40 protein-coding genes (2 of these 40 cut by a window edge) are annotated in these 57,671 nt (G+C 71.1%); 24 read left to right on the top strand and 16 right to left on the bottom strand.

Translation table 11 applies throughout. From position 1 onward, the window contains the following. Together ACWPWW_RS14650 and ACWPWW_RS14645 are read left to right on the top strand one after the other, a co-directional pair. Positions 1–503 carry the 3' portion of a serine hydrolase domain-containing protein gene (locus ACWPWW_RS14650; protein ID WP_454051084.1) on the top strand. Its footprint begins 859 nt before the window's first position, so 503 of the gene's 1,362 nt are visible here — the last part of the coding sequence; the start codon falls outside the window, past its left edge; it ends in the stop codon at positions 501–503. 24 nt (positions 504–527) lie between these two features. Then, a complete protein-coding gene (locus ACWPWW_RS14645) occupies positions 528–2,555 on the top strand; it encodes an alpha-glucuronidase (RefSeq protein ID WP_454051083.1) in 2,028 nt (675 codons plus the stop codon). A 203-nt stretch (positions 2,556–2,758) separates the two neighbouring features. On the opposite strand, the gene ACWPWW_RS14640 is transcribed toward ACWPWW_RS14645, so the two are convergent. From ACWPWW_RS14640 to ACWPWW_RS14630, 3 genes are all read right to left on the bottom strand, one after another. Further along, positions 2,759–3,115, bottom strand: coding sequence for a hypothetical protein (locus ACWPWW_RS14640; protein WP_454051082.1), 357 nt, complete (start codon positions 3,113–3,115; stop codon positions 2,759–2,761). Then, positions 3,116–3,307, bottom strand: coding sequence for a hypothetical protein (locus ACWPWW_RS14635; RefSeq protein ID WP_454051081.1), 192 nt, complete (start codon positions 3,305–3,307; stop codon positions 3,116–3,118). A 1,064-nt stretch (positions 3,308–4,371) separates the two neighbouring features. Next, positions 4,372–5,574, bottom strand: a complete 1,203-nt coding sequence (locus tag ACWPWW_RS14630; protein ID WP_454051080.1) for a hypothetical protein — start codon at positions 5,572–5,574, stop codon at positions 4,372–4,374. Positions 5,575–5,857: 283 nt separating this feature from the next. Between ACWPWW_RS14630 and dcm the strand changes: the two genes are divergently transcribed. Next, positions 5,858–7,291, top strand: coding sequence for a DNA (cytosine-5-)-methyltransferase (gene dcm, locus ACWPWW_RS14625; protein WP_454051079.1), 1,434 nt, complete (start codon positions 5,858–5,860; stop codon positions 7,289–7,291). Positions 7,292–7,332: 41 nt separating this feature from the next. Beyond that, positions 7,333–7,788, top strand: coding sequence for a very short patch repair endonuclease (locus tag ACWPWW_RS14620; protein WP_454051078.1), 456 nt, complete (start codon positions 7,333–7,335; stop codon positions 7,786–7,788). Between the two features lie 80 nt (positions 7,789–7,868). Here ACWPWW_RS14620 and ACWPWW_RS14615 read toward each other — a convergent pair whose 3' ends face one another. The 7 genes from ACWPWW_RS14615 to ACWPWW_RS14585 form a co-directional block, all read right to left on the bottom strand. Then, positions 7,869–13,172, bottom strand: a complete 5,304-nt coding sequence (locus ACWPWW_RS14615) for a DEAD/DEAH box helicase (protein WP_454051077.1) — start codon at positions 13,170–13,172, stop codon at positions 7,869–7,871. Positions 13,173–13,177: 5 nt separating this feature from the next. After that, positions 13,178–16,180 (bottom strand): hypothetical protein, encoded by a 3,003-nt coding sequence (locus ACWPWW_RS14610; RefSeq protein ID WP_454051076.1) that lies wholly within the window; start codon positions 16,178–16,180, stop codon positions 13,178–13,180. 233 nt (positions 16,181–16,413) lie between these two features. Then, complete coding sequence (locus tag ACWPWW_RS14605; RefSeq protein WP_454051075.1) at positions 16,414–17,637, bottom strand: aldose epimerase family protein; 1,224 nt, start codon at positions 17,635–17,637, stop codon at positions 16,414–16,416. Between the two features lie 187 nt (positions 17,638–17,824). Then, positions 17,825–20,743: an Eco57I restriction-modification methylase domain-containing protein gene (locus ACWPWW_RS14600; protein ID WP_454051074.1), complete on the bottom strand. Its 2,919-nt coding sequence runs from the start codon at positions 20,741–20,743 to the stop codon at positions 17,825–17,827. Between the two features lie 211 nt (positions 20,744–20,954). Continuing rightward, positions 20,955–21,662 (bottom strand): SDR family NAD(P)-dependent oxidoreductase, encoded by a 708-nt coding sequence (locus ACWPWW_RS14595; protein ID WP_454051073.1) that lies wholly within the window; start codon positions 21,660–21,662, stop codon positions 20,955–20,957. 53 nt (positions 21,663–21,715) lie between these two features. Next, a complete protein-coding gene (locus tag ACWPWW_RS14590; RefSeq protein ID WP_454051833.1) occupies positions 21,716–22,129 on the bottom strand; it encodes a 5-deoxy-glucuronate isomerase in 414 nt (137 codons plus the stop codon). A gap of 143 nt (positions 22,130–22,272) precedes the next feature. Further along, positions 22,273–23,343, bottom strand: coding sequence for a LacI family DNA-binding transcriptional regulator (locus tag ACWPWW_RS14585; protein WP_454051072.1), 1,071 nt, complete (start codon positions 23,341–23,343; stop codon positions 22,273–22,275). 319 nt (positions 23,344–23,662) lie between these two features. Between ACWPWW_RS14585 and ACWPWW_RS14580 the strand changes: the two genes are divergently transcribed. The 9 genes from ACWPWW_RS14580 (at position 23,663) to ACWPWW_RS14540 (ending at position 38,447) form a co-directional block, all read left to right on the top strand. Further along, the gene (locus ACWPWW_RS14580) at positions 23,663–26,686 is read left to right on the top strand and encodes an alpha-mannosidase (RefSeq protein ID WP_454051071.1); all 3,024 of its coding nucleotides are present in this window, start codon (positions 23,663–23,665) and stop codon (positions 26,684–26,686) included. Next, positions 26,683–27,987, top strand: a complete 1,305-nt coding sequence (locus tag ACWPWW_RS14575; protein WP_454051070.1) for an ABC transporter substrate-binding protein — start codon at positions 26,683–26,685, stop codon at positions 27,985–27,987. Before ACWPWW_RS14580 ends, ACWPWW_RS14575 begins: the two co-directional genes overlap by 4 nt. Next, positions 27,984–28,940 (top strand): carbohydrate ABC transporter permease, encoded by a 957-nt coding sequence (locus tag ACWPWW_RS14570; RefSeq protein ID WP_454051069.1) that lies wholly within the window; start codon positions 27,984–27,986, stop codon positions 28,938–28,940. Before ACWPWW_RS14575 ends, ACWPWW_RS14570 begins: the two co-directional genes overlap by 4 nt. Continuing rightward, the gene (locus ACWPWW_RS14565; RefSeq protein ID WP_454051068.1) at positions 28,937–29,788 is read left to right on the top strand and encodes a carbohydrate ABC transporter permease; all 852 of its coding nucleotides are present in this window, start codon (positions 28,937–28,939) and stop codon (positions 29,786–29,788) included. Before ACWPWW_RS14570 ends, ACWPWW_RS14565 begins: the two co-directional genes overlap by 4 nt. Then, positions 29,785–31,278, top strand: coding sequence for a family 20 glycosylhydrolase (locus tag ACWPWW_RS14560; RefSeq protein ID WP_454051067.1), 1,494 nt, complete (start codon positions 29,785–29,787; stop codon positions 31,276–31,278). The genes ACWPWW_RS14565 and ACWPWW_RS14560 overlap by 4 nt, the downstream gene beginning before the upstream one ends. Before the next feature lie 2 nt (positions 31,279–31,280). Next, positions 31,281–32,576, top strand: a complete 1,296-nt coding sequence (locus ACWPWW_RS14555; RefSeq protein ID WP_454051066.1) for a glycoside hydrolase 5 family protein — start codon at positions 31,281–31,283, stop codon at positions 32,574–32,576. Then, complete coding sequence (locus tag ACWPWW_RS14550; protein WP_454051065.1) at positions 32,569–34,752, top strand: glycoside hydrolase family 3 protein; 2,184 nt, start codon at positions 32,569–32,571, stop codon at positions 34,750–34,752. Before ACWPWW_RS14555 ends, ACWPWW_RS14550 begins: the two co-directional genes overlap by 8 nt. A 40-nt stretch (positions 34,753–34,792) precedes the next feature. Beyond that, positions 34,793–38,122: an endo-beta-N-acetylglucosaminidase gene (locus ACWPWW_RS14545; protein WP_454051064.1), complete on the top strand. Its 3,330-nt coding sequence runs from the start codon at positions 34,793–34,795 to the stop codon at positions 38,120–38,122. Between the two features lie 97 nt (positions 38,123–38,219). Continuing rightward, a complete protein-coding gene (locus ACWPWW_RS14540; RefSeq protein ID WP_454051063.1) occupies positions 38,220–38,447 on the top strand; it encodes a hypothetical protein in 228 nt (75 codons plus the stop codon). Positions 38,448–38,514: 67 nt separating this feature from the next. Here ACWPWW_RS14540 and ACWPWW_RS14535 read toward each other — a convergent pair whose 3' ends face one another. Next, positions 38,515–39,357 (bottom strand): hypothetical protein, encoded by an 843-nt coding sequence (locus ACWPWW_RS14535; protein WP_454051062.1) that lies wholly within the window; start codon positions 39,355–39,357, stop codon positions 38,515–38,517. Between the two features lie 527 nt (positions 39,358–39,884). On the opposite strand from ACWPWW_RS14535, the gene ACWPWW_RS14530 reads away from it, so the two are divergent. From ACWPWW_RS14530 to ACWPWW_RS14510, 5 genes are all read left to right on the top strand, one after another. After that, complete coding sequence (locus tag ACWPWW_RS14530; protein WP_454051061.1) at positions 39,885–41,060, top strand: ROK family transcriptional regulator; 1,176 nt, start codon at positions 39,885–39,887, stop codon at positions 41,058–41,060. A 28-nt stretch (positions 41,061–41,088) separates the two neighbouring features. Continuing rightward, on the top strand, positions 41,089–41,877 hold the full coding sequence (locus ACWPWW_RS14525; protein ID WP_454051832.1) for an ATP-binding cassette domain-containing protein: 789 nt from the start codon (positions 41,089–41,091) through the stop codon (positions 41,875–41,877). Positions 41,878–42,137: 260 nt separating this feature from the next. Then, positions 42,138–43,685: a multiple monosaccharide ABC transporter ATP-binding protein gene (gene mmsA / locus ACWPWW_RS14520; RefSeq protein WP_454051060.1), complete on the top strand. Its 1,548-nt coding sequence runs from the start codon at positions 42,138–42,140 to the stop codon at positions 43,683–43,685. Between the two features lie 24 nt (positions 43,686–43,709). Continuing rightward, a complete protein-coding gene (mmsB, locus tag ACWPWW_RS14515; RefSeq protein ID WP_454051059.1) occupies positions 43,710–45,005 on the top strand; it encodes a multiple monosaccharide ABC transporter permease in 1,296 nt (431 codons plus the stop codon). A gap of 91 nt (positions 45,006–45,096) precedes the next feature. Then, positions 45,097–46,206 carry a substrate-binding domain-containing protein gene (locus tag ACWPWW_RS14510; protein WP_454051058.1) on the top strand — a complete coding sequence of 370 codons (1,110 nt, stop codon included), beginning with the start codon at positions 45,097–45,099 and terminating at the stop codon, positions 46,204–46,206. A gap of 61 nt (positions 46,207–46,267) precedes the next feature. On the opposite strand, the gene ACWPWW_RS14505 is transcribed toward ACWPWW_RS14510, so the two are convergent. Then, on the bottom strand, positions 46,268–46,420 hold the full coding sequence (locus tag ACWPWW_RS14505; RefSeq protein WP_454051057.1) for a hypothetical protein: 153 nt from the start codon (positions 46,418–46,420) through the stop codon (positions 46,268–46,270). 79 nt (positions 46,421–46,499) lie between these two features. Beyond that, on the bottom strand, positions 46,500–47,732 hold the full coding sequence (locus ACWPWW_RS14500; RefSeq protein WP_454051056.1) for a low temperature requirement protein A: 1,233 nt from the start codon (positions 47,730–47,732) through the stop codon (positions 46,500–46,502). 169 nt (positions 47,733–47,901) lie between these two features. On the opposite strand from ACWPWW_RS14500, the gene ACWPWW_RS14495 reads away from it, so the two are divergent. The 4 genes from ACWPWW_RS14495 to ACWPWW_RS14480 all read left to right on the top strand — a co-directional run bounded on the left by ACWPWW_RS14495 (position 47,902) and on the right by ACWPWW_RS14480 (position 51,546). Further along, entirely contained in the window at positions 47,902–48,891 is a 990-nt protein-coding gene (locus tag ACWPWW_RS14495) for a LacI family DNA-binding transcriptional regulator (protein ID WP_454051055.1), read from the top strand. A 60-nt stretch (positions 48,892–48,951) separates the two neighbouring features. Then, on the top strand, positions 48,952–50,322 hold the full coding sequence (locus ACWPWW_RS14490) for a hypothetical protein (protein WP_454051054.1): 1,371 nt from the start codon (positions 48,952–48,954) through the stop codon (positions 50,320–50,322). Between the two features lie 172 nt (positions 50,323–50,494). Continuing rightward, the gene (locus tag ACWPWW_RS14485) at positions 50,495–50,809 is read left to right on the top strand and encodes a hypothetical protein (RefSeq protein ID WP_454051053.1); all 315 of its coding nucleotides are present in this window, start codon (positions 50,495–50,497) and stop codon (positions 50,807–50,809) included. Then, positions 50,806–51,546: a type II toxin-antitoxin system RelE family toxin gene (locus tag ACWPWW_RS14480; RefSeq protein ID WP_454051052.1), complete on the top strand. Its 741-nt coding sequence runs from the start codon at positions 50,806–50,808 to the stop codon at positions 51,544–51,546. Before ACWPWW_RS14485 ends, ACWPWW_RS14480 begins: the two co-directional genes overlap by 4 nt. An 84-nt stretch (positions 51,547–51,630) precedes the next feature. On the opposite strand, the gene ACWPWW_RS14475 is transcribed toward ACWPWW_RS14480, so the two are convergent. Next, on the bottom strand, positions 51,631–54,609 hold the full coding sequence (locus ACWPWW_RS14475; protein WP_454051051.1) for a glycoside hydrolase family 2 TIM barrel-domain containing protein: 2,979 nt from the start codon (positions 54,607–54,609) through the stop codon (positions 51,631–51,633). Between the two features lie 139 nt (positions 54,610–54,748). Between ACWPWW_RS14475 and arfA the strand changes: the two genes are divergently transcribed. Further along, complete coding sequence (arfA, locus tag ACWPWW_RS14470; RefSeq protein ID WP_454051050.1) at positions 54,749–56,263, top strand: arabinosylfuranosidase ArfA; 1,515 nt, start codon at positions 54,749–54,751, stop codon at positions 56,261–56,263. A 150-nt stretch (positions 56,264–56,413) separates the two neighbouring features. On the opposite strand, the gene yidD is transcribed toward arfA, so the two are convergent. Together yidD and ACWPWW_RS14460 are read right to left on the bottom strand one after the other, a co-directional pair. Continuing rightward, positions 56,414–56,695 carry a membrane protein insertion efficiency factor YidD gene (yidD, locus tag ACWPWW_RS14465; RefSeq protein WP_454051049.1) on the bottom strand — a complete coding sequence of 94 codons (282 nt, stop codon included), beginning with the start codon at positions 56,693–56,695 and terminating at the stop codon, positions 56,414–56,416. A gap of 46 nt (positions 56,696–56,741) precedes the next feature. Further along, positions 56,742–57,236: a MarR family winged helix-turn-helix transcriptional regulator gene (locus tag ACWPWW_RS14460; RefSeq protein WP_454051048.1), complete on the bottom strand. Its 495-nt coding sequence runs from the start codon at positions 57,234–57,236 to the stop codon at positions 56,742–56,744. A 113-nt stretch (positions 57,237–57,349) separates the two neighbouring features. Between ACWPWW_RS14460 and ACWPWW_RS14455 the strand changes: the two genes are divergently transcribed. After that, a protein-coding gene (locus ACWPWW_RS14455) for an NADP-dependent oxidoreductase (protein ID WP_454051047.1) crosses the window boundary here: on the top strand, positions 57,350–57,671 show its 5' end (the start). It continues 617 nt past the right edge of the window; 322 of the gene's 939 nt are visible here — the first part of the coding sequence; its start codon is at positions 57,350–57,352; its stop codon lies off the right edge, out of view.

Genomic DNA, 57,671 nt, shown 5'->3' with positions numbered 1-57,671 from the left:
TTGCTGCGGGTGACGGGTCGGGACCGTCGGGCCAGGCCGCGCGGGTCGTCGCGCGGGACTCGTGGGACGTGCGGGACCGGTACCTCCCCCAGGACGGCCCGGAGCTCGACGTCCGGGGCTGGGCGCTCGCCGACCTCGGGGACGCCGGCTGGCGGCTGACGCTGCCCACCGGGGACGGCCGGCCCGGTGGCGTCGTCGACCTGCGCCCCGGCGCGTGGACGGCCGGGTCGCTGGCCCTCCGTGCCGGCGACGCGGCGTCGGGCGCCCCGAGCGACCCCGTCCCGGACGGCGTCGTCCCGGTCGCCGCGCGCGCCGAGCGGCTGCCCGGCGGCACCGTGCGTGCCCACCTCGTCGCCACGGCGTCCCCGCACCGCCTGCTGCTCACCCGGGCCGTCGACGGCGGGCTGTCCGCCCGGTGGCACACCGCACCGCTGTGGCAGCCGACGCTCGCCACCCTGCTCGTCCCGCCGCTGGTCGCCGCACCGGCGCGCGGGCCTTCCTGACCCACCGACCCCACCACCGGAGCCATGACCCACGACAACGCCGTCGCCGTCACCGTCCACCCCGCCTGGCTGCCCGACGCGGCCCTGGCCCCGCTGCGCGACCTGCCCGCCGCCGTGCTCGGGTCGGGGCCGTGCCTCGACACGGCGCGGGCCGAGCTGGGGACGTCGGCCTCGCCGTCCACGGCCGCGCTGGTCGTGGGGACCGCTGGAGATGTGGGGTCCCCGTCGGACGTGGGTCTGCCCGCGCTGCCCGACGTCCCGGCCGGGGGCCACGCGATCGTCCGAACCGGGGACCGCACCGTCGTGCTCGGCGCCGACGGGCCGGCCGCCCTGCGCGGCCTGTACGCGCTGGCACGCGAGGAGGCCGTCGACCGTCTGCTCGGCGCCGAGCCGCTGGTCGGCACTACGGCGAGCGCGCCGGAGCAGCCGCTGCGGATGCTCGACCACTGGGACAACGTCGCGGTGCACCCGATCATGGGCCAGGTCGAGCGCGGGTACTCGGGCGGCTCGATCTTCTACGAGGACGGCGAGGTCCGGGCCGACCTGAGCCGGGTCGGCGACTACGCCCGGCTGCTCGCCGCCACCGGGGTCGAGGCCGTGGGGATCAACAACGTCAACGTGCACGCCCGCGAGGCGCGGCTGCTCACCGACGGGCTCGGCGACGTCGCGCGGATCGCGGACGTCTTTCGGTCGTACGGGATCCGGATCTTCCTGTCGGTGTCGTTCGCGTCGCCGACGCTGCTGGGCGGGCTGGTCTCCGCGGACCCCCTGGACCCGGACGTGGCGGCGTGGTGGGCCGCAGCGGCGGACCGCGTGTACGCCGCGGTCCCGGACTTCGGCGGGTTCCTGGTCAAGGCCGACTCCGAGGGCCAGCCCGGACCGTTCGCCTACGGCCGCAGCCACGCCGACGGCGCGAACATGCTCGCCGCGGCGCTGCGCCCCCACGGCGGCACCGTGCTGTGGCGGGCGTTTGTCTACAACCACACGCAGGACTGGCGCGACCGTCGGACCGACCGAGCCCGCGCCGCGTACGACCACTTCGCGCCGCTCGACGGGGAGTTCGCCGACGAGGTCGTGCTGCAGGTGAAGCACGGGCCGATGGATTTCCAGGCGCGGGAGCCGGTGTCCCCCGTGCTCGCCGCCATGCCGCGCACCCGCCTCGCGCTCGAGCTGCAGGTCACGCAGGAGTACACGGGGCAGCAGCGGCACGTCTGCTACCTGGCGCCGGCGTGGCGGGAGCACCTGGGCATCCGGCTCGACGGCTCGCGATCGGTGGCCGCCACCGTCGCCACCCGGGGCGGTGGCGTCGCCGGGGTGTCGAACGTCGGCGACGACCCCTTCTGGACCGGGCACCCGCTGGCGCAGGCCAATCTCTACGCCTTCGGCCGGCTCGCGTGGGACTCGAGCCTCCGGGCCGAAGCCGTGCTGGACGAGTGGATCGCGCTGACGTTCGCCGGGGCGTCGTCGTCGGCCACGGGGCGGATCCGGGACGTGCTGCACACGATGATGGACGGGTCGTGGCTGCGGTACGAGGGGTACACCGCACCGCTCGGTGTCGGGTTCATGGTCACGCCCGGGACGCACGGCGGGCCGTCCGTCGACGGGTACGAGTACTCGCCGTGGGGGACGTACCACTTCGCCGACCGGGACGGCATCGGGGTGGACCGGACCGTGGCCACGGGGACCGGCTACGCCGGGCAGTACGCCTCGCCGTGGCGGGAGGTGTACGAGTCGGTGGACACCTGCCCTGACGAGCTGCTGCTGTTCTTCCACCACGTGCCGTACTCGCACGCACTGCGGTCGGGGAAGACGGTGATCCAGCACATCTACGACTCCCGGGCCGATGCCGTCGCCGGGCTCGACGGGGTGGAGGCGGCGTGGAACTCGCTGGCCGACCTCGTGGGCGGGGCCGTGCCTGTGGAGCTCGACGCGCGGGTGCGGGAGCGGCTCGGTGCGCAGCGGCGGTCGGCGGTGGAGTGGCGGGACCAGGTGCGGAGCTACTTCTGGCGGAAGTCGGGGGTTCCGGACGCGTCGGGGAGAGTCGTGTACTGAACGACAACCAAGCCCGCGGTGGACCCAGAAGTAGACGCACACGCGCCGAAAGCACGAGTGTGCGCGGCAGTACTCTCAGGCCGCCATCTCGATTACCGGGTGCCCACGACGAAGAGATCCCACCGAAGTGACGTAGACAAGGGCCAATCGCCCGCCACGCCACCGAGCAACTCGGGACCATTCCAGGTTACATCCGGCCGACTTCAGGACAGGCGGACGTCAACCAGCGACTCTAGATACCGACCGTTTTCCGCCCGCCGTTTCTTCGGGTAGTGGAGCACGTCGCACGCCGCCTCGATCTTCTGACAGAGCGCGTCGGCATTGATTTGGTCCATCCAGATAGCCCCGGTGCTCTGCCATTGTGCTTCGTAATTGAGCGGATGCTCGGGACAAAAGGGCGCAATGTTGCATATCTTGTGGTCGATCTGAGTGATCCATGAGGCCCCGACCTCGCTAATGGTGCCCCACGATGCCTTTGTGTTCTCACTGGTCACGAATAGAACCAGCATCACCGAGCCCGCGATCCACGGCGTCACGCTGCCGCTGAAGAAGCCGTTCATCTACGCCTGCATCGGCGGCGCGGTGGGCGGCGCGATCGCCGCGGCGGGAGGCTCGGCGGCGGAGGGGTTCATCCTGCCGGGTGCGATCACACTGACCGCGACGATGGGCGTCGGCGACTTCGCGATACAGCTGATCGGGAGCGGGCTCGCGGTGCTCATCGCGTTCGTGCTGACGATGACGCTCGGGTTCACGGATACCCCGAACCCTGCTGGCGCGCCTGTGGGGCCGGGCGCAGGTGGGGGGTCGCGACGGCGCTGCGGACGCGGGCGGTGCTGGCGCCGGGCGCGGGGCGGGTGCTCGCGCTCGGCGACGTGCCGGACGCGGTGTTCTCGTCCGGGGCGCCCTGGAGGCGGTTCCGCTGGCGCTGCACTTCGTGAACGCGGAGCTCGGCGGCGAAGGCGGCGGCGGCGGGGAGATGGCGCGGACGGTCGAGATGACCGAGGCGTTCGCGGCGGCGCGCGCGGGCGGGCGGGCACCTGCACGGGTGCGTGCTGGACGAGGAGTCGCTGGAGGTGGCGCGGTTCGTGACGCACCTGCGGTACCTGTTTGTGCGGCAGGCGCGGAGGTGGCGGTGGCGGACGGGGGTGGGGCGTTGGCGCTGCGGGAGGCGGTGCGGGGGGAGCATCCGCGGGCGTTCGCTTCTGCCGTGGCTATCGCGGGGCTGCTGCGGGGGCGGTTCGGGTGGGGGGGGTGGGTGGGGAGGAGGAGGTGCATCTGGCGTTGCATGTGGCGCGACTGACGCGGGCGGGCCCCTCGGGCCGATCTGACTGACCGGCTCGCGCCGGTGCGGTCGTCCTGGTTTTCTACCGGAGCCGGTTCCACAGCGGCTGGTCGCGTGAGGCATCAAGCACAGAGCGCTCCAATGCCGCCGCATCCGCTCGAGTCACTGTCGTCGCCCAGGCCACCTGCAGGTCCGCGTGCTGTACCGCCGCGCGAGCCCAGTCCTGCACGCCCCGAGGTTCGCCCCTCTCAACCTCCGCGAGCCGCTCGCGTAACCACTCAGAATCGGCGAGCGCTCGCTCCAGCGCGAGGTTGCCGAGACCGCTGTGCGGAGCACGCCCGGACACGTAGATGGTCAACCGCCCTCGCAGGCCTCGGCCGCTGCGCTCCCCGGCCATACCGACGTAGACGAGAGCACCACGTTGCCGGAAGAGGTACACGCCCGGAACCGACGGCGACGCACGGACCGCCTCTGGCACGAAAGCCCGCCAGGTCGACCATGCTGCTAGCGCGGTGACGCGCGGGTCGAGCACCACTAGTCGACGCGCGCCGAGTGCACCAGGAAGTTGTCGATGTTGCGCTTGTTGATCATCACCTTGATCGCCCTCGCAGCTCCGCCGGGCTGACGACCCTGGTTGAAGTCCCCGAGCACGATGTCGAAGTTGGCCGCGTTCACCTCCAGCACGAGCATCCGCGAGAACTGCACAGCTGACTTGAACCGGCGGGCGTAGGACAGCGGGTCGTAGTCGTTCCGCCCGATGTATCCGACGGAGCGCCGCCACTCGTTCCAGGCGACGACCGGGGCATCGCCCTCGTCGCGGCTGTGCCAAGTCTCGTGCTCGTAGATGACGTACCAGAACCGGCCGTACTGAGCCACGCACCGCCTGATGTCCTCGGCATCGTTACCTGGCGACTCGTGCCCCGCGATGTTCGACGCCTTCAGGTCTCCGAAATAGGCGATCCGCCCCTGGTCGGTGAACGCCAGGTCATAGTCGAGCTCGCCGCGACGCTTCTCCTTCTGGAAGCCCACCAGACGGTGAGCACCCGAACGCCGCAGGAACTCGTCGAGCCTGTACTCCAGGTAGAAGCCGGCCCACTCGCCCTGCATGGTGTCCGGCCACCTGGCCTCGTGCATCTCCCTCACCGCGTCCAGCGCGTCAACTCTCTTCTCGGAGAGGAACTCGGCGTTGAAGTCGTCGAACACGTCGAGGTACCGGGGACGGTCGCGCACCTGTTCGTGCAGGTACTCCGCAAACAGGTCAGCCCGGACGCTGGTGAGGTGGTTGTCGCCTCGGTCCGTCCGGCTGAACACCCCGAGCGTCTGAGCCTGGAACAGGTCGTTCGTCGCCACGTGGGCGGCCGAGTTGTTGGCCTGACGCAGCACGTAGGTACTCGGATCGAAGTCGACGAAGATCGTGACGTCGCCGTAGTGGTAGACGCCCACGAACCGAGGCGTGAGGCCGTCCGCGAGCGCGTTGCGGTAGGCGACTTTCCACGCCGGTGGGATCTGGATGCGCTTCTTGAACCGTGGCCACGGCCTGCCCAGGTGCGTGACCTGCGCACGGAGGATCACCTGGTCCTCGTAGAGCACCACGCGTTGGCCCGCGTACTTCTCCACCCTGGACCCCGGCAGGGCGGAGAGCAGCAGGTCGTCCCGCTGTCGCATCGTCAACGTGGTGTCCACGTCACTCAGCAACCTGCCGTCGAACCCGATCTGATCCACCACGACGCTGCCCACGGCAGAGTTTCTACCAGCGGATCCGCGGTGGAGGGGACCGTTCGTCGCTCACCGTGACCATCTCGCCCGTCCGGCGTAACAGACCAACCCGCCCCGCTCTCGCCGTCCCACGCTCTGTGGCGGCTGACGATCGCCCGGCGGCACGCGCCCGGACGGAGTCGGAGCGGCACCGTGAAAGACTCTGGGGGCCGTCTCCACCGCCCCGCGCGCGTCACCCTTGTGCAGCAGCGCGGAACGTGCGAAGCTGCAACACATGTTCGATACCCCCCCGGACGGAGCTCCCGTGACCCAGCCGACGCCCCTGCGCTTCGCGGACCTGTTCGCGGGGATCGGTGGCTTCGCTGCCGTGCTTAACGCTCTCGGCGCCGAGCACACGTACGCGGTGGAGATCGACAAGGCGGCTGCCGCTGTCTACGCCCGCAACTGGGGCCACGACCCGCTAGGCGACATCACCGCGGACGCGAACGACCTCGTGATGAACGTGGGCGAGCACGACATCCTCGCCGGCGGCTTCCCGTGCCAGCCGTTCTCGAAGAGCGGCGCCCAGAAGGGCATGGACGAGATCCGCGGGACTCTGTTCTTCAACATCATGGAGGTCGTGCAGCAGCGGCGACCGACACTGGTCGTCCTAGAGAACGTGCGCAACCTCGCCGGGCCGCGCCACGCTCACGAGTGGGTGGTGATCATCGAGCGGCTTCGCGCTGAGGGCTACCAGGTGTCGGAGACGTCGGCAGTCTTCTCGCCGCACCAGATCGACCCAGCTTTCGGCGGATCGCCGCAGGTCCGCGAGCGCGTCTTCATCACCGCGACCCTGGTTCCGCAGGGCCACGTCGCCGACCCCTACATCGAGCCGGTCTCTCTCCTCCCGCAGGTCCGCATGCAACGTGAGTGGGACCTCGCCGAAGATCTCCCACTCGATCCCGATCGCCGGATCACCGGCACGGAGATCAGCGACGACGAGACACGCTGGATCGACCACTGGGAGCAGTGGGTCCAGGTCATGCTCGCGCTTCGCGCGTCCGACGCCGATGCTGCCGGCGAGCCGGCACGTCGGCTTCCCGGGTTCCCCATCTGGGCCAACGTCTGGGTGAGCTCCGCCGCGGAGCGGAAGGCGCTCATGGCGCCGGACGGCGTCATGGTCCCTGCGTGGAAGGCGAACTTCCTCCGCAAGAACTGGGACCTCTACGACCGACTCCGCGACGCAACCGACGCTCAGTGGCTGACGCGGTGGCTCGAGAAGACCCGCACCTTCCCTGAGAGCCGCCAGAAGCTCGAGTGGCAGGCGCAGGACGAGACGTCACTCTGGAACTGCGTCCTCTCCCTCCGGCCGTCGGGGATCCGAGCGAAGCGGATGACGCACCTTCCTGCACTGGTCGCCATCACCCAGACTCCGATCCTCGGCCCGCTCCGCCGCCGGCTCTCCCCCACGGAGGCAGCACGGTTGCAGGGCCTGCCGGACGAGTTCGACTTCGGCACCCAGCGGGACGCGCTGACGTACAAGCAGCTCGGCAACGGTGTCAACGTCGGTGTCGTGTGGAACGTCCTCAAGGCTCATGTCGAGCGCGACAAGGACCTTCTGCTCGCCACGACCCGTGGCAAGGCCATCTACGAGACCGTGTCCCGTGCTCCGGCGCATCCCGGTGAGCGCGTGCGCGAGGTGATCGAGGCCCGCCGTGTGCGCCTGCCCGACGACGCCCTGATGGGCATCACCGTCTAGGAGCAGGCCTGAGCGCCGACGAGCGGGAGAACGGCGAACGGATGCTACCAGCGACGGTCGCGGGTGAGCCGACGCGCGTTCGGCCGACGAGCGAGGTATCGGCCCGGTTCGCGACGCTGCGTCGGACTGGTACCGCTCCCGAGCTGCTCCTGCGTCAGGAACTCCATCGTCGTGGCCGACGCTTCCGCGTCCACACGCGGATCGACGGCCTCCCTCGTCGTCTGGTCGACATCGCCTTCACCCGCTGGCGGGTGATCGTCCTCGTGGACGGCTGCTTCTGGCACTCGTGCCCGGAACACGGCACCCTGCCGCGTTCGAATCGTGACTGGTGGGTGTGGAAGCTGGAGCACAACCGCGAGCGGGATGCGGATACGGACTCGCGTCTCCACGCACTCGGCTGGACGGTGGTACGTGTCTGGGAGCACGTCGACTCCGTGCGCGCCGCCGACGTGGTCGAGCAAGTGCTCGTCGCCGCAGGTGCACCACCTCGAAGGTGAGGCCAAGGAACTGCACGCGTGACGCAGCGGCTATACGCAGGCCGAGACGAACCCGGGAGCCCGGTCTGCCCTGCCGGGCATCAGTCGATGTACCCGTCTGCGAGCGCTTTCGCCACGAGGACCCCTCGGTTGCGCAGAGTCCGCGCGTCCGTCCACGTGACGCTCAAACCACGCGTCTTGAGGTTCTCCGCGATCGAGCGTTGGTGGTCCGTCTGGTGCTCGACGGTACGGCTCCAGAGTGGGTGACCGATCACGGCGGCTCGGTTGCCGTGGACGAGCACGTGGACGTCGTCCACGTTGTCGACCGCGTAGGGCTGCTCGAACATCCCCTGGAATCCGGCGTCGAACGCGCGAACCGCATCGGGCACCAGGTCGAACCACCGAGCCAGGTTCAGATCCCGCCCCAGCGCGAGGTCGGCGACGTCGAGCGCGAGGCGCCAGTCGAGGACCGGGTGAAGGTGCCGGTTGTCCCAGGAGCGGAGGCAATCCGGGCACGACGAGTCACACTCGACGTGCGGTTGCGTCGCCCAGCGCGCACCGGCTCCCACCGCGATCTGCCGCACGACGTCGTCCATCCGTGGACCAGCGAGCTCCAGGGCGTAGCCGGCGCCGTTCTCGAGCGTGTCCGCAACGTAGACCGCTGACGTCCGCGTGCCATCGCCGTGACGACGAGGCTGCAGCCCCACGGTGAGCTCGTCTGGATCAATGTCCAGCTCAGCCTGCGCCCCGCGCCGGAGGGCTTCCGCGAACGAGAGCATCGCGGCAAGGCCAGCGGGACAGTCCGTCGTGTCCGTCGGGATCACCGCGCTGGGCAGGCGTTCAGACCGCACCAGGAGCAGCGCTGCGTCGGTCATGCGCACGTCGCCGATCGCACCCTTGCCGATCTTCGGCATCGAGATATTGTCCGTTTCCACTGTCGGGACGATCACGGACCGATCGCTGTGACGGTAGAGATCGAACTGCGCGCGGCGGTTGTCGTTGACAGTCACCAGGTTCGCGTCTTCGAGCCGCCAGATGTCCATCGCACCGGAGCGCTCAGGCTGGAGTCCACCGAGGTCTGTCCACTCCAGGACAGGACGCGAAGCCGTCGCGACCTGTGTGTCGCTCAGTTCCCCGTCCTTTGCCTTGGGGTGGGTCCGGAAGCCCTCCGGCTGGTACACCGTCATCGGCACGACGGGTCCAGCGCACACTGGGCACGCCGCCTGCTCGCCGATGGTCGGGTCCGACCCCGGCGCGGTGCCGGCTTTGATCGTGGACGAGCCACATATCGCACAACGTTCGAGCGCGAACGAGGAGCGGATCGGGTCGTTCGTACGGACGTTCCCGCGTCCGTCGCGGTACGCAGATGCGAAGCCGTTGACCGTGTACACCCATCCGTCACTCACGACCTCGGCACCTGGCGCGAAGAGCGACACCGCTTGATCGAGTGGCCGGTCGCTGATCTGGTCGAGCGTGATCCGGTTGTCGACGCCGGTCCGGTAGAGGTTCCTCACCCGGGTGGGGAACCCGAACATCGGCAGCACGCCGGCGTTAGCAAGACGCTCGCTGAGCGCCGCCTGCGTGAAGATGGGGGACCCGGCGACCTCGTCGATTTCCCGCACCAGGGCGTGGCGCGCCCACTCGATGATCTCGTCGACCGCTCGTGCCGAGATACCGGTGTGACTCGCGAGTCGCCGGACGACAGTCTCGACGTCGGAGGAGCGCTTCAGCCACGCCCCCACGACCGAGCGCAGCGGCGCGGCGTCCTCTTGCGGGCTCTCATTCCACTCATCGGCACGACCGAACGCGCCGTGGACGCTCTCGCGGAGCATCTTCGGCGGAGTCGGAAGCGCGCGGCAGGCACGACGAAGGAGCTCCGCCGCGACCACACGCTTCAGGATCTTCTTGCGGTTGGTGTCGAGGAACGGCTGCGGCGGAGGATCCCCCGTGATCCGTCCCGGGTTCGCGAAGTAGAAGTCGTCGTGGGAGCGGTCGCGGCACAGCGTCGCGGCGAAGGAGAATGCCTGGCCCTGGCGACCTGCGCGCCCAACGCGCTGCTGGTAGTTGAAGCGCTTTGGGGGCATGTTGCCCATGACCGTTGAACGCAGGGAACCGATGTCGACACCGACCTCCATCGTCGTCGTCACGGAGAGGACGTCGAGTGGTGAGGTCAGCGGGTTCTCCGCGGGTGCAGGCTTCAAGGCGCCACGGAAGACGCGCTGACGGCGGCGTTGCTCCTCTGGCGGGCGCGTCTGTCCCGTGAGCTCCGCGACTGCCAGCCGCTGTGGCTTCTGCTTGGAGAGCCACGCGTAGTAGTCCTCTTCAACGATCTCGGTACGGGCGCGCTCCTCCAGCACTCCGGCGCAGCCGTTGCGGATACAGGTTCCGGCTGACTCGTGGAGGTGACGCTGGCCGCACGTGGCGCAGACCCAGACCGCATCACCCCCCGGCACGACGAGCAGCGGCACGTCTGCGGCAGCGAGATCAACCACGAATCCCGCCAGCATCGGTTCGAGCACCTGCAGGAAATCGGCCTCGAGCTCCCGCCCGGTCCTCCCGGTCGTCCCGGCCGACCGGCCTAGGTAGTTGGTCACGTCGCGAGGCAGTGCCAACGTCTGCGACCCGTTGTCCGACTCCTGCGGCGCCCAGCGGCCGCTCGACAGGTAGATGCGCAGGGCAGAACGCAAAGCCGTCGTGCGGGGGTCATTTAGCGAATCGACGAGTACCCGGGGAACGACTGATGCGACCAGGTTGTCCTCGGCGTCACGCGCCGACCGGGACGCACCGATGAGCACTTCCGCGACGGACGTCGCCATGTAGGCACGGAACTGATTCTGGTACGCCTGCCGCTCACTCGGGTCGGAGAGCGGGGTCCACAAGCCGGGAGTCGGCGGCTCGAACGCTTGGAACCACGGCGTCCGGGAGTCACCGAGCACGAGGCGGGAGGCACGAGGTCCTCCAGGTGGAACCCCGAGCGACACGAGCCGCCCGCTCAGGTGGCGAACAAGGCCGGTCCAGGGTCGGGAGCGATCGGTTGCGATCGATCTCTCGAACTCCTCCACCGCCGCAAGCTGTTCGGTGGTGCCGGAGCCGGTACTGATCGCTGCGTACGCGCCGATCATGTGCCCGTGCTTCTGGGTCAGTTCACCGAACCGCGCAGTCTGGTCCGGGTTCAGGTGTCCGGCGAAGCCCTCGCGGAGGATCAGTCCGACGTCCTCGACCGGCGCGACGAGGGCCTGATCGACCTCTTGACGCACTAGATCGTCGTAGTGGTTCATCGACAGACCGACCGCCATGCGCGCAGCGTCGTCCCGAGAGTCCGTGAACACGATCGTGCGGCTGTTGCCCTGCTCGTCACCGAGTCGTCGGAAGATCTCCGACACCAGGAGCTGAGCTGCTTGGGTGGCGCCCTGGGTGTGAGCGCGGAGGGCCGACGCGACGCGTCCGGACTTGAAATCCGTCTGTCGTCGAGTGTGCAGGCACCGCGGACAGCGAGACGGCAACGCGGGCGGGCGGAACTCATCGTCCGGGTTCTTTGCCGCAACGAGGGTGCCGGTCGCATCGCCACCGGGCGCCGGCTGGATAAAACCTGTGACCGGGTCGAGGACCGCGCGGGAGAACTGGAAGTTGACGTCCTTGTTGGGACCACCGTGATCCCACGATACGCCGACGCCTTCGATGAACGGTGAGTACCAGCGGTACTCGTGACGGCGGCGCTCGAAGAGGAGCCTCGACCGGTCCAGCTCGCTGTCGGACGAGTCGATGCCGAGGAACTCACCGTCGCTGCCGGTGGCGACGATGTGGCCCCCGAGGCTCGCATCACCACACTTGCCGCAGTAGACGAGCTCGAGCACGCGCCCGCCACACCTGCACTGGTGTGCTGGTCGGGCGAACAGACGTCCGATGCCGGGACGCTCTCGCGCCTCGCTCGGCGCGATCTCTGTGCACCCGGGATTGGCGCACGCCCACATCCCGCGCATGGTGCGCATGAAGTAGTGCGCCCGGAACGGGATCCCGGTTCCGTCGGGCGCGCTCGCAATGATGTCCAGCGCCCTCTCGACGTCAGCGACCGACCCGTCGCGGCCGAAGGCTCGGGTGGCGATCGTGGGCACGTCAGTTGCGCGGACAACCCCGTTCTCGTCGCGGCACCCCTCCGCGAGGACGTGGGTGAGCAGCTCGGCGCCCATCGAGCCGACGAGGGAAGCCTCCACCGGCAAGTCCGCCGTGACTGTGCGCGTCTCCCCGGTGATCTGCTGGAACGTCGACCGCGGAACTCCGAAGAATCTCTCGAGGTAGTCCGACCGGTCCCCGTCCAGCGAAGCGCTGGTCCCGATCACCCGGAGCTGTGGTGAGTCCGGTGCGAGCCCGAGCCTCATCAGGAGGTTGCGCACGATGAGTGCGACTTCTGAGCCCTGCGTGCCGCGGTAGAGGTGTAGCTCATCGACGACCAACGTGAAGACGTTCGACGGATCGGACGCGAGCCACTCGCGCGTCTGGTCGAAGATCGGCTCCTCGAGGCGACGCATCAGCATCACGTTCAGCATCGAGTAGTTGGTGACGAGGATGTCCGGCGGGTTCGAGATCATGTCCCACCGGGTGATGAGCTCGGCACGTCGCGGGTCAGGCAGGAAGTCGCGCACCTCAGGGTTCGACGCGAGGGCCTCGTACTCCCCGACGAGCAGGCGCAGGTCCTTTCCGACTTCGGCGACCTTGGCGTCCTTCTTCGTGGTCGTCGGCAAGCGGGTGCCGCCAGGTGCGCCGGACGTATAGCGGCCGAACCAGAGTGCCGGCCCCCCGAGCGCCGAGATCCGACGTGCCGTGCGTCGCAGACGCGACATCTGGTCCTCGACGAGAGCGTTCGTCGGGTAGAGCACCATCGTGCGGACAGCGGCGGGACGCAGCTCGTCCTTGCGGACGGGCGACCAGTGGTGGGTGTCCCACCATGCGTTGACGCCGCTCGCCGGAGCCCAGCCGCGCGCCTCCATCAGCAGCCGCGCCAGCACCGGGAGCAGGAACGACTCGGTCTTGCCGGAGCCGGTGCCGGACGTGATGACTGGGTTCGTCGGTCCGTCCGACGCGAGCCCCACCGTGAGCGCATCTGCCTGATGACGGCGAAGGCGGACGTCGTCGCCGGGCGACGTCCCGAAGAGACCGTGGACGAGCCACGACGCCTCGTCCGCCGTCATGCCGACGCTGCGGCACGCCTGGATCGCGTCGACGACCCCGTCGTAAGGCAGAACCGGCTCGAGGAGCGGGTCCGGCATCAGGCGAACGTCCTCGAGAAGCAGCCGGCGACGCTCAGCACGCATGCCAGAGTCGCGGAGGTAGAACGCGGTGTCGATATAGCGCAGGACGGTCTCGTTGATGGCCCGACCGACAACCAGGGGGTTCGCTGACGTGACCACGATGCTCAGCTCTCGAGGAGGTAGGTGATTCGAGCGACGACGTCCTCTGTGACGTCGCGGTAGACGTGCATGCCGCGGAACTTCTCTGGCGGAGCGCCGGAGTCGAGCACGACCGCTCGCTCGTACAGCCCGGGCAGCCGTGCGCCGAGAGGCACCACGAGGGATTTCGTACCGCTGGCGTACGCCAGGAGGGGTTTGCCCGTGAGGTTGGCTGCAGCGTGGTGCTTGGCCAGGTTCGCGGGTGCGTTCGCGAGCGTCCCGTCAGCGCAGTCTTGCTCGGTCCGCAGGAAGTAGCGAGCCGCGTAACGTCCGACCCGGTACGCCCCCGGGGAGTCGGCGTGGACCGCCTCCACCCAGGCAGCCCGGGTCGGGTCGAACCACTGGAGGTCAACCATCGTCGGGGCTTGTGTGCGCGGCAGAGCGGCGACGAGCTCGCTCAGGCGCGGAAGGAACCCGGCGATGATCCAGCCGGCGCGGCCCGGCAGGAGAACGCCCTCGACGTCGAGCCACTCCGCGAGCTCCTCGGTGGTCGCATCTGTCGAGTACCGGCTGAGACCGCTCTCGTACGTGCTCGCGACGACCTCACGCCCGTGCTCGCGGCAGGACCGCTCGAGCTCCGCGATGAGTGAACCAGTCCAGAAGCCAGTCAGGACGCGGGACGCCCCGGCCTCGATGATCGCCGTGGGCGCGATCTCCCACGCCTCGGGTTCCAGCGTCGCCGCGGAACGACGGACCTCGATGTGGCCGAGGGCCTCGAGAGTCGAGATGAAGTCGGCGACAAACAGGCTGCTCGCGTCGAGCTGGCGGGCGATCCGTTCGAGCGACGACACGGGCCCGCCGCCGAGAAAGCGCAGGGCGTCGAGGGCGGTGTCCCAGTCGTCCGAGCTGGGCTCGGCGTCGGAGACGACCGGCGGCAGGCCCGAGACGTCAATCGGGCTGCGAGCCGGCGTCTCGTTCCCGGCCTTGCGGTCGAATGCTGCCTTGTTGCGGTAGTAGTTCGCGGAGAAACGCTTCCTCGTTCCGCAGTACGAGCAGGTCCCGGTCACCGGCGTCTTCGACCGGTCGCTGTACGCCACCTCGACGATCACGAGTCGGTGTGCTCCCGTGTAGAAGCACGACTTCGGGTCTGGGCGGTGGAGTGTGATGGAGGGCGCACGCACCTGGTTGCTCATCGATTCCCACCAGGGTTGGTCAACAGGCACGACACCCTCGCCCTCGAGCGCCTCCTCGGCTGCGACGACGACGCCCTGGACGAGGCACGGACCGTCGTCCCGGGTGCCGGCACCGAGCGCAGCGAGCGGTTCGCCGAGCACGTGAACGACCGAGTTGTGTCGCAGCCACTGCGCGGCGTCGTGGTCCTCGGCCGAGTGGAGCGCGATCTCCTTCCGCGCGAGCACCGCGCTGCCATCGTGCATCTCGACGGCGTAGCGGCCGTCCTGCAGCTCTTGCGCACCGAGGTCGACGAGGACGGATCCGGAACCCTCGTCCGACCACGAGTCGAGCACCTTCTCGCCGGGGTCCGTCGACTCGATCTCCAGATCGAGCAGCCGGACCTCGAAAGGACCGCCGTCGTGCATCGCCCGGACTTCCGGAGCGCGCGCTGAGTGCCAGCGAGTACGGGAGGCTCCCGGGAGCGCGAACCCGCCGGCGAACTTCAGCTGACTGCTCGTCAGCGGGACGAGAGCGTGGAAGTCCTGGTTCAGGTCCTTCGTCTCAGCGGCGGGCCGCCCGAAGATCTCGACCCTCTCGAACAGAGTCCAGCCCGCGGGTAGTCCTGGACGCGACGCGTCCTCGGTCCAGCCAGGCCGGGCGATCTCTCCGAGAAGGCCACGCACCTCGTCAGCAGCGCGCTCCACGGCGAGCACGACGACGTCGTCACCCATGAGGACCTGCCGCGTCTCCAGCCAGATGCTCGAGAGCTCATCCTTGCGAAAAACAATCACGGCGCGCGGCGGGTGGACCACCGTCCCACTGAGGTCGTCCGTGATCTGGAGGACACCCTCGAGGAGGTGCGCCGGCGCGATCTGCTCCGGGTTGTCGAGAGACATCGATCCTTGGAGGTCGAGCGACGGGGCGAGCGCGACTCGCAGGTTCCCGTCAGGAGACGCCAAGACCGCGTCGCGCGCCTTGCCCGGCTCGCTGAGGAAGAAGTACGGGAAGATGAGCAGCCTGCGCTTCGGGAAGCCTCGAAGCTGCAACCCGAGCAGCGCCCGCCCACGCGGACCCGAGCCGATCTCGTCCGACTCGTCGACGCCATTCCATGACTGGAGCTCGACGGACGCGACACCTGCGATCCGCTCGCGCAGATCGGCCTTCGACCAGAGCCGACCGAGGTGCGAACCGCGCCGCTGCTCATCGGACAACCAGGCACCGAGGATGGGCTCGAGCTCCGCGACGGGCACCTCAGAGCGCGGAGCGAAGTCAAGCTCGGTGAAGAAGCGCTCGAGCTTTCGACGGTCCGCCTCTCGCACTAGCGCTTGAGAGAGTGGGAGGCCGATGTAGCGCTTGCCGAGCGCGAAAGCGGAAGGCGTACCTCGCGTTCCAGCGAGGGTGGAGAGCCACAGGTTGAGCCCGTCCCAGAGCGGCTCCGCCACGCGCATGTACCCGCGGCTGAGCCGGTCCCTGTCTCCGTCGAGAAGGTCCGCCAGCCGCCCGTAGTAGTTGGTGGAAGCCATGCCGCTGCCAGCGGTCATCCTCTCGGCGGCGAGCGAGAACACCGCGAGAACCGCGACTGCTGGGTAGGTCTGTGTGCGTTCGCGCTCCCGCCACGTCCGGACGCGTTCAAGATGCTGGGCGAACCCGTCGGACGAGCGGAGGTCGATGGTTCGCCGTACGACCTCGACCAAGCCATCGACGACTCGATCCGCGTCGAGGCTCAGGCACTCGCCGACCTCGGCGATCTGCGCATCCTCGACATCGAGGTAGGCAGGGGTCGCGTCGTCACGCTCGGGGAAGAGCACACGTGCGAGGACGTCGTTCCACCGGACGTACTCCTGCCAGTCCGTCACGCTCGCTCGCACCCTCATCAGCCCCCATGGTCGCGGGGCCATTATGAGAACAGGCCCGGACAGCGCCGCAGGCAAACGGGCCTTTTTCACCCGGTCGCGATCAGGCGATCCACGGTCCCAGTACGGTCGCTACGGCTCGGGCAGCGGCAGGGTCTTCTGTACGTGACCGCTGAGGCAGGTAGGGCTACGGGCGGGTCGCCGGCACGACTGGCAACCCGCCCGCAACCGACTCGCTACCGACGCGAGCTGCGAGACAGATCGAACACCGTCGTCGTGTCGTACGTCTCCCCCGGCCGCAGCGTCGTGCTCGGGAACTGCGGCTGGTTCGGCGAGTCCGGGAAGTGCTGCGTCTCGAGCGCCAGCCCGTCGGACTGCCGGTACACGTGCCCGCCGGTGCCGACGAGCGTCGCGTCCAGGAAGTTGCCCGAGTAGAACTGGATGCCCGGCTCGGTCGTGTACATCTTCAGCGTCCGCCCGGAGTCCGGGTCGCGAAGCTGTGCGGCGAGCGCGAGGCTGCCGTCGTCGGGCCGGTCCAGCACCCAGTTGTGGTCGTAGCCCTGCCCGTACAGCAGCTGCTGGAACGGCTCACGGATCCGCGCGCCGACTGCCGTCGCGTTCCGGAAGTCCATCGGCGTGCCGGACACGTCGGCGATCTCCCCCGTCGGGATCAGCGTCTCGTCGACCGGTGTGTACCCGCTGGCCGGCAGCGTGAGCTGGTGGTCGAGGATCGAGGACGTCCCCTCGCCTTGCAGGTTCCAGTAGGTGTGGTTGGTCAGGTTCACGACCGTCGGCGCATCCGTGGTCGCGGTGTAGTGGATCTCGAGCCGCTGGTCGCGCGTCAGCGTGTAGGTCACCTGGACGTCGAGGTTGCCCGGGTAGCCCTCCTCACCGTCGGCGCTCCGATAGTTGAGCTGCAGCCCGACGCTGCGGTTGCCCTGGATCGGGGTCCCGGTCCACACCTTGGTGTCGAAGCCCTCGAAGCCGCCATGCAGGCTGTTCGGGTCGTTGTTGATCGGCAGGTTGTACGTGTTGCCGTCGAGCTCGAACTGGCCGTTCGCGATGCGGTTGCCGTACCGGCCGATGAGCGCGCCGAAGTACGGGCCGGGGTTGTTGTTGTCGAGGTAGCCCTGCAGGTCGCTGAACCCGAGGACCACGTTGACCGGGTTGTTCCGGCGGTCCGGGATCTCGAGCGTCTGGATGATGCCGCCGTACGTGAGGATGCGGACGGTCATGCCCTTGTTGCTGAGCGTGTACCGCTCGACGGCGGTCCCGTCCGCGGTGGTGCCCCACGGCTCGGACGTGATGGTCGCGTTGTCGTGGTGGCCGCCGCCCTTGTCGCCGCCCCAGCGGTCGGTGGTGTCGTCGGCGCCCTGAGCGACCGGGCCCCCGGAGACGAGCAGTGCGGCGACGGCGAGCGGTGCTACCGCTCCCGTGAGGCCGCGACGGAGTGAACGCATGCGCATGTGACTCCCCCAGTCCACGTCGGCCGCCGCCGTCCCCTGAGACGTCGGTGTCCCGCGGCGCGGCGACCCGTGGTGACGTGGGTGGGGTCGGGGGCCAGGAGGGGCGAAGCGGTCAACTGTGACGCTAGAGCGACCACGTGACGAGGTCAACGCTCCGCGCCTCGCCTCGCAGCCGTGGCGGCTACCCCCTCCTCAACAACTCGTCGACATGAGCGCGCAGCAGGTCCAGCTCCTCGCCGTCGATCGAGAACATTCGAGCGACGACGCGGTCCAGTTCTTCGACGAGCGCGTCTCCGGCCCGCTTGTACTGCTCGATGTGCATACCGGATGCGCCCAGGCCCGCCGAGCGATTTGCAACGATCAGCCTCGCTAGCCGCTCGATCTCATCACTCTCCGCGACCGGAGGGAATGGCAACGACTTCAAATAGGTTCCCTTGATCTTGGGAAAAGTGTTCCGGCGATCCCAGAACCGATCGATCCAGTACGCACGAATCGGCAAGGAGTTCAGCACCCCGAGCAAATACCAACTAGACACCCCGTCAACGGGAGTCACCATGAACATGTTGTTTAGGCACTGGTATCCATGCTCATCTAGAGCGAACGCCGGAAAATGCCCGACCTGGCGGCAGAGGATCTTTCCCGCTGCGTTCTGCACATTTGGATCCCAGGTCCCACCCTTTCGGGCGACATCGTCATCTAGGCAGGCAGTCCCGCTCCATGCTGTGCGCCACGGATGGATATCCGACCCCGTGTAGCACCTGGCGTAGCGTCGAGCAAAATCAGGATCACCGAACCGAGTCTCCGCATTCTTCAGCACATCCTCAGGATGGGACTTCCGGTCTCTGAGCTGCTTGCCAAAGTTCACGTGCGCATGGGCTGAAAGCCGTTGACCCGACGCCAACATCCGGTCAAGGATCCTAGCAATCTCCTGGTTGCCTCCACCAGTCAGCAAAGCGTAGTCGGAATCGAGTACTTCTTCAGCGACAAGCTCGTCACTATGAGTGGGTTGCAATCCGCCGCGGATCGGCTCAGGCACCGACCTCTTGAAGGCGAAACTTTCCGACCCTGCGGAGGCACCCCGGGCGATGAAGATCGCGCAGTCAACGCTCCGCTTCGGGAACACCGATCTGTCCAGCACGTTGAGTTCCACAAACTGGGTCGCCTGGAGCATATGACGACGAAGGCCTTCCATGAAATTGTTGGTAAGCCAATTGCTCGGCGTTATCAGCGAGTAGAACCCACCCTCTCGAACAAGTGAGCTGCACTTCTCCATAAAAATGTGGTACAAGTCCACCTTGTAGCGCGCGGCGGGATATTCGGCTCGCAGAAAATCGGTAAGGTGGTCGTCCCTGTTCTCCCCCTGCAGGACCACGTAGGGCGGATTTCCAACCACGATGTCAAATCCAGGACGCGGACCACCGAACACCTCGGGGAACTCGTCGGACCAGGTGAAAGGGTTAATCTTGCGAGCTCGCGCCAAATCGGCCGAGATGGCCGGTTCTAGCGCGTAGTAGCGCTTATCGACGATTGAGTTCCCGCATCGAATGTTCTTCCCGAGATCAGGGAGCGCCCGCTCATGCAACAGCACCATCTGCTGATCCATTGACTCGGCCGACTCGTTCTCGAGCACTTTGAGCAGAAGCGACAACTTCGTGACTTCTACCGCCTGGTAGTCGATATCGACACCATAGACGTGGTCCAGGAGGATGCGCTTCCGCTCGGACGTGGTCAGCCTGTACGTACCGGCCTCCAACTCGTAGATGCGCGGGTTCCGCCCCGCCTCCCACCTGGCGGGCTGCTCGGAGTATCGCTCAAGAAACCAGTCGAGCAGCCTCTGATATGCGACGATCAAGAAGGATCCCGATCCACAAGCCGGGTCGAGCACGCGCAACGGGTGCGAGAACCGGGCGCGACTATCTCCCGTCGCCTTCTCGATAGTCATTCCATCGAGAATGCGGTCGAGCGTTTGCGCCAGCATGTACTTCACTACGCCCTCAGGCGTGTAGACGACCCCCCCGGATTTTTTCACCTCCGGCTTTTCGATCGACCGCACCTCGCCATCGCCGTCGATCGACAGCACTTCGCCCAAGAACTGCTCGTAAACGTTACCCAGAACTGGTGCTTCGAGCACGCGAAAGTTAAATGCGCTTCGCGGCCAGTACATACTTTCAACAATATCCAATAGGGTCGCGCGATCGATGCCGAGAGATGGCGTCACCTCGTCCACCACATCGAACTTCGTAGCTTTTTGCAAATGGAAGAGGCCGCTGTTGTAGCGATCGTCGGACCGCCGGAACAAGTCCACCATTGCCTCGTACGCGTCTGGCCTACGCGCGATCTCGAGCAGGTTGTTCTCGGGTTCTAGGCCGCGATCCTCGGCGATACGCAAGAACAGAAGCCGGTCGATAAGCAGTTGAACAGCCACGCTGATCTCGTAAGCGCCCATCGCAGGCTGACTATCGTGGATGGAACCCGCCAGCGCGTCTCGCCACCGTCTGATCGCGATCAAAATCGCGTCGTCGACGGGTACCGATCTGCGACCACCTTTCTCTGCCGCGGCGATGACGTCGAGGCGACCAGATGCGACCGCCTCGCGAGAGAACCGTTCCGCGATCCAATCCCAATGCTCGTCGAATTCGTCGAAACGAATGTGTCTGAGGCGGGCCGTCCGGGCATCGTCGGTGACTCTCGGCTCGTGACGAGTGTCGTAGACGCTGAGCCCTTCGAAGTCCGTGAGTAGCGAGTATGTGACCTTGCCGTTCCAGCCATACGAGCGCACCTGCCTCGCGGGGGCTGGATGCGACTCGATGTCTATGGATGGCTTCTTTGCCTCCACGAAGAACTTATTCTTACCCCCGATGCGAAATGCATAGTCCGGCGCCTTCTTGGCCCCGTCGATCGTCACGCGTGGCTCGACGACGACTTCGCGCAGGTGTTCGGCGACGCCTCTCTCGTTCGCCACGTCCCAACCGAGAGCTCTCAGGAGCGGATCGAGAAAGTCAACACGCAGAGCCGCTTCCAGGTAGGAGGGGCTCGTGTACGACTGTTGGTTCGCTCGGAACCGCTCGATGAGTTGGTGCACTGCGGCCGGTGCAGGCATATCGCCTCCTACTTGCTGGGAGAGCCAACGTAGACGTCCACACACCTGCGGCGCAGCACTCTAGCCAAGGTTCACTCCCGCGTCTGTGGTTCTGGACATCGTGGTATGCGAGAGTCGGTGCCCCTCACGGTGCCTCCTGCGGCTCCAGGCGCGACTCGTTCGCAGATCTGACCCGCGGCCTCTGTTTGAGCCGAACTTCTGAGTCATCACGTCAGCCCCCCATCCACCGCCAGCACAGCCCCGTGAACGTACTCGGCAGCCCGAGAAGCCAGATACACCGCCGTCCCCTCCAGATCCCGCGCATCCCCCACCGCCCGGCAGAAATCCGCCCCAGATCTCCCACGCCCGCCCCGAGTCCCCCCGCAGGCGCCGTGTTGTCGGTAGCGAAGTACCCCGGCGCGATCGCGTTCACGTTGATCCCCAGCGCAGCCCACTCCGACGCCAACGCCCGAGTCAGCCCGGCAACAGCGGACTTCGAGGCCGTGTACGACGGCACGATCTTCCCGCCCTGGAACGACAGTATCGACGCGATGTTGATGATCTTCCCGCCGTCTCCCTGCTCCACGAGCACCCGCGCGAACGCCTGCGACAGGTAGAACACGGTCGACAGGTTGAGGTCGATGACGTCGTCCCAGTTCGCCTCGGTGAACTCCAGCGCCGGCTGCCGCCGGATGATCCCGGCGTTGGTCACCAGGATGTCGACCCTCCCCGCGAGCGAGACGACGCGGTCCACCAGCGCGGCGAGGTCCGCGGGCGACGCAGCGAGCAGGTCCAGCGAGACCCCCCCAGCGGCCGACACAGTCTCGACCGCGGCCGGCGACGGCGTCTGCCCCACGATCACCACGTCCGCCCCCGCCTCCGCGAACGCCGTCGCGATCCCGAGCCCCAGCCCGCGACCACCTCCGGTCACCACCGCCACGCGCCCGTCCAGCCGGAACTGCTCCAGGATCCCCCCACGCGGTTCCACGTGGATCACCGCAGGTCAGCGCGGTCGACGGACACGACGTCGGAGTAGTCCACGTTCTCCCCCGCCATCGCCCACACGAACGAGTACGCCCCGGTCGCCGACGCGCAGTGGATCGACCACGGCGGCGACACCACCACGTCCCGGTCGTGCAGCAGCAGCTGCCGCGTCGCGTCAGGCGCACCCATCAGGTGCACCGCCACGTCCGACCCGAGCCCGTCGTACAGGTAGATCTCGGTCCGCCGGTTGTGCACGTGCGGCGGCATCGTGTTCCACACCGACCGGGCCCCGAGCGTCGTGATCCCGAGCACCAGCTGGTTCGACTCGATCCCGTCGGCGTGCACGTACTTCCGGATGGTCCGGTGGTTCGACTGCTCCGCGGACCCCAGCACCAGCGCCTCGACCTCGGAGCGGGACGCCAGCGCGGCGACCCACCAGCAGCACGCCGATGCGCCATCGGTTGGCGCACTGGACGCGGCGCGCGCTGTGAGACCGTGCGCGCGACTGGTCTCAGTTCTTCGAGTTGAGAGACGTCACCCGACGCCGATTCCGCTTCCCTGAACGTTCAAGCGTGAGTCGACCCCCGCACCCGCCCCGTGCTCCCCCGCACCACCAGGTGCGGGATCTCCCCCCGGACATGCCGCACCGCCGCCCGCTCCCGGATCACCCGCATGAGCTCCGCCGCCGTCAGCACTCCCAGCCCGTGCGTGTCCCGCGCCAACGCCGTCACGGTCGGGTACGTCAGCTGCGTCAGCACCGAGTCGTCGAACGACAGCACTGACAGCTGAGCCGGCACCGCCACGCCCAGCTCTCCCGCGACCCCGAGCCCTGCCACCGCCATCACGTCGCTGTCGTACAGCAGCGCGGTTGGCTGCGTCGGCCCGGACAGCAGCCGCCGCGTCGCGTCAGCGCCCTGCGCGTCGGAGAAGTCCGTCGACACCGACTGCACCGAGATCCCGAGCCGCGACGAGCAGTCCGCGACTGCCGCGAGCCGCCGCACCGTGTGCTGGAAGGTCGGTGTCCCGCTGACGTGCCCGATCCTCTGGTGCCCGAGCGCGGCGAGGTACTCCAGGGCGCTGGTCATCGCTGCGTAGTCGTCGACCCACACGCTCGCGATCGACGCGTCCTCCCCGTGGCCGCCGAGCATGACAGCCGGGATTCCCAGCTCTGCGACGATCGCCGGCCGCGGGTCGTCCACCACGAGGTCCAGGAGCACGAGGCCGTCGACCTGGTGCTCGGCAGCCCAGCGTCGGTAGGTGTCGATCTCGGCATCCGTGTCCTCGACGATGAGGATCTGCAAGGCAACGGCGTCGTGTGACAGCCGGTCCTGGAGCCCGGACAGGATGTGCGCGAAGAACGGTTCGACGCCCAGCGTCCGGGCGGGCCGCGCGATGACCAGGCCGACGACGTCGCTGGTGACGACCTTGAGCGCGCGGGCAGCGCGGTTGGGTCGCCAGTTCAGGTCCCTCGCGACGTCGAGGACGCGCTGGCGGGTGGCTTCGCTGATGCCCGGCTTCCCGTTGAACGCGAGGGAGACGGCCGACACGGAGACGCCGGCGATCCGTGCGACGTCCGCACCGGTGACGCGCGGGGAGGCCCCTTCGGAGTGCCCGGGACTGGACCCGTCGCCGACCATCCGACCTCCCACCAACGCGACTCAATCGAGTGACACCCGCTTACGGGCGGGCGTCGCGAGCGTAGCCGTGAGCCGTCCCGGAGCGACCTGTCCAGCCTGGAGCCGCGACCGAATGCTATTGACAAGTAGCAGCCTCAATCGATTGAGTGATCACCGAGCCCGCCCCACACCGACGTGAGAAGAGCCGATGCATCACCACTTCGCCGCAACCCTCGAGCGGCTGGGACGAGTCCAGCGCGACCGACTCCTTCCTCGCGTCCACACCCGCTTGGCGTCCGTCGTCATCGAGTCGTGGCAAGTCGGCGACGACGGCGAGCCGGTGTCGATCGCCCACGCGCTCGGCCTCGGGTCAGATGAAGGCAGGACCGCCCCCGACTACCGCCCGTTCGACGTCGGAAGCACCTGGGGCCCCGCCTGGGCCACGACGTGGTTCCGGATCCGAGGCCAGGTGCCGCCGGGCACGACCGGACCGGTCGAGCTCGTCGTCGACCTCGGCTGGTTCCCGCACTCGGTCGGCGGCCACTGCGAGGCGATGGTGCTGGACCCGACGGGCCGCGTCATCAAGTCGCTGCACCCCCGCAACTCCTGGGTCCGCCTGGTCGGCGCGGGCGCGATGCCGGGGCTCGTCGCCCCCGACGGCACCGTGGAGCTGTACGTCGAGGCCGCCGCCAACCCCTTGCTGCTGGGGCTGCCGCCGTTCGTCGTGACCGAGCACGGCGAGCCGGGCGCGGACGAGCCGTTCGAGGAGTACGTGCTGCGCCGCGCGGAGATCTGCGCGTTCAGCGCCGACGTCTGGGACCTGGCGATGGACCTGGAGGTGGCCGGCGGGCTCGCCGCCGAGACGCCGGACACCGATCCCCGCCACTGGCGGCTGCTGCGCGCGGTCGAGCAGGCGCTCGACGCCTACGACGGCACGGATCCCGACGCCACGGCCGCAGCCGCCCGTACCCATCTCGCCCCGGAGCTCGCGCTCCCCGCCCGGGCCGGCGCACACACCGTCACCGCGGTCGGCCACGCCCACATCGACTCCGCCTGGCTGTGGCCGCTGCGCGAGACCCGGCGCAAGCTCGGCCGCACGGTGTCCAACGCTCTCGCGGTGCTCGACACGGACCCGGACGCCGTCTACACGATGACGTCAGCGCAGCACTTCGCCTGGCTCGAGGAGCGCTACCCGGACCTGTTCGACCGCGTCCGGACGTACGCCGCGGAGGGCCGGTTCGGCCCCGTCGGCGGCATGTGGGTCGAGGCCGACGGCGTGCTGCCCACCGGCGAGTCGATCGTGCGGCAGATGGTGCTGGGCAAGCGGTACGTCGCCGACACGTTCGGCCACGAGGCGCAGGAGGTCTGGCTGCCGGACTCGTTCGGCTACTCCGGGGCGCTGCCGCAGCTCGCCCGCCGCGCGGGTTTCCGCTGGTTCTTCACGCAGAAGATCTCGTGGAACGACACGACCTCGTTCCCGCACCACTCGTTCTGGTGGGAGGGCATCGACGGCACCCGGGTGTTCACGCACTTCCCGCCGTCGGACACCTACGCGGCCGAGCTCACGCCCCGCGAGCTGACGCACTCGGTGGCGAACTTCCGGGACAAGGCCATCGCGTCGCACTCGATGCTCGCCTACGGGTACGGGGACGGTGGCGGAGGTCCGACGCGGGAGATGGCGGCGCGCGGACGTCGGCTCGCCGACCTGGACGGCGCTCCGCGCGTGCTCGCCCGCACCCCGCAAGAGTTCTTCACCGACGCCGAGGCCGAGCTGATGCGGGTCACAGCAGAGGACCAGCGCCTCGCGCCGACCTGGCGCGGCGAGCTCTACCTCGAGCTGCACCGCGGCACGCTGACGTCGCAGGTCGCGATGAAGCAGCTGAACCGCCGCAGCGAGGGCCTGCTCCGCACCGCCGAGTACCTGAGCGCCGCGGCGACGCTGACCCACGACGTGCCGTACCCGGCCGAGGAGCTGACCGCGGTCTGGCAGGACGTGCTGCTGCACCAGTTCCACGACATCCTGCCGGGCACGTCGATCTCCTGGGTGCACCGGGAGGCCCGCGACGCGTACGCACGCATCGAGGGGCGACTGCAGGCGGTGATCGCCAGTGCGGGCGCCACGCTGACCGGTCCGCGGCTGCCCCAGGCGCGCGTCGTCCCTGGCGGCGTCGGTGCGGAGGTCGTCGTCCCCGCCAGGGAGCGCCTCTCCGCCACCGCCGACGCCCGCCCGGAGACGGACGGCGCCGTCGTGCTCGACAACGGCCGGCTCCGGCTGCGGACCGACGCGGCCGGGCAGGTCGTCTCGCTGCTGGACCTGCACCGCGAGCGCGAGCTGGTCCTCCCGGGCGTACCGCTGAACGCGCTCGAGCTGATGCGCGACGAGCCGGTGCGGTGGGACGCCTGGGACCTGGACCGGCACGTGCTGCGCCACCCGCAGCCGGTCGACGCGGTGACGAGCCTGCGGCTGGTCACCGACGGGGACGAGACGGGGTACGAGGTCGTGCGGACGTTCGGCCGGTCGCGAGCGACCCTGACCACCTGGCTGCGCGACGACCGCGTCGACACGACGTGCGAGGTCGACTGGCACGAGAGCGAGCACCTGCTGAAGGTCGCGCTGCCCCTGGCGGTCCGCGCGTCGGTCGCCCGCTGCGAGACGCAGTACGGCTACGTCGAGCGCCCGGTGCACCCCAACACCGCCGGCGACGACGCGATGTTCGAGGCTGCGATGCACCGCTACGTGCACGTCGCGGACGGCAGCTACGGGGTCGGCGTGGTCAACGACGCGATGTCCGGCATGGACGCGCGCAGCACGTCGGGCGGCACCGCACTGCGCCTGTCGCTGCTGCGCGCCGCCCGGTTCCCGGACCCCGAGGCGGACCAGGGCCGGCACGTGTTCCGCTGGTCCGTGCTGGCCGACGCCGACGTCGCCGCGACCACGCGTGCCGCCGCCGTGCTCACCGCACCGGTGCTGCCCGACCTGCCGGTGATCGACCCGCTGGTGCTGCTGGAGCCGGTTGACGGGTCGGCCGTCGTCGACTGGGTGAAGCTCGCGGACGACGGCAGCGGTGACGTGGTGGTCCGGGTCTACGAGCCGGCCGGCGGCCGCGCCCGGGCCTTGCTGCGCCCGGGGCCGGCCGTCGGGGCAGGCGCGCGGGTACGGGAGACCGACCTGCTGGAGCGCCCGGTCGCGCCCGACGACCCGCTGCCCCGCGCCCTCGCCACGCGCGACGACACCACCACCACCACTTGCGACGGGGCCGCGCTGACGCTCGCACCGTTCCAGGTCGCCACGCTGCGCATCTCCCCGGAGCGCCCCGCTCCGGGTCGACGTGCGGGACACACCCCTGAGGAGGACGTTCGATGAAGAAGCACTCCCGAGCGCTCGGCACCGTCGCCGGGCTCGCACTCGCCTCGATCGCGCTGGCTGCGTGCGGCAGCGGGGCAGATGACCCGTCGGGCGGGTCGTCGGACGGCGACGGCCTGTCCGGGTCGATCACGTTCCAGACCTGGAACCTGAAGAACGAGAAGTACACCCCGTACTTCGAGGACCTGATCGCGGCTTACGAGGACGCCAACCCCGGGACGTCGATCACCTGGGTCGACCAGCCGGCGGAGGGCTACGAGAACAAGCTGTCCGCCGACGCCGCCGCCGGTTCGCTGCCGGACGTCGTGGACATGGGCCCGGATGCCGTCTACACCCTCGCCGAGGCCGGTGCGCTGCTGGACCTGTCGGTCGCCGACCCGGCCGCGCAGGACCTCTACCTCGAGAAGGCGTGGGACGCCGTAACGTTCGAGGGGCTGGGCGGCGGCACCTACGCCTACCCCTGGTACCTGAACACCGGGCCGGCGTTCTTCAACACCGCGATCTTCGAGCGGTGCGGCCTGGACCCGGAGAACCTGCCGGGCACCTACGACGAGCTGTTCGACCAGGCGGAGGTCCTCGCGTCGGAGTGCGACGACGCGACGATGCTCGCGCGGATGCCGTCCATCGAGGAGCTCGGCGAGTACGGCGTGCAGCTGATGAACGACGACGCCACCGAGTTCACCTTCAACGAGCCCAAGGGCGTCGAGCTCGTCGAGCGGTTCGCCGGCCTCTACCAGGCGGCCGGTCTCGACGAGGAGGCGCTGAACAACCTGCAGACCGCGGAGGTCGAGGCGTTCAAGGCCGGCACGCTCGCCTACCTGCCCGGCTCGTCCTACACGCTGAACGACCTCAAGGACACGGCCCCGGACATCTACGAGAACCTCGGCATCGGGCCGCGGATCAACGACTCGTCGCCCAACATGTACCTCGAGTCGCTGGTCGTGAGCGCCCAGACGCAGAACGAGGACCTGGCGCTCGACTTCGCGACCTACGTCACCAACACCGAGAACCAGCTCACGTTCGCGAAGTCGGCCTCGGTGTTCCCCTCGTCGGTCGGGTCGCTCGACGACCCGTACTTCACGGAGGACGACGGCGAGCTGTCCAGCACCCTGCGCGTCGAGGCGGCGCAGCAGGTCAAGGAGGCGGTGGTCTGGTGGCCGCCGACGTTCTCCGGCGGGTCGGACGGCCCCATGCTGCGAGAGCAGGTCGCGCAGGCGCTGCTGGGACAGAAGTCGGTGCAGGACGCCCTGGACGCGGCCGTCGAGTACTCGAACGAGCGACTGGCAGCGAGCGGGGCATGACGCTGACCGACAGCCGTCCTGCTCCCCGGGTGCGTGCCGCCGCGGTGCGCACCCGGGGGGCCGGGGCCTCCCGCACCCACTCCGCGCGGTTGCTGCCCTGGCTGCTCCTGCTGCCCGCGCTGGGCGTCGTCGTCACGTTCGTGCTGGTGCCGTTCGTCCAGACGCTGCGGCTGGCGTTCACCGACGCGACGCTGCTGAGGAGCGGCAGCTGGGTCGGCCTGGACAACTTCGCGCGGCTCCTCGAGGACGAGCGGTTCGGGGTCGCGTTCCTCAACTCCAGCCTGTACGTGCTGTGCGTCGTCCCGCTGATGGTGCTGCTCCCGCTGGTGCTCGCCGCCCTGGTGAGCGGTCCCGGTCGGCTGATGGGGTTCTTCCGGACCTCCATGTACCTGCCGGTGGTGATGAGCGCCGTCGTGGTGGGTCTGATCTGGACGAACCTGCTGGACAAGCGAGGTCTGGTCAACGAGCTGCTCGGCTGGCTCGGCGTGCTCGCGCAGCCGGTGCCGTTCCTCACCGACCGGTGGCTGCTGCTGTTCAGCGCCATGGCGGTCACCGTGTGGATGGGGCTGGGCTACTACATGGTCATCTACCTGGCCTCGCTGGCGAACGTCGACCCGACGCTCTACGACGCCGCCGCGGTCGACGGTGCCGGCGCCGTGCGGTCGTTCCGGCACGTGACCGTGCCCGGCGTGCGCTCGACGATGGCGCTGATCGGCGTGCTGTCGTCCGTGGCCGCGTTCCGCGTGTTCGGCGAGGTCTACGTGCTGACGGGCGGCACCGGCGGCGTCGGCGGCCGGAACCTGACGATGACGATGCTGATCCACCGGGAGGGCACGGGGCTGCAGGCGCGCACCGGCTACGCGGGCGCGATCAGCCTGACGATGTTCGTGGTGCTCGGTGCGCTGCTCGTCGTCCAGCTCTGGCTCCAGCAGCGCGAACGGAGCGCCTCGTGACCGCCGCGGTGCGGCCGCGCACCCGACGGCCCGGCACCGGGACCGTGGTCCGCTACCTGGTCCTGCTGCTCATGGTCGTGCTGATGGCCGGGCCGATGCTGTGGCAGCTGTCGCTGTCGCTCAAGGGAGCCGGGGACGCCCTGTACGAGCGCCCGCCGCGGCTGATCCCGCAGGACTTCACGCTCAGCAACTTCACCGAGGTGCTCGACCGGGTGCCGGTGGTGCGGTACCTGGGCAACTCGATGGTCGTGGCGGCGATGGCGGTCACCGCGAACATCGTCGGTGCGACCTGCGCCGGGTACGCGCTCGCGCGGCTCCGGTTCCGCGGCCGCGGCGTCGCGACCGGCGTGTTCGTCGCCGCGCTGCTGGTGCCGATCGAGACCGTGATCGTCTCCCAGTTCCTGCTGGTGCGGTCGATGGGTCTCGCCGACACCCTGCTCGGGGTGGTGCTGCCCGGCGCCGTCGCGGCGCTGAACGTGCTCCTGATGCGCAACGCGTTCGCGGCGCTGCCGCGGGAGCTGGAGGAAGCCGCCGTCGTGGACGGGGCGAACGCCTGGCAGCGGTTCACCCGGATCTGCGCCCCGCAGGTCAAGGGCGTGATCACGGTGGTCGCGATCTTCGCGTTCGTCGGGTCGTGGAACGACTTCCTCTGGCCGCTCATCGTGCTGTCGAGCGAGGACAACTACACCCTCAGCGTGGGCCTGAACCGGCTCCGCGGGACGTTCTACGACGACCCCCGGCTGATCGCGGCCGGCACGGTCATCGCCCTGGTCCCGATCGTCGTCCTGTTCGTCTCCCTGCAGCGGTACTTCTTCCGCGGCCTGGAGTCCGGAGGGATCAAGGGATGACGGCGAGCGACGACCTGCCGGCCTGGGCCGGGCTCCCGCAGCCGAACGAGGTGCGCCTGACCGGTGGCCCGGGCTGGCGGCCAGGATCCGGCACCCGGATCCTGACGCCCGGTGCCGATCCCGGGCTCGCGCGAGAGGGTGAGCGGCTGCACGGCGAGCTCGACGCACTGGCCCTCGACGGCGGCGAGGCGCACCCGGGGCACGTCCTGCTGCGGCTCGGTGAGGTCCCCGGCCACGCGCGGGCGGAGGGCTACCGGGTGGACGTCGCGGACCACGTCACGGTGACCGGGACCGACCTGGCGGGCGTGTTCCGCGGCACCCGGCAGCTGCTGCACAATCTCGCGGCCCACGGCGTCGTCCCGGCCGGCAGGGCGCTCGGGTCGCCGGCAGTCGTCGATCGGATCCTGCACCTCGACGCCGCTCGGGTGCCCTTCTCCGCCACGTGGATCGAGCGGCAGCTGCACGAGCTGGCCTACATCGGGCTCAACGTGCTGCAGCTGCACTTCTCGGAGAACGAGGGTTTCCGGATCGAGAGCAGCACTCACCCCGAGGTCGTCTCGTCGCACGCGCTGACCCGAGCCGAGGTGCGCCGGCTGCTCGACGTGGCCACCGACCTGCACGTCCGCGTCGACCCCTCGTTCAGCATGCCGGGCCACCTGGGGCAGGTGCTGCGGGGACTGGGGTCCGGCTGCCTGCCGGCCGCCGACGGCACGGAGGTCCCGGGGGCGCTCGACCTCACCGACGAGCCAGCGGTACGCCGCGCCCTCGAACTGGTCGAGGAGTACGCGACGCTGTTCCGTCCCGGCGCCACGTGGAACATCGGCGCCGACGAGTTCGTGGACCTCGAGGATCTGGAGGACCACCCCGCGCTCCGAGCCGCAGCCGAGGAGCGCCACGGTCCGGGCTCGACCGGGTTCGACCTGCTGGTCGGCTTCGTGAACCGGGTGGCCTCCGTCGTGCGCTCGCACGGCTTCGTCCCGCAGGTGTGGAACGACGGGATGTTCCGCAGCCGGGTGCAGCTGGACCAGGACGTGCGGATCGCCTGGTGGACCGGGTGGAGCCCTCGGATGGCGCCGCTCGCGGCGGCGCTCGAGGGCGGGCACCGCGTGGTGAACGCGAACGACTCGCTCCTGTACTACGTGCTGGGCGAGTGCGCGGGCTACCGGTACCCGACCGCGCAGGCGCTGTCCGACCAGGGCTGGCACCCTGGCCGGTTCGCGGACCGACGCGACGGCGACGGTGCGCACCCGCAGAACCTGGCACCCCCTTACCCCGAAGCGCTGGCCGGGACCATGTTCTCGGTCTGGGGCGACGTGCCGGACGCCCGCACGCCAGAACAGGTGCACGCCGACCTGCGCGGTCCGCTGCGCGCCATGGCGGAACGCAGCGCGAACGCCGGCTCGCTCCTGCGACCCCAGGAGCTCGCTGCCCTGGACCACGCGATCGGTCGGGCACCCGCCACGCGCGCTGCCCGCGCCCCGAGAGGATGACGATGCTCAGATCCGGGGTCAACTACACCCCCTCGACCGACTGGTTCTACTCCTGGCTCGCACCCGATTGGGACACCGTCCGACGCGACCTCGACGCCGTCGCGGCCCTCGGGCTGGACCACGTCCGCGTGCTCCCGCTGTGGCCGGTGCTCCAGCCGAATCGCACCTCGATCCGACAGCAGGCTCTCGACGACGTCCGCCGCACGGTCGAGGTCGCCGCCGAGGCGGGCCTGGACGCCACGGTGGACGCGGTCCAAGGGCACCTGTCCAGCTTCGACTTCCTCCCGAGCTGGCTCGCCAGCTGGCACGCACGGAACCTGTTCAGCGACCCGGAGATCGTCGAGGCCCAGGTCAGGCTGGTCGACGCACTCGACGCACGGCTGGCGGACCTGCCGTCCTTCCTCGGCCTCACGCTCGGCAACGAGCTGAACCAGTTCGCGGCCGCGAGCCACCCGACGCCGGTGCCCGTGTCCCCGGACGACGTCACCGCGTGGCTCGAGGCGCTGCTCGGTGCGCCGCGGCGCGCGCCGCAGCAGTTCCGCGTGCACGCCGAGTACGACGCCGTCTGGTTCGCCGACGCGCACCCGTTCCACCCCGTGCACGCGGCCCGCCACGGGGACATGAGCGTCATCCACTCGTGGATCTTCAACGGCACCGCGCAGGGCTACGGCGCTCGAGGCCCGCAGGGCACCCGGCACGCGGAGTACCTCATCGAGCTGGCGCGCGCGTTCGCCGACGACCCGGCCCGGGCGACCTGGCTCCAGGAGGTCGGTGCACCGACGCCGCACGTCGACCCCGCTTCGGCCCCCGACTTCTGCGAGGCGACGGTGCGAGCCGCCGCCGACTGCTCACGGATGTGGGGAGTGACCTGGTGGTGCTCGCACGACGTGCCGCGAGCGCTGGGTGACTTCCCCGACCTCGAGCACTCGCTCGGCCTGTTCGACGAGGACGGCGGCGTGAAGCCGATCGGGCGGCGCTTCGCGGCCGTCATGGCAGAGCTGCGCGATCGCCCCGAGCCCGCGATCCGGGATGAGGCCGTCGTGATCCCGGTCGGCGCAGAGGACGTTCCGCTGCACCGCGCGGAGCTGGGGCCTGGCGGCGGCGTCTTCGACACCTGGATGCGCCTGGCTGCCGCCGGCCGGCGGCCCACCCTCGTGACGTCGCGGACCGCCGAGCAGCCCGAGGCCCTCGCTCGGCGCGGCGTGGTCCGGGTGCTCGAGGCGCCAGTGACGGGCCGAACGCTCTACTCCGCGGTCAGCGACACCGAGATGTTCCCCCCGGGGGTGGCCGGTGCCTGACCACGCCGACACCGTCGAGCGGGTGCTCGCCGGTCTGAGCACGCGCGAGCGTGTGGGTCAGCTCAACCAGCGGCTGCTGGGGTGGCAGGCGATCGAGCGGGTCGACGGCGCACTCCGGCTCACGGACACGCTGCGCGCCGAGATCGAGCGCTGGTCCGGCCTCGGGTCCATCTACGGCCTGTTTCGCGCCGACGCGTGGTCGGGGCGCTCGTGGGAGGACGGCATCCGCCCCGAGGAGCGGGCGGAGGTGGCGGCGCTGGTCGCCGAGGCGGTGGCCGCGGCGACCCCGGCGGGCATCCGGCCACTCGTCGTCGAGGAGGCACCGCACGGCCACCAGGCGCTCGGCGGCGAGCTGCTGCCGGCCAACCTCAGCGTCGCCGCTGCGTGGGACCCGGCGCTGCTCGCGGAGGCGGCCGAGGCGGTGGCCGCCGGGTTGGCCGCGAGCGGTGTGCACGTCGCGCTCGTCTCGGCCCTCGACCTGCTGCGCGACCCCCGCTGGGGCCGGAGCGAGGAGTGCTTCGGTGAGGCCCCGCTGCTCGCCGCCTCGCTCACGCGCGCGCTGGTCACCGGGATGCAAGGCGTCGACCGCGCGCACGTGGGCTCGACCGGCGTGGCCGTCGTCCTCAAGCACCTGGCCGCCCAGGGCGAGGCCGTCGGCGGGCGCAACGGGCAGTCCGCCGTCATCGGCCCACGGGACCTGCACGAGCTGCACCTGCCGGCCGTCGCGTCCGGGATCCGAGCCGGAGCGCTCGGGTTCATGGCCGCGTACAACGACATCGACGGCGTGCCGTGCTGCGCGAACCGCGACCTGCTCACCGGGTACCTGCGCGACGAGCAGGGCTTCGACGGCATCGTGATGGCCGACGGGCTGGCCGTGGACCGGCTGGCCGCGATGACCGGCGACGTCCCCTCCGCCGCTCGGGCGGCGCTGCTCGCCGGGGTGGACGTGTCCCTGTGGGACGAGGGGTTCACCACGCTGGCCGCGACCGCCGAGCGCGACCCGGACGTCGCAGCGGCGGTGGAGCAGGCGTGCCGCCGGGTGCTCACGCTCAAGGCCCGGTTCGGCCTGCTCGCCGACCCGCCGCCGACCAGCACGACCTCCCGCGAGCGGATCGAGGTGGCGGCCGGACGAGCCCGCGCGGCGTCCCGCACCCTTGCCGACCGGGCGCTCGTCCTGCTGCACGACCCCGCGCACACGCTGCCGTTGACGGAGCGAGACCTGCGACGCGTCGTCGTGACCGGCCTGCTCGCCGACGACGTCACCGCGATGCTGGGCGACTACGTGCCGCCGCTCCCCGAGACGGCCGGAGGCGGCATCGGTTCGACGCTGCGGTCCGCACTCCCGACCGCCGAGGTCGTGGTCCGCCCGGACGGTCTGCCGCGCGCGGCGGACCTCGCGGGCGCCGATGTCGTCGTCGTGGTCGTCGGGGGCACCAGCCACAGGTCGTACGACGACGGGTTCGCCGCGAACGGCGCCGTGGCAGGTGGCGCGTCGCGCGCCACCTGCGGGGAGGGCGTCGACCTCGCCGACGTCACGCTGCCGCACGGCCAGGACGCGATCGTCGCCGAGCTGCGCCGGATCGCCCCCTGCCCCGTCGTCGCGGTCGTGGTCGCCGGTCGACCGCACGTGCTGACCGACGTGGTCGCGCACGTGGACGCCGTGCTCTGGGCCGGCTACCCGGGCCCGGCGGGCGGGCGGGCCGTCGTCGACGCGCTGCTGGGGCGGACCGAGCCGACCGGCCGGCTGCCGATGACGCTGCCGCGACACCCTGCTGCGGTACCGGTGCGCCACGACGACCGGCACGCAGCGACCGGCGTGTACCAGGACGCACCTGACCCCGTCCTGTTCCCGTTCGGGCACGGGCTGCGCTACGACGACGTGACGGTGGACGCGCTGCGCGCCCGTGTGGTCGGTGACGCGGTGGTGGTGCACGTCCAGGTGACGAACCCGGGCGTCGTCTCCGCCCGCGTCGTCCTGCCCCTGACCGCTCACCGCACGGGCGGTGACGTGCTCCCCCGGCTGCGGGAGCTGCTCGCGTTCCGGGCGGTCGACGTCCCGGGCGGCACCACCGTCGTCGAGCTCACGGTCGACACGTCGTCCTGCTTCGCGACCACTCAGGGGCCAGCCACCACCCGCCTGCACGTCGACCAGCTGCACACCGACATCCGGCTCTGACGCCGGCGCACCACCCGACTCGACGACGAGAGGACCCATGGTGACGAGCACGACCCGACGACGGAGCGACCACCGACGACGGCCCGCGGCGGCAACGCTCGCGACCGCGATGGCGGCCTGCCTGGTGGGATCAGCCGCCCCGCAGGCCGCGGCGTCCGACACCCTGCCCTGGACCGGCGAGAGCGCCGTCGGCGCGCACCAGCCGTACCAGCACGGCTACACCGCGTCGGACCTGCTCCGCTGGGAACCCGCAGCGGACACGGACGCGGAGCTGCTCCGCTCCCGCGTGCCGTTGCAGGACCGCATCGGCGCCGACCCGGCTTCTCAGCGCGACCCCGCGCTGCCTGCCAGCACCCAGCTGCACACCCTCGCCGGCGACTACGGCAACGCGTTCTTCGAGAGCCACCACGACACGGACGAGTTCAGCCAGTACCTGTTCAGCTACTGGCAGTACGCCGACCTCTACGGCACGTGGCACGGCCAGCCCACCGACGGCATCTCGCCGGAGTGGTACGACCCGACCGCCGAGTGGACGCAGCGGTGGTTCGAGTTCGGGATGCTCAACCTCCCGAACCCCGCGTACACCAACGCCGCGCACCGCAACGGCGTCCGGTCGCTGGCGACGATCTTCTTCTCCGACAACGACCGGGGCGAGCAGACGTTCACCGACCTGCTGGTGCGCGGGGACGACGGTCGGTTCCCCGTGGCGGACAAGCTGACCGAGGTCGCCCGCTGGTTCGGCTTCGACGGCTACTTCGTCAATCAGGAGGAGGTCAGTCGCGACCTGGACGCCGGCCAGATCGCCGACTACCAGACGTTCATGCAGCAGCTGCGCGCCGACGGGATCTACGTCCAGTGGTACGACTCGGTGACCTCGTCCGGCTCGATCGGCTACCAGAACGCGTTCAACGCCCAGAACAGCCTGTTCGTGCAGGACTCCGCGGCAGGGCGGGTGTCGGACTCGATCTTCCTGAACTACTGGTGGAACGCCGCGCGGCTCGCGTCCTCGCGCTCGCACGCCGAGTCCCTCGGGCTGGACCCGCACGAGGCCGTGTTCGCCGGTGTCGAGGCCGGGCTGTACCAGTTCGAGCAGCCGTACGACCTCGCCGACAACCTCGGTGCCGACGGCACTCCGATGAACAGCATCGCGATCCTCGGCGCCGACTTCGTGCACGCGGACCACCCCGACAAGACGGACGACGGTGCGCAGTGGGAGACCTTCGACCGCGAGCGGCGGTGGTGGACGGGATCCTCGACCGGCGACACGGCCGCAGACGGTTCCTGGCAGGGGGTCTCCTCGTACATCGCCGAGCGGTCCGTGATCGGCGGCGGCACCTTCAGCACCACGTTCAACACCGGGCACGGCTTGGAGCACCGCACCGCCGGCACCGTCACGTCGGACCGCGAGTGGGGCAACATCAACGTGCAGGACGTTCCCGTCACGTGGCAGTGGTGGATCGACGCGGCTGACAGCCCGCTCCAGGCCGACTACGACTACGGCTCCTCCTCCACCTCGGCCCCTCGCTTCGCGTACACCCCCGTCGGCGCGTACGAGGGCGGCTCGTCGCTGGTGCTCAGCGGCCGGCTCGCCGCGGACAACACCGTGCGCCTCTACAAGACCGACCTCGCGGTCGACGCCGGGTCCGCCGTCGACCTCACGTGGCGGAAGGCCACGACGGACGACTCCACGCTGGCCGTCGGCGTCGTGCTCGCGTCCGACCCCGGCACCGTGGTCGAGCTCGAGCTGGACGACTCCGACGCGGCGACCGACGGCTGGCGCACGGGGCGGGTGGACCTGTCCTCGTTCGCCGGTGACCGGGTGATCACCCTGGGGCTGGTCGTCGGCGCCGGCAACACACCCATCGAGGACTTCCAGGTCAACGTCGGCGCGCTGCGCGTCACCGACGGCGTCGACCGCACGCCGGCCGCACCTACTGGGCTGACAGTCGACCGGCTCCTGGTGGACAGCGACGAGCTCGTCGTCTCCTGGGACCTCGCCGACTACGCCGACGTGCGCGAGTACCGGCTGTACCTCGACGGCACCTACCTGGGCGGGCGGTACGACGAGACCCTGTACGTCAAGGACCTGCCGGCCCCGTCGGGGCAGCTGGAGCTGCGGGCGGTCGGCCCGGACGGCAGCGTGAGCGCTCCGGCGACCCTCGTCCTCGACGCCGCGACCGCGCCGTCCGCGCTCGAGGTCACGACGGACCGGTCCGGGGCGATGACGGTCGCGTGGACCCCGGCGGACGACGGCGTGCCCACCACCGTCCGCGTCGAGTCCCGGGCGAGCGAGCGGTACGCAGACGCACCGTTCGCGGCCGAGACCACGGTCCCGGCGGGCACGGCGACCGCGGACCTCGACGGGATGCCGCTGGACGGGTCCGGCTACGTCGTCACGGTGCGCGCCGGCGACGGAGCCGCCGTCGCCGCGCAGGGCCACTTCACGGACGCGACGCTCCAGCAGCTCCCCGTGTGCGACGTGATCTGGGCGGACCCGGACACCGTCACGCTGCCGCGACCCACGATCGCCGACTGGCGCTACCTCCGCGTCGAAGAGCGCTGGGACGATGACGGCACCCCGCAGACCGACCGCAAGTCGTTCGCCTACACCTACAGCCAGCCCGCCGGTGACCAGGCGGTCCGGGGCCGCACGATGCGGCCGGCCTACACGCTCGACCTGTCGCACGTGGACAGCGAGCTGTGGGTCGCGCTGGAGGACTACGCCGGCAACGTCACGTCCGACGAACCTGCCGGCTGGACGCGCGTGCCGCGGGCCGACGAGGACTGCGCTCCGCAGGAACTGGGGCCCGACCTCGGCGAGACGGGCGCGAGCACGCTGACCGCGACCGTGGGCGAGCAGCCCGCCGACGGGGTCAGCAGCCACACGCTGACCGTGCGGGTGCGGGACCCGTTCGGGAACCCGGTGACCGGGGTGGACGTGGCGTTCGTGCTGCCGGACGGGCTGGCGCCGAGCGCGGCCTCGGCCGTGACGGCCGGTGATGCGTCCGAAGTCGTCATCGGCACTGGGACGACAGGCGTTGCGGAGGTGGCGGTCGTGAGTGCGGAGGCCGGAACGTACGCGGTCAGCGCGTCGGTCGCGGGGCGGGCCGTGCTCAACGGGGACGGGGCCACGGTGTCGTTCACCGCCCTCCCGACCGAGCCGACTCCGGAGCCGGAAGTCGGTCCGGAACCCGAGGGCGAGCGTGGGCAACCCGACGACGGCGGAGCGCGGGCCGAGGGAACCGTCGACGCCCTGCCGCGTACCGGTGCCGAGATCGCGGGGCTCGTCCTGCTCGCTGTGGCCGCGCTGACCGGGGGCGTGGCGTTGACCGTACGCGTGCGTCGCTCACAGGCTCGGAGCGATGGGTAGCCGGACACGCGCCGCTCCCGACCGCAGATGCGGAGCTGGGCCTAGCTGTCCCTATGTCCCACGAGCCACGGCTCCCGGTGCACCACGTGACGTCGCCGTGCACACGGCGATCCGCGACGGGCGCCCCGTCGACGTCCGGGCGACGACGCCGTTCGGCGAGAAGAAGTGGACCGGGGTCGCGGACGGGTCGGCGGTGTACCAGGGGTTCGAGTCCGGGGCTCGGTCGATCCCGGCTGGGACCGTGAGCGTCGCGGCGTACGCGTACGACGACGGGGTGGGGCACCACCAGGTGCGGACGGTGCCGTACGCGGCGGTCGCCTGCTGAGGGCGCCGCGCCGCCCGGCGCGCTGATCGACGCGAGCCATCCCGAGCCGTCGGGGTGGCTCGCGTCGTCACGTCCAGGAGCGGCTGACCGAGGTGTCGGGGCGGTGCGCGCCCCGGACCAGCATCAGTCCGGCCTCCGTCCCCAGCCGGTCGGCGACGCCGGGTGCCATGCACGTCCGCAGCAGCCCGACGAGCTCGTCCGCGTCGAGCACGAGCGACCGGGTCGGGACGATGACGTCGCCGAACATCGCCCGGAACTTCTGCTCCCGGCGCCGCCGCGCGACGACCGAGACGGCTGACCGGTCGAACACCACCGCCGTCACCGTCGCCGTCGACTCCGAGGGCTCCGAGATCCAGCGGACGTTGGCCCACGCCGCCCGGCTGGTCACGTCGCGCTCGCGCACGACCAGGGCGGTCGGTGTCAGCCACACCCCGGCACGCCGCGCCCGCCGCACCTGCCCGCCGACCACCAGGCCGACGGTCATGAGCAGCACCCCGAGCATCGCGGCGGCGCCGAGCCGCGACTCGTCCGACCGGAACCAGGCCGCGACGAGCGGAGCCGCGAACGGCACCGTCGCGTACGCGGCGAACACGGCGGCGAACAAGTGCCGGGCCGGGTGCTGGTGCAGCACCGTCGCACGCTCCCCGTCCAGCGTGCGCGTCACGAGGCGGCCGCGCGGACCGGTACCGCGCTCCTCCCGGTCTCGGAGCACCCGGCCGATCCATAGCAGGACGCCCACGCCGGCGAGCCACGACCCGATGCCGACGCCCAGCGCCTCCTCGCCCCAGCCGGCCGACGCCCCGAGCACGCCGAGCACGACGGTCGCGACGGCCACGGGCACCTCCCGCCGGCGGGCCCGGCGATCGGCGCGGCGCAGCACCTCGCGCGGGTCGGTGTCAGCTGGCGGCACGCGTCGACGGTAGCGGGCCGTCGGCCGGGCGTGGTTCCGGACGACCTCCGCCCGCCTACCAGCCGGGCGGGCGGGTCCTGGGTGCTCGTCACGGTCGCCACTCAGATGCGTCACGGCCGTACGGTCGCTCGCGTGGAACGCAGCGGAGACGTGAGTCCGGTCGACGACGCGCGTCTCGACGTGGAGCTCGTCCACGAGGCGGGTGAGTGGGCGGCATTCATCCACGGCATGCCGTTGTCCGGGACCGGAGCCAGCAGCAGCGCCGCGTTGGACGACCTCGTGGAAGCCGTGCGCGAGTACGCGAGCGACTGGGACGACCGGCTGCGGTTCGCCGGCAACCACCAGCGCGCGCGGGACCTCGTGCAGGAGGCCGGTCGTTCGACGGACGCGGAGCTGCGCGCGTGGTTGGACGAGCTGATCCCATCGCCCTCGGCGCCGGCTGTGCGCCGGGATCCTCTTCGCGGCCCCGCCCCGGAGTACCCTGCCCCCGGCAGAGGCATCATCGCGACGACGGGAGGCTGCCCACCATGGCCGGCTCCCAGACCGCCTTGCGCGAGGCCAACCGCGCCACCGTCGTCGACACCATCCGCCGCTACGGGGGCCTGACCCAGGTCGAGCTCGCCGCCACCACCGGCCTGAGCGCCGCGACGGTCTCCAACATCGTCCGCGAGCTGCAGGCCGCCGGCGAGGTCGACGTCCGCGCCACCATCCACAACGGCCGCCGCGCCATGCAGGTGACGATGGTGCACCGGACCGGCGTCGCCGCCGGCGTGCACGTCGGCACCCGGCACATGGCGATCACCCTGGCCGACTCCGCGCACCAGGTGCTGGTCGAGCAGGCGCTGCCGCTCCCGCACGAGCACCGCGCCGACACCAGCCTCGACCGTGCCGCGCTGCTGATCGTCGAGCTGCTGGAGCGGGTCGGGTCGAGCCTGCAGGAGCTGCTCGGCATCGGGATCGGCGTGCCCGCGCCCGTCGACGCCGCCACCGGGGCGGTGTCGGTGCCGGGCATCCTGCGGGGCTGGGACGACGCACCGGTCGCGCAGGTGATGTCCAAGCGGCTGGGCGTGCCCGTGTTCGTCGACAACGACGCGAACCTCGGCGCGCTGGCGGAGAGCCGGCTCGGCGCCTCGCGGCACTTCCAGGACTCCGTGTACGTGCGGGCCTCGCACGGCACGGGCGCGGGGGTGTCGCTGGCCGGGCGCGTGCACCGGGGGTTCGCCGGGACGGCCGGGGAGATCGGGCACGTGCAGGTCGACGCGGCCGGGGTGGTCTGCCTGTGCGGGAGCCGGGGCTGCCTGAACACCGTGGTGGGGGCGCCGGCGCTGATCGAGGTGCTGCGCGCGAGCCGCGGCTCGCTGACGCTGCGGGACATCGTCGCCCTGGCGCTGGACGGCGACCCGGGCTGCCGGCAGGTGGTCGAGGACGCGGGCGCGACCATCGGCGCCGTCGTCGCAGGCCTGGCCATCGCGGTGAACCCGCAGTGCGTGGTGGTCGGCGGGGAGCTCGCGGAGACGGGCGAGCTGCTCATCGGCCCGATGCGCGAGGCGATCCGCCGGCGGGTGCCGCTGAACCACATCGCGCCGCTGGAGGTGGTCGCCGCCGAGCTCGGCGCCCGCGCGGAGGTGATGGGAGCGGTGCTGCTGGTCCTCGAGAACACCCGTGCGACGACGCACTGGTTCGACCGCCCGGACGGAGACTGAGCGCGTGGCACTCGACGTGGAGGCGACGATGACGCAGGACCGGGCGCGGGCGGACAGCCCGCCGCTGCTCGACGTCCGGCGGGTCACCAAGCGGTTCGGCGCGGTGGAGGCGCTGACCGACGTGGACCTGCGGCTGCACGCGCACGAGGTGGTGGCGCTGGTCGGCGACAACGGGGCGGGGAAGTCGACGCTCGCGAAGATCGTCTCGGGCGTGCTGCAGCCCGACAGCGGCGTGGTCGAGCTCGCGGGCGAGCCCGTGACCATCCCGAACCCGGCGGCGGCGCACGCGCTGGGCATCTCGACGGTGTTCCAGGACCTCGCGCTCTGCGAGAACCTCAGCGTCGCGGCCAACATCTTCCTGGGCCGCGAGCTGCGCGCGTCCCGGCACAGCCCGATGGACATCGACGGCATGGAGCTGGCCTCGGCGCAGATCCTGCGCGACCTGACCATCACCGTGCCGTCGGTGCGGACGCCGGTGCGCGAGCTGTCCGGCGGGCAGCGGCAGGCCGTCGCGATCGCCCGCACGCTGACCACCCGGCCGCGGATCCTGGTGCTCGACGAGCCGACGGCCGCGCTCTCCGTGGTGCAGACGGCCGAGGTGCTGACCCTGATCGAGCGGCTCCGCGCGATGGGGCTCGGCGTGGTGATCATCAGCCACAACCTGGCCGACCTGCGCGCCGTGGCCGACCGGATCGAGGTGCTGCGGCACGGCCGCAACAACGGCTCGTTCGACGCCGGCACCTCGGCGCCGGAGGAGATCATCGGCGCCATCGCCGGCGCCACGCGACCGGTTCGACCGGCGTGGGCGACGCGCTGATTGGCTTCAGCCCCGGCCCGGATTTGCCTTCACTAGTTGTCGGCAAACGCCGGTGCACGACCGGGAGGCGTGACTGAGGGTCACGAACCACGGCTACAACAGCGCCGCGCGGCCGGTTGGTTGCGAATCAGTAACGCAGTCGCGCCATCTTGCCTTCAGAGGTTGACGCGTAGGTGACGGCGGTCCTAGCGTCCAGACGAGCTCGGCAGACCGGCACCGGCGCCGGTCGTGCAGCGCGGCACACGAGAGCAGGGCACCGCATGACGGACACCCCCGTCGTCCTCGAGATGAGGTCGATCACCAAGACCTTCCCCGGCGTCAAGGCGCTGGACCAGGTCCGGATGGTCGTGCACGAGGGCGAGATCCACGCGATCTGCGGCGAGAACGGCGCCGGCAAGTCGACGTTGATGAAGATCCTGTCCGGGGTCTACCCGCACGGCACCTACGACGGCGAGATCGTCTACCAGGGCGAGGAGGTGCGGTTCAAGGACATCAAGTCCAGCGAGCGCGCCGGCATCGTGATCATCCACCAGGAGCTGGCGCTCATCCCCGAGCTGTCGATCGCGGAGAACATCTTCCTCGGCAACGAGACCTCCGGGCCGTTCGGCATCGACTGGGACAGCGCCCGGCTGCGCTCCGCCGAGCTGCTGGCCCGGGTCGGCCTGACCACCTCCCCCGACGAGCAGGTGAAGAACATCGGCGTCGGCCAGCAGCAGCTGGTGGAGATCGCCCGGGCGCTGGCCAAGGACGTGCGGCTGCTCATCCTCGACGAGCCGACGTCGGCCCTGAACGCGGAGGACTCGGCGCACCTGCTGGACCTGCTGCGCGGCCTGCGGGCGCAGGGCATGACCAGCATCATGATCAGCCACAAGCTCAACGAGATCGCCGCCGTCGCCGACTCCATCACGATCATCCGGGACGGCCGCACCGTCGAGACGCTGGACGCCGCGGCGGGCGAGGTCGACGAGGACCGGATCATCCGCGGCATGGTCGGCCGGTCGCTCGACCACCGGTTCCCCGACCACACGCCGCACATCGGGGAGACGTTCTTCGAGGTCCGGGACTGGACCGTCGAGCACCCGCAGGTCCCCGGCCGGCTGGTGTGCAAGGGCTCGACGTTCCACGTGCGGCACGGGGAGATCGTCGGGTTCGCGGGCATCATGGGCGCCGGCCGCACCGAGCTCGCGCGGTCCCTGTTCGGCCGGTCGTACGGGCGGTACCGCGGCGGGCAGATCGTCATCGACGGCAAGCCGGTCGAGCTGCACACCGTGCAGCAGGCCATCGACCACAAGATCGCCTACGTCCCCGAGGACCGGAAGATCCAGGGCCTCAACCTGCTGGACAGCATCCTCGACACGATCGTGTCCGCCGACCTGCGCCGGATCACCAAGCGCCGGGTGCTCGACAGCGACACCGCGTTCCTGGCGGCGGAGCACTACCGGAAGTCGCTCAACATCAAGACGCCGTCGGTGCGCGAGGGCGTCGCCAAGCTGTCCGGCGGCAACCAGCAGAAGGCGCTGCTCGGCAAGTGGATGTTCCCCGAGCCGGACCTGCTCATCCTCGACGAGCCGACCCGCGGCGTGGACGTCGGCGCGAAGTACGAGATCTACGGCCTCGTGCAGCGCCTCGCCGACGCCGGCAAGGGGGTCGTCGTCATCTCCTCCGAGCTGCCGGAGCTGCTCGGGCTCTGCGACCGGATCTACACGATCTTCGAGGGCCGGATCACCGGCGTCCTCGACCGCGAGCAGGCCGACCAGGAGTCCCTGATGCGGCTCATGACCGGCACCAGTCCCGCCCTCACCACCTGATCCAGCGAAGGAAGACCGCAGACGATGACGTCTCTCAAGCAGCTGTTCGGCGGCGGGGCCCGCCAGTTCGGCATGGTGTTCGCGCTGATCGCGCTCGTGATCGTGTTCCAGTTCGCCACCGGCGGCAAGGTGCTCACGCCGACGAACGCGCAGAACATCATCAACGGCAACTCGTACGTGCTGATCCTGGCCATCGGCATGGTCCTGGTGATCATCGCCGGCCACATCGACCTGTCCGTCGGGTCGGTCGCGGCCGTGGTCGGCATCATCGTGGCGCTGTCCATCCGCGACTGGGGCATCCCGTGGTGGCTCGGCATCCTGCTCGGGCTCGCCGTCGGCGCCCTGATCGGCGCGTGGCAGGGCGTCTGGGTCGCCTACGTCGGCATCCCCGGGTTCATCACGACGCTCGCCGGGATGATGTTCTTCCGCGGCGCCAACCAGTACATCGGCAAGTCCAACACCGTCCCGGTGCCGGAGGAGATCCAGTTCCTCGGCGCGGGCTACCTGCCCGAGTGGGGCCCGAGCACCGGCCTGAACAACTCGACGCTGCTGCTCGGGATCCTCGCCGTCGCCGCCCTCGTCTACGGCGAGGTCCGCCGCCGGCGCTCGGCCCGCCGGCTCGGCGGGACGCCCGTCCCGATGTGGGTGTCGGCGGTCCGCGTCGGGGCGCTGGCCGTGGTCATCGGCTACCTCACCTACCTGTTCGGCAGCGGCCGGGTCGGGACGTCCTTCCCGATCTCGGGCGTCATCCTCATGGTCCTGGTGCTGGTGTACGGGTTCGTCTCCAGCCGCACCATCACCGGCCGGCACGTCTACGCCGTCGGCGGCAACAAGGTCGCGGCGTCGCTGTCCGGCGTCAACATCCGGCGGACCAACTTCTTCGTGATGATGAACATGTCGGTGCTCGCCGCCCTGGCCGGCATCGTGTTCATCGGCCGGTCCACCGCCTCCGGGCCGTTCGACGGCACCAACTGGGAGCTCGACGCGATCGCCGCGGTGTTCATCGGCGGCGCGGCGGTCTCCGGCGGCGTCGGCACCGTCGTCGGGTCGCTGATCGGCGGCCTGGTCATGGCCGTGCTGAACAACGGCCTGCAGCTGATGGGCGTCGGCTCCGACAGCACCCAGATGATCAAGGGCCTGGTGCTGCTCGCCGCCGTCGCGTTCGACGTCTACAACAAGGTCCAGGGCCGCCCCTCCATCGTCGGGGTGCTGCTCAAGGGCGCCCGGCGCACCGCACCCACGACGCCCGGGAGCGACGACAGCGACGTCGGCAGCGGCGCCGCCCCCGTGTCGCAGAACGAGACCCTCGCGCGGCACTGACCCCCAGCCAGCCCACCCCGTGCCGATCCCGGCGCACCGCTCGACCGCACCCGACGGCGGGTGCCCAACCGAGAGAAGAGTGACACCACCCATGAAGAAGCTGACTGCGGCGCTCGTCGCCGCCGGGGCCGCCGGAGCGCTGCTGCTCACGGGGTGCTCGTCCGAGCGAGGCGGTTCCACCACCGAGGAGACCTCCGGGTCCACCGAGGCCGCCGGCGGGTTCGCCGCCGACGCCACGATCGGTGTGGCGCTGCCGCAGAAGACCTCCGAGAACTGGGTGCTCGCCGAGCAGCTGTTCAACGACGGGCTGAAGGAGGCGGGCTTCGACCCGATCGTCCAGTTCGCCAACAGCGGCGTGACCGAGCAGCAGAACCAGATCCAGGCCATGACCGAGCAGGGCGCGAGCGTCATCGTCGTCGGCGCGATCGACGGGTCCCAGCTCGGCTCGCAGCTGGAGTCGGCGGTCGACTCCGGCGCCTCCGTCATCGCCTACGACCGCCTGGTCAAGAACACCGACGCGGTCGACATGTACGTGGCGTTCGACAACTACCAGGTCGGCGTCCTGCAGGGCGAGGCGCTCCTCGAGGGCCTGGCCGAGCGCAAGGGCGCGGGCCCGTACAACATCGAGCTCATCGCCGGCTCTCCCGACGACGCCAACTCGACCCCGTTCTTCGAGGGCGCCATGAGCGTCCTGCAGCAGAAGATCGACGACGGCACCCTCGTGGTCGTCTCCGGCCAGACGTCGTTCGAGCAGGTCGCCACCCAGGGCTGGAAGGCGGAGAACGCGCAGAAGCGGATGGACACCATCCTCTCCGGCACGTACGCCGACACCGAGCTGCACGGAGTCCTGTCCCCCAACGACACCCTCGGCCGCGCCGCGCTCACCTCGGTGGCCCAGGCCGGCAAGGACACCCCGGTCGTCACCGGCCAGGACTCCGAGGTCGAGTCGGTGAAGTCGATCGTCGCCGGCGAGCAGTACTCGACCATCTACAAGGACACCCGCGAGCTGGTCGCCCAGACCATCAAGGAGATCCAGGCGCTGCAGAAGGGCGAGGAGCCGGAGATCAACGACACCGAGTCCTACGACAACGGCGTCAAGGTCGTGCCGTCGTTCCTGCTGACGCCCGTCATCGTGACGCAGGCGAACGCGGCCGACGTGTACAAGGACGACGAGACGCTGTTCCCGCTGACGCAGGGCTGACGACTCGCCGGACGACGAAGGGCGGATCCCCGCGTGGGGGTCCGCCCTTCGTGGTGCGTGCTCACCGCTGGGCGGTCGAGCCGCCCCGGCTCGTCACCTTGTGCAGCAGCTGCTTGGCCCGGCGCTGGTTCTCCGGCTTGGCCATCTCCCGCCGGGCGATCCGCATCGCCTGCAGCGCGAGCCCGCTCTTCATCGCGTTGCGCAGGAATCCCATGGTTCGCCTCCCTCTCGCCGTGCTCGTGGTGGTTCCGGCGACTGTATGGCGGCGCGCGCCGATGCGCGCGTCGACCGGGTCAGGCCGCGACGCGCTCCCCGGCGTCCACGCGGTTCCCGGCGACGGCGTGCCCGACGACCGTCACCCACGGCGTGCAGGCCAGCAGCACCAGGCACCAGACCAGCGGCACCCCCGCCCGGGCGAGCAGCACGCTGCCGACGACGACCGCCACCGACCCCGCGGTCAGCGCGAGGTGGCGCGGGTCGGGTGTGGGGCTGAGCGACGTGTACAGCGCGGACACGGTCACGACGTAGACGCCGACCGGGAGCGCGACGACCAGCACGGTGCCCGCCAGCGAGAGCGTGCCCTCGTCCTGCAGGAAGAACGCCGCGGCGTGCAGCCCCGCCCCGGTCGCGACGATCGCGCCGAACAGCACGATGTGCCCGTAGCCCCACGCGAACGACCGCCTCCGCCGCGCGTGCAGCAGCTCGCCGCTGGGCATGACGTCGTACGCCCACCAGAGCCCGAAGATGAGCGCGACGCCCGCGAGCCCGAGCACTGCCGTCTCGACCGACCACCCCGTCTCCTCGATCACCGCGGACAGGGCGAACGTCGTCCCGGTGACGCCCTCTCCCAGCGCGATGATGACCAGCAGCCCGTAGCGCTCCGCGATGTGGTGCGGGTGCCACGGGGTGCCGCCGTGCACGCGGGCGGCTGCCGCCGGGCCGACGAGCTCCAGCAGCACCAGCGGGAGGACCAGCAGGAACGTGGTGACGGTCGGAAGGTCGGCCAGCGCCAGCGCGACCCAGCCGACCTGCGACGCCAGCAGGGTGGCGATGAAGACTGCGACGCTCTGCCGCCGGGCAGGGTCGGCGATCGCCGCCCGGCTCCACTGCAGCACCATCGGCACCCGCATCACGACGTACCCGAGCACGATCACCCGGTTGTCGATGTGCTCGCCCGCGGCCAGCGACTCGAACATCGGCGGCACCCCGAGCGCCAGCACGAGCACGCCGACCATCTGCACCATCGTGGTGAGCCGGAACAGCCAGTCGTCGGTGTCGTAGGCGGACGCGAACCAGGTGAAGTTGATCCACGCCCACGACACCGCGAACGTCGCGAAGCAGAAGCCGGCGATCGCAGCATCGGTGTGGCCGTCGGCGAGCAGCTCGGCCAGCTGCTCCGCGGTGCGGCCGAACGCGATGACGAAGGTCAGGTCGAACAGGAGCTCGAGCGGGGTGGCGGTGCGGCGCTCCTCGCCGGGGTCGCGGCCGGACATGCGGGTCCGGAGCGGGGTGGTGCGCACGGGCATGGTCGGAGCATAGGAGCCGGACGCCGTGTCGCGACCGGCTAGTTCGACGTTGAACTCCCGGGCTCGCGCACCGGTACCATCGGCGCGACGACCCTGACTCCGGGCGGCTCCGACGGCGGAGCACCGGGACGAGCCGGGTCGGTGTGCTGGACGACGAGGGGGAAGCGCGATGGCCCGGGTGCGGCTCGCCGACGTGGCGGAACGGGTGGGGGTCAGCACCAAGACCGTCTCGAACGTCGTCAACGGCACCGGCTGGGTCAGCGCCCCCGTGCGCGAGAAGGTCCTCGCCACCATCGACGAGCTCGGCTACCGGCCGAACCTCGCGGCGCGCCAGCTGCGCAGCGGGTCCAGCGGGCTGATCGGGCTGTGCGTGCCGAGCCTGCGCGAGCCGTACTTCGCGGAGTTCGCGTCCGAGTTCGTGTCCGCGGCCGAGGCCCGCGGGTCGACGGTGCTGGTCACGCAGTCGAAGGGCAACCGCGACGTGGAGCTGGCGATGCTCGAGTGCGAGAACCTGCCCGCGCTCGACGGGATGGTGTTCAGCCCGCTGGCGCTCACCCGCGAGGACACCGAGCGCCGGCGCAGCACCGTCCCGCTGGTCCTGATCGGCGAGCACGGCGAGGCCCTCGCCTCCGACACGATCACCCACGTCGGCCCCGACAACGCCGCGGCCGCCGAGGTCGCGACCCGGCACCTGCTCGCGGACGGCCGGCGGCGGATCGCGGCGATCGGGCTGCAGCAGGGCGACGACTCCACCGGGCAGGTGCGGTTCGCGGGCTACCGCCGGGCGCTGACGGCCGCCGGGCTGGAGCCCGACCCGGCGCTGCTGGTCGAGACCCGGTCCTACAACCGCGCCGAGGGGTCGGCCGTCGTCGAGCGGCTGCTCGCCGACGGCGTCGACTTCGACGCGCTGTTCTGCTTCAACGACTCGCTGGCGTTCGGCGCGCTGTCCACCCTCGCGACCCACCGGATCGCGGTGCCGGAGTCGGTGGCGGTGGTCGGCTACGACAACATCGAGGAGGGCGGGTACCTCGTGCCGCCGCTCACCACCATCGACCCGGGCCTGGCCGCGTCGACCGGGCTGATCCTCGACCTGCTCGTAGGCGCGCGGAAGGGCGAGGGCGGCCACGTCCCGACACCGTTCCACCTCGTCGAACGCTGACCTCGGGCTTCACCCGCGTGGGCCTCACGGGGCGGTGGCGGCGCTGACACACTGGCGCGCGTGCTCCGGAACCGCCGCGCCCTGACGCGCCTGCTTGCCGTCGGCTTCGCGACCCTCACCCTCGGCGGGGCGGTGGCCAGCACGACGGCGGCGTCCGCGGATGCCGCCACGGTCAGCACGGGATCCGTGCCCGACGCGCACGGCGTGGTCCCCGGACCCAGCGCGTCGGCCGGTGCGCTCACGGCAGGGCTCTACGTCCAGGTCGTCGACGGCAGGATCGTCGTCACCCACCCCGGCGTGCCGGCTGGGTTCGCCGCGGGGCAGTTCGGGTTCCTGCCGACGACGATGCTGCCACCGCTCGTGGTGCCGCGGGTCCCGGGGGTGGTGTTCACGCCGCCGCCGACGTTCCAGCCGCCCCGCGACACCCAGCAGCAGCAGGCGGCGGACGAGGTCGCCGGAGAGCTGGCCCGGCAGCAGGCGCTCGCGCAGACCGCCGCCGACCAGGCTGCTGCCGACGCGGCCGCCGCCGACCAGGCCCGCGCCGCGGCCACCCGTGCCCAGCAGACGTTCTTCGACCTGCTCGTCGCCGAGCAGCGCGCGGCGATCGCGTCCATGGACGCCGCACGGACCCGGGACGAGGCCGAGGGCGCGGTGAACCAGGCGATGTCCGCCCTCGCCGAGGCCACGTCGGACGAGGAACGCGCGGCGGCCCAGGTCGCGCTGGACCTCGCACGCACGGCGTACGCGGCGGCTCAGGCAGCGGCCGAGGACGCCGCCACCGAGGCCTCCCTGGTCACGATCCAGGTCCAGGACGCCGTCGTCGCTCGGGACGCCGCCGAGCTCGCGGCGACCGAGGCGCAGGACCGGGCGGCCGCCGGCGCGACGAGCGCCACCGCCGCGATCGCCACCGCCCGGACCGCCACGCAGGGCTACTCCCCCGTGCTGCCCTCGACGCCGCCCGCCGCCACCGAGCCGGTCACCGCGCAGCCGGCGACCGTCGCACCCGGCCAGGCGCTCGCGCTCGCCGCGGCCGGGTTCGCCCCGGGCACCGCGGTCACGTTCGGCATCTACTCCGAGCCGCTCGCCGTCGCCCCGGTCACGGCCGACGCGGGCGGGTACGCGGTCGCGTCGTTCCAGGTGCCCGCGTCGTTCACCGGGTCGCACACGCTGGTCGCGCTCGGCACGGGGCTCGACGGGCTGCTGCGGGTGCTGCGGCTCGACGTCGAGGTGGCGGCACCGGCCGTCGCCGCCCCGGCGGCCGTCGCCGCGGCGGCCACGGCTGCGACCCCGGCCGCCGTGGCGGGCCCGCGGCTCGCGGATTCCGGCGTCAGCCCCGGCACCGGCGCCGCGACGGCCGGGGGGCTGTTGCTGCTCGGCGGGGCCCCGGTCGGGATGGCACGGCGCCGCCGGGCCGCCCCCGCCGACGCCTGACCCCGCCGCAGCGGCACGACACCGCACCCTTCCCACCTCCGCCGAGATGGCAGTTCCCGCCTGCACGCCGCGAGGCCCCCACGGGGGGACTGCCATCTCGGCGCGCGGGAGCACGGAAGGGCGAAGGCAGCAGTCGCCTGCAACACTGCACACGGGTGTGTAGTGTTGCAGGATGCCGACGCCGATGCTCCGCCTGCCCGTCTCGACGGCAGCCCGCAAGGGCGTGTCCGCGGTGGCCGCGGCCGCCGCCGACCACCGGGTCGTCCTGACCAGCCTCGGCCGGCCGGTCGCGGTCGTGGACGCCGCGGAGCGGCTCGACGAGGACGTGCGTCGGCTGCGCGAGGGCGTGCGGACCGTCGTCGAGGCGTACGCGACACTGGCGGCCGACCGGGAGGCCGGGCTGACCCTCGCCGAGGTGTGCGCGCAGCTCGGTCTGGAGGAGACGGTCGTCCGCGAGCACGCGGCGCGCCTGCGCGAGCGCGCGTGAGGGCCGGCGGCCACCTGCCCGACGACCAGGCCGAGCTGACCTTCTCCGACCGGTTCGCCGAGCAGCTCGAGGACCTCACGCCGCGCGAGCGGGTCGAGGTCCTCGCCGAGGTGGTCGGGCTCTGCGCGGCGCCGGACGGGTCGCACACCCTGTCGGCGCGGGGGCGCGACCGGTCGCTGGTCGGCTGGAACACCCTGGAGGTCAGCAACCGGGAACGGCGAGTCGTCTACCGCGTCGACGAGGCCGGCGGCTCGATCTTCGTCCTGTGCCTCGGTCCGCGCCGTGGGGCCGAGGTGTACGACCTCGCGACCGCCCTGACCAGCTCCGGAGCACTGAGCCGCGAGGAGGCGACCCAGCTGTGGGACGCCCTCGGCCTGTTCGACGTGCTGGCCGAGGAGCTCGGGCTCGACGGCTGGGACTACACGCCGCCGCCCGCACCCGTCGGCCTGCAGCGTGCGGCGGTCGCGGCCGGAGTGCTGGAGGAGGCGTTCGCGGCCCTGCTCTCCCGCGACGAGGTCACGGCGGCCATGGAGCAGGGCTGGGGACCGGAAGGCCCCGACCCGGCCCTCGCCTTGCGCGCGGCACTGCGTCGCGCGCGCGGGAACGCGGGGTTCGACTCGGCGGAGTGGGTGGTCCGGCGGCGGGCCGACGACCGCTGCGCCGCGCCCATGCCGCGTGCCGGGGTGCGGTGCATCCGCCGCGCCGGCCACCCCGGCCCGCACCGCGCCCGCCCCTGAGCCCGAGCTCCGCCGAGACTGCGGCAGGTGCGGGGTTCGCGCGAGCGGAACCCCGCAGACGCCGCAGTCTCGGCGCGCCGGCGGCTACGCGGGGCGGGACGTGAGGCGCAGCGCGAGGTCCGCAGGGGCCGGGCGCAGCTGCGCGTTCGGGAGGACGCCCGGGCCGCAGGCCGCCGAGCCGAGGCCGTGCTGGGCCGCGTCGAGGTGCACGTGCAGCAGCCCGTCGGGCGTCAGCTCGTGCGGGTGCGCGGCGAGGTCCAGCGCCCGGTCGGACCAGGGGCGCAGCGACAGCTCGACGCCCGCCCGCTCAACGCCTCCGTACGACGTCGGCCCCGCGTCCAGCGTGAGCGCCGAGCCGTCGGCGAACGTCAGCGCCGCGTGCGTGACGCCGCGGCGCGCGCCGTTCTCCTGCGGGTGCGTGTACCGGGTCTGCAGCTCGGCGACGGTGTGCTCGTACGCGCCACCGACCGCAGCCTTCTTCGAGTCGGCGTACGACTCGTCCGGGCCGAGCCCGAACCAGCGGACCCCGACGTCGGACGCGGCGGGCTCCTCGAGCGTGAGCAGCAGCCCCAGCCGGGCGATGCTCTGGTCCCAGCGGCCCTCGGGCACGATCCGCACCCGCAGGTCGACCGCGCCGTCGGCGTCGCACGCCCAGGTGTACGTGGTCCGGAAGCCGTTGCGGGTGCGCGGGCCACCGGTGCGGGCGGTGACCACCAGCGCGCCGTCGTCGGAGAGCGCGGCGGAGATCGTGCGCTCGGCCAGCAGGTGCAGGCCGCTCTCCTTCCAGACCTGCTCGTCCGGCGGGTCGATCCACATGCCGGAGCGGCGGTCGTTGTCGGTCGGCGCGCGCCAGGCGTCCACGCGCAGCCCGGCGACCCGGCGGCCGTGCAGCTCGACGAGCGACCCCCTCCGGTCGAACCGCGCGTGCCCGACGGTGAACGACCCGTCGTCCTCGCGCACCGCTCCCCCGGTGGCCGGTGCGGCGAGCGGCACCGCCGGCACCACCGCGAGCTGCCCGGTCGCCACCAGCAGCGGCCCGTCGAACCACGGCGCGTCCAGGGCGTCGGCCTCGTGCTGCACGGCGCGCAGCGTCCAGAAGGTCGGCGTGTGGTCGGCGGCGGGCAGCGGCAGGTCCGCGGGCGGGGTCACCACGACCGACGCACCCGGCGGGAGCACGCCCAGGTCGAGCACGCCCGAGGCCAGCGACGCGGCCCCGTGCGTCAGCGTCCACTCGAACGTCAGGTGCGACGTGTCGCGGAACGCGTACCGGTTGCGCACGAGCAGCGCCGCGCCGTCCCCGGTCACGTCCAGCCGCACGGGCGCGAACACCGCCGCGGCCTCCCGCAGCGACGGGGACGGCGTGCGGTCCGGCAGCACCAGGCCGTCGGCGACGAAGGTGCCGTCGTGGAACAGCTCCCCGAAGTCGCCGCCGTACGCCGCGAACGGGGTGCCGTCGGCGTCGAGCCGCGTGAGCCCGTGGTCGATCCACTCCCAGATGAACCCGCCCATCAGCCGCGGGTACCGGTCGAAGAGGTCGTCGTAGTCGGTCAGCCCGCCGGGGCCGTTGCCCATGGCGTGCGCGTACTCGCACTGCAGGAACGGCATCAGCCGGCGACGCGCGTCCGCCTCGGCGCGGGCCAGCGGCGGCTCGGCGCCCTGCCCGATCAGCGCCGTCTCCTGGGTCGGCGCGTACATCCGCGAGTAGACGTCGACGTCGTCCGACGACCAGTCGCCCTCGTAGTGGATCGGCCGCGTCGGGTCGAGCGCCCGGACTGCTCGCGCCATCGCGCCGATGTTGCGCCCGGCGCCGGCCTCGTTGCCGAGCGACCACAGGACGATGCTCGGGTGGTGCGCGTCGCGGCGGACCATGCGGGTCACGCGGTCGACCAGGACGCCCTCCCACGCCGGGTCGTCGACGGGGTTGCCCTCCCAGCCGCGCTCGTCCTCGAACCCGTGCGTCTCGAGGTCGTTCTCGTCGACGACGTACAGGCCGTGCTCGTCGCACAGGTCCAGGAAGTGCGGGTGCGGCGGGTAGTGGCTGGTCCGCACGGCGTTGACGTGGTGCCGCTTCATCAGCAGCACGTCGGCGAGCATCAGCTCCGGGGAGACGGTCCGGCCGCGCAGCGGGTCGAACTCGTGCCGGTTCACGCCGCGCAGCTTCACGGGGGCGTCGTTGACCAGGAACACGCCGTCGCGGATGGCGATCGTGCGGAAGCCGGCGCGCAGGGTGACGCGCTCGCCGGGGGCGGTGACGACGACCTCGTACAGGCGCGGGCGCTCGGCGCTCCACGGCTCGACGGGGGCCGACGCGGTCTCGCCGGGCGCCAGGTCCAGGCCGAGCTCGGGCACGGCCACGCGGGTCCCGGGGGCGGCGTCGGGCACGTCGACGGTCAGCGTGCCGGTGCCGGTCGCGGCGTCGTACTCCGCGACGACGGACGTGTGCGCGATGCCGGCGGCGGGGCGGTGCTCCAGCGCGACGCTGCGGAAGATGCCCGACAGCCACCACTGGTCCTGGTCCTCGACGTACGACATCGCCGACCACTGCGTCACCCGGACCGCGAGCAGGTTCTCGCCCGGCAGCAGCACGTCGGTCAGGTCGATCTCGGTCGGCAGCCGGGAGCCGTGCGACGTCGCCACGACGGTGCCGTTGACCGCCACCTGGAACCAGGAGTCGACGCCCTCGAACCGCAGGTAGGTGCGGCCGTCTGCGGGCCAGTCCGCGGGGAGCGCGATCGTGCGGCGGTACTCACCCGTCGGGTTCGCGTCCGGCACGAACGGCGGCTCGATGGGGAACGGGAACAGCTTGTTGCTGTACGCGGGGGTGCCGTAGGGCCAGGCGTCGGGCGCGCCGGCCAGCTGCCAGTGCCCGGGGACGGCGATCTCGTCCCAGCCGTCGCCCGGGTCCTTCGCGTCGACGCCGGTGTCGACCGTCGGCGACAGCCGGAACCGCCAGGGACCGTCCAGGCTGACCGTGCGGGCGGTCGACGCGCCGGTCGGCGGGCGGAACCGGGCGGGGACGACGCCGGTCGGCGGGCTGACGGTCTCGTGGCTGTGCACTGGCATGCCTCCAGGGTCGGCTGCGGGGCGGCGGGTCGCCACCGCGCTCCCGCGCCCGGCACCATCACCTAGTTCAACGATGGACTATAGTCGGCGGCGCTGTCGTAGTTCAACGCTGAACGCCTCCGGGACGAAGGGTCTCTCCATGCACTCCGCCACCGTCGTCATCGACCCCGCCTTCACGATCGCCCCCGTGCGCCGCGGCACGTTCGGGACGTTCGTCGAGCACCTGGGCCGGTGCGTCTACACGGGCATCTACGAGCCCGGGCACCCCACCGCCGACGAGCACGGCTTCCGCGGCGACGTCCTCGCCCTCGCCCGCGAGATGGGCATCAGCACCGTCCGCTACCCGGGCGGCAACTTCGTCTCCGGGTACAACTGGGAGGACGGTGTCGGGCCCGTCGAGGACCGCCCCGAGCGGCTGGACCTGGCGTGGCACTCCACCGAGACGAACGCGTTCGGCCTGCACGAGTTCATGGCCTGGACGAAGGCCGCCGGCGTCGAGCCGATGATGGCGGTCAACCTCGGCACCCGCGGGCTGCCCGAGGCCCTCGACCTGCTGGAGTACGCGAACCAGCGCCGCGGCTCGGCCCGGGCGGAGCAGCGCCGCGCCAACGGCGCCGACGAGCCGTTCGGCATCTCCTTCTGGTGCCTCGGCAACGAGATGGACGGGCCCTGGCAGCTCGGGCACAAGACGGCCCGCGAGTACGGCCGGCTCGCCGCCGAGACCGCCCGCGGCATGCGGCAGATGTTCCCCGACCTGACGCTGGTCGCCTGCGGGTCGTCCTCGTCCGGGATGCCGACGTTCGGCGCGTGGGAGCGCGAGGTGCTCGAGGAGGCCTACGACCAGGTCGACATGATCTCGGCGCACGCGTACTACCGCGAGCAGGACGGCGACCTCGGGTCGTTCCTCGCCTCCGCGCAGGACATGGACCACTTCGTCGCCTCGGTGGCCGCCACCGCCGACGCCGTGGGCGCCGCGCGGAAGTCCGCCAAGAAGATCGCGATCTCGTTCGACGAGTGGAACGTCTGGTACCACGAGGACGAGTCCAAGCTCCCCAAGGGCGAGGACTGGCCGGTCGCCCCGCGGATCGAGGAGGACGTCTACACCGTCGCCGACGCGGTCGTCGTGGGGAACCTGCTGATCTCGCTGCTGCGGAACTCCGACCGGGTGCACTCCGCGAGCCAGGCGCAGCTGGTCAACGCGCTCGCGCCGATCATGACCGAGCCCGGCGGCGCGGCGTGGCGGCAGACCACGTTCCACCCGTTCGCGCTCACCGCCCGGCACGCCCGCGGCCAGGTGCTGCGGGTCGCGATCGACGCGCCGACGTACGCGAACGCGCGGTTCGGGGAGTCGTCCCTGGTGGACGCCGTCGCGACGCACGACGCCGAGACGGGCGAGGTCGCGGTGTTCGCGGTGAACCGCGCGACGGACGCCCCCACCACCCTGCGCGTCGACCTGCGCGGGGTCGGCGCCGTCGAGCTGGTCGAGGCGCTGACCTACGCGCACGACGACGTGCACTGGCGCGCGACCCAGGAGGACGCGACGAGCGTGCTGCCGACGCCGAACGCGAGCGCGCGGGTCGAGGACGGCGTCCTGCTGGTCGAGCTGCCGGCGGTGTCGTGGTCCGTGCTGCGCATCCGGGGCGCCGCGGCCTGATCGCCGGCTGATTCTCGCTCCGCCAGCCGGGACATCGGCCGGCGGAGCGAGAATCGGCTGGGTCAGCGCCCCGCTAGCCTGGCGCGATGCTGCGCGAGTTCCAGGGCGACCCGCACGTGCTGGACGGGCCGCACCCGGGCTAGGACGGGGCTAGAAGCGGAAGGGGATCGGGATGCCGCCGCAGCAGCACACCCCGCGCACGTCCGACTGCGCGAGCATCGTGGCCGCCTGGTAGCAGGCGAGCAGCTGCAGCGCGTTCGGCCGGATGGCGCGGACGACCCCGCGCGTGGCGATGTTGCGGCGTACCGCGGCGGAGCAGGTGGTGTCGCCGTGCGCCACGCCGTAGGCGCAGTGCCAGGACTTCCTGGGCGACAGGCGGCGCTGGTAGCCGCGGATGAGGCGGTCGGCGATGCGGGCGGCGGGGCTCGTCATCGGGCCACGGTAGGAGGAGTGCGGCGAGGACGCGCGCGGAGCCGGCTCAGCGCCGGCGGCGCGTGGCCGAGCGGGGCGGCGACGCCCGCATGTGGTCCCGCACCGGCCCGAGCAGGCCGGCGAGCGCCCGGGTGCCGTCGTCGGACAGCGACTGGAACAGCTGCCGGCTGACGACCTCGGTGTGCCCGGGCAGGACCTGGGCCAGCCGCTCCCGCCCGGCGCCGGTGATCGTGACGGTGACCCCGCGCTCGTCGTCGGCCGAGGGTGCCCGGGTCACCAGGCCGGCCGCCTCGAGCAGGCCCGCCTGGTACGTCAGGCCGCTGCGGCTGTAGACGACGCCGTCGGCCAGGTCGGTCATGCGCTCGCTGCCCGTCGGCGAGTCGAGGCCCAGGCGCGCCAGCAGCTGGAACTGCACGTAGCTGAGGTCGCCGGCCTCGCGCAGCTGCTGCTCGACCGCGTGCCGCAGCAGGCCCGCCACCTCCATCAGGGCGAAGTACGCCCCGAGCTGGACCGGGTCGAGGGTCGGCTGGTCGTCCGTCATGCCGCCGAGCCTACGGGTTGCTTCAGGTTCCAAACACTTGCTTCGACTTCGTAGCACTGCTAACGTCGCGCTTGCTTCAAGTTCGAAGTATCGGATCCCGAGAGGTGAGAGCCATGAAGGCAGTGCGATTCCACGAGTACGGCGGCCCCGAGGTCCTGCAGTACGAGGACGTCGAGACGCCGGTCCCCGGTCCCGGGCAGGTCCGGGTGCGCGTCGCGGGCACGACGTTCAACGGCATCGACGGCACCATCCGCGCCGGGCGCATGCAGGGCCCGATGCCGCTGACCCTGCCGCACGTCCCGGGGGTGGACGTCGCCGGGACGGTCGACGCGCTCGGCGACGGCGTGACCGGCCTCGCAGTCGGGGACGACGTGCTGGGGTTCCTCCCGTTCGTCGTCGACGGCGCCGCGGCGGAGCAGGTCGTCGTCGATGCCG

The sequence above is a fragment of the Cellulomonas sp. Marseille-Q8402 genome, assembly GCF_965119525.1.
The sequence above is the reverse complement of the archived record's forward strand: the minus strand, read 5'-3'. Positions and strand labels throughout refer to the sequence as shown.

What these genes read in the sequence shown, in the direction of transcription:
- mmsB (WP_454051059.1), top strand. Translation starts at nt 43,710, where the DNA reads ATGACGTCTCTCAAGCAGCTGTTCGGCGGCGGGGCCCGCCAGTTCGGC.
- ACWPWW_RS14560 (WP_454051067.1), top strand. Translation starts at nt 29,785, where the DNA reads ATGACGGCGAGCGACGACCTGCCGGCCTGGGCCGGGCTCCCGCAGCCG.
- ACWPWW_RS14485 (WP_454051053.1), top strand. Translation starts at nt 50,495, where the DNA reads ATGCCGACGCCGATGCTCCGCCTGCCCGTCTCGACGGCAGCCCGCAAG.
- ACWPWW_RS14620 (WP_454051078.1), top strand. Translation starts at nt 7,333, where the DNA reads ATGCTACCAGCGACGGTCGCGGGTGAGCCGACGCGCGTTCGGCCGACG.
- ACWPWW_RS14575 (WP_454051070.1), top strand. Translation starts at nt 26,683, where the DNA reads ATGAAGAAGCACTCCCGAGCGCTCGGCACCGTCGCCGGGCTCGCACTC.
- ACWPWW_RS14555 (WP_454051066.1), top strand. Translation starts at nt 31,281, where the DNA reads ATGCTCAGATCCGGGGTCAACTACACCCCCTCGACCGACTGGTTCTAC.
- ACWPWW_RS14530 (WP_454051061.1), top strand. Translation starts at nt 39,885, where the DNA reads ATGGCCGGCTCCCAGACCGCCTTGCGCGAGGCCAACCGCGCCACCGTC.
- ACWPWW_RS14600 (WP_454051074.1), bottom strand. Translation starts at nt 20,743, where the DNA reads ATGCCTGCACCGGCCGCAGTGCACCAACTCATCGAGCGGTTCCGAGCG.
- ACWPWW_RS14585 (WP_454051072.1), bottom strand. Translation starts at nt 23,343, where the DNA reads ATGGTCGGCGACGGGTCCAGTCCCGGGCACTCCGAAGGGGCCTCCCCG.
- yidD (WP_454051049.1), bottom strand. Translation starts at nt 56,695, where the DNA reads ATGACGAGCCCCGCCGCCCGCATCGCCGACCGCCTCATCCGCGGCTAC.
- ACWPWW_RS14570 (WP_454051069.1), top strand. Translation starts at nt 27,984, where the DNA reads ATGACGCTGACCGACAGCCGTCCTGCTCCCCGGGTGCGTGCCGCCGCG.
- ACWPWW_RS14495 (WP_454051055.1), top strand. Translation starts at nt 47,902, where the DNA reads ATGGCCCGGGTGCGGCTCGCCGACGTGGCGGAACGGGTGGGGGTCAGC.
- ACWPWW_RS14460 (WP_454051048.1), bottom strand. Translation starts at nt 57,236, where the DNA reads ATGACGGACGACCAGCCGACCCTCGACCCGGTCCAGCTCGGGGCGTAC.
- ACWPWW_RS14525 (WP_454051832.1), top strand. Translation starts at nt 41,089, where the DNA reads ATGACGCAGGACCGGGCGCGGGCGGACAGCCCGCCGCTGCTCGACGTC.
- ACWPWW_RS14475 (WP_454051051.1), bottom strand. Translation starts at nt 54,609, where the DNA reads ATGCCAGTGCACAGCCACGAGACCGTCAGCCCGCCGACCGGCGTCGTC.
- mmsA (WP_454051060.1), top strand. Translation starts at nt 42,138, where the DNA reads ATGACGGACACCCCCGTCGTCCTCGAGATGAGGTCGATCACCAAGACC.
- ACWPWW_RS14605 (WP_454051075.1), bottom strand. Translation starts at nt 17,637, where the DNA reads ATGCGTTCACTCCGTCGCGGCCTCACGGGAGCGGTAGCACCGCTCGCC.
- ACWPWW_RS14645 (WP_454051083.1), top strand. Translation starts at nt 528, where the DNA reads ATGACCCACGACAACGCCGTCGCCGTCACCGTCCACCCCGCCTGGCTG.
- ACWPWW_RS14640 (WP_454051082.1), bottom strand. Translation starts at nt 3,115, where the DNA reads ATGAACGGCTTCTTCAGCGGCAGCGTGACGCCGTGGATCGCGGGCTCG.
- ACWPWW_RS14505 (WP_454051057.1), bottom strand. Translation starts at nt 46,420, where the DNA reads ATGGGATTCCTGCGCAACGCGATGAAGAGCGGGCTCGCGCTGCAGGCG.
- ACWPWW_RS14510 (WP_454051058.1), top strand. Translation starts at nt 45,097, where the DNA reads ATGAAGAAGCTGACTGCGGCGCTCGTCGCCGCCGGGGCCGCCGGAGCG.
- ACWPWW_RS14500 (WP_454051056.1), bottom strand. Translation starts at nt 47,732, where the DNA reads ATGCCCGTGCGCACCACCCCGCTCCGGACCCGCATGTCCGGCCGCGAC.
- arfA (WP_454051050.1), top strand. Translation starts at nt 54,749, where the DNA reads ATGCACTCCGCCACCGTCGTCATCGACCCCGCCTTCACGATCGCCCCC.